Here is a 57,671-nt window from a genome sequence, read left to right as displayed (position 1 = left end):
ACTTTGAATTGATAAATGAATGTTTATCAGCGTCAAAGACCTCAGGCGAGAAATATTTTCGAATGTTTTTCTTAATCATCCAGTCTGAGTAGACGCGGTGGTGTGATTTGTTGCTCCTCCGCGTGTAAGTCTGAATAGGGCTTACGAATTGGGAGTGCACTCGTATGAGTGCATAAATCACCGTTAGGAGGTTTTACGATGGCTCTTCTTATCGAAGACAAAAAACAGATCGTTGCTGAAGTAAGTGAAATTGCTTCTACAGCGTTCGCTGCCGTTGTTGCTGACTACCAAGGTTTAACTGTTGAGCAATTAACTGCTCTTCGTGTTGAAGCTCGTAAACTAGGTGTTGCTACACGTGTTGTACGTAATACTTTAGCTAAACGTGCTCTTCAAGATACGCCATTCGCTATCTTGAATGACGACCTTGTTGGTCCAACAATCTTAGCATTCTCAACTTCTGAAGACGACATGGGTGCAGCTGCACGCTTGTTCGAAGAATTTGCTAAAACTAATAAAGCATTTGAATTAAAGGCTGCTGCATTTGAAGGCAAACTTTATCAAGGTGCTGACGTTAGCGTTATCGCGAATCTTCCGAACCAAGAAAAAGCGCTTACTATGCTTGCCTCTGTTCTTCAAGCTCCTATTTCGAAATTGGGTCGCTTACTTACAGCGCTTCAAGAGAAAAACGGGTCAGAAGCTGCTTAAGCTTAAATCTACTTTCACACCATTCAATATCCATTTGGAGTTACTCTCATGGCTTTAACAAACGAAGAAATCTTAAACGCAGTTGCTGAAAAAACTGTTCTTGAACTTGTTGAACTTATTTCTGCTTTCGAAGAAAAATTCAACGTATCTGCTGCTGCTGTAGCTGTTGCTGCTGGTCCAGCTGCTGCTGCTGTTGAAGAACAAACTGAATTCAACGTAGAGTTGACTTCTTTCGGTGCTAACAAAGTTGCTGTAATTAAAGCAGTTCGTGAAGCTACTGGCCTTGGTCTTAAAGAAGCTAAAGATCTTGTTGAAGGCGCTCCTGCAGTTCTTAAAGAAGGCGTTTCTAAAGAAGAAGGCGAAGAACTTAAGAAGAAGCTTGAAGAAGCTGGTGCTACAGTTACACTTAAGTAATGCTGTAGGGAGTCGATTTTTTGAAAATCGGCTCCAAAAAATGGCTGATGGCTCTTGGGTCATCAGCCTTTTTGCGTTACAATAATCGGCTCGTTTTTTGTTAGTTTTACGTTTGATGTGCGTATTATTTAGACAAAATACATAAAATCAAACGCTTACCAATATTTTTTTGCTTATAAAAATATTGTTAAGCGTTTTAATACCACTAAAAATTGCAGCATTTGTAAACAGTGGTGGCCATATCGGCCTGCGTAATTCCTTCTAGACCCGTTCTGCAGGCGGGTTTAGTTTACTTTCCGAGGACTCCAGATGGCATACTCATATACCGAAAAGAAACGGATCCGTAAGAATTTTGGTAAATTGCCCCACGTAATGGAAGCACCGTACTTACTTTCGATTCAGGTCGATTCGTACCGTACATTCTTACAAGGCGGTAAAACTCCAAAAAATCGCGAAGATATCGGTCTCCAAGCCGCATTTCGTTCAGTTTTTCCTATTGAAAGTTATTCTGGCAATGCTGCTTTAGAATTTGTTGAGTATAGTCTTGGTAAGCCTGAGTTTGACGTACGTGAATGTATTTTACGTGGTTCAACTTATGCAGCACCAATGCGCGTAAAAATTCGTTTGATCATTAAAGATCGTGAAACGAAATCAATTAAAGACGTTCGTGAACAAGAAGTTTACATGGGTGAAATGCCACTCATGACAGATAACGGTACTTTCGTTATCAACGGTACAGAGCGTGTAATCGTATCTCAATTACACCGTTCACCAGGCGTATTCTTTGACCATGACAAGGGTAAAACCCACTCAAGCGGTAAAGTGTTGTATTCAGCACGTATTATTCCTTACCGTGGCTCATGGTTAGACTTTGAATTTGATGCCAAAGATTTAGTCTTTGTACGTATTGACCGTCGTCGTAAATTATTGGCAACGGTGGTTTTACGTGCCTTAAATTACAGCAACGAACAGATCTTGAATTTGTTCTACGAAAAAGTACCTGTATATCTTGATATGGGTAGCTATCAGATTGACCTCGTTCCAGATCGCTTACGTGGTGAAATGGCGCAATTTGATATCTTAGACAATGATGGTAAAGCGATCGTTGAACAAGGTAAACGTATTAATGCACGTCATGTACGCCAAATGGAAGCTGCTAACTTAGCGAAGCTTTCTGTACCTGATGAATATTTATATGAGCGTATTACAGCTGAAGACATTCCATTGAAAAATGGTGATGTAATTGCTGCGAATACTGTGCTTAGCCATGAAATCTTAGTGAAGTTGGCTGAAGGTGGTGTTAAACAGTTTAACATCCTATTCACCAATGACATCGATCGTGGCTCTTTCGTTGCAGATACATTACGTGCAGATACTACAACAGGTCGTGAAGAAGCACTTGTTGAAATCTATAAAGTAATGCGTCCAGGCGAGCCACCAACAAAAGAAGCTGCTGAAAACTTATTCAACAACTTGTTCTTCTCTTCTGAGCGTTATGACCTTTCTCCAGTTGGTCGTATGAAGTTCAACCGTCGTTTGGGTCGTCCTTACGAAGTGGGTACGGATCAGAAGTCGCGTGAAGTTGAAGGTATTTTATCGCACGAAGATATCATTGATGTACTGCGTACATTGGTTGAAATCCGTAACGGTAAAGGTGAAGTCGATGATATCGATCACTTGGGTAACCGTCGTGTACGTTCTGTTGGTGAAATGACAGAAAACCAATTCCGTGTTGGTTTAGTCCGTGTTGAACGTGCTGTTAAAGAGCGTTTAAGCCAAGCAGAAACAGATAACTTGTCTCCGCAAGATTTGATCAACGCAAAACCAGTCGCTGCTGCAATCAAAGAATTCTTTGGTTCAAGCCAGTTGTCTCAGTTCATGGACCAAAACAACCCATTGTCTGAGATTACACACAAACGTCGTGTATCTGCGCTTGGTCCAGGTGGTTTGACACGTGAACGTGCGGGCTTTGAAGTACGTGACGTACATCAAACTCACTATGGTCGTGTTTGTCCAATTGAAACGCCTGAAGGTCCAAACATTGGTTTGATCAACTCGCTTTCTGTTTATGCAAAAGCAAACGATTTCGGTTTCTTGGAAACACCTTACCGTAAAGTTGTTGATGGCCGTGTAACTGATGATGTTGAATATTTATCTGCAATTGAAGAAGTAGGGACTGTCATTGCACAGGCCGATTCTGCAGTGGATAAAGATGGCAACCTGACTGAAGAAATGGTTTCTGTACGTCATCAAGGTGAATTCGTACGTATGTCGCCTGAGCGCGTAACACATATGGACGTTTCTGCACAGCAGGTTGTTTCTGTTGCAGCATCATTGATTCCATTCCTTGAACACGATGATGCGAACCGTGCATTGATGGGTTCGAACATGCAACGTCAGGCTGTTCCTACGTTACGTGCTGACAAGCCGCTTGTTGGTACAGGTATGGAAGCAAACGTAGCACGTGACTCTGGTGTGTGTGTGATTGCAGACCGTGGTGGTGCGATTGAATATGTAGATGCATCTCGTATCGTGATTCGTGTAAACGAAGATGAAATGATCGCGGGTGAAGCGGGTGTAGATATCTACAATCTGATCAAATACACACGTTCAAACCAAAATACATGTATCAACCAAAACGTTATCGTAAACTTGGGTGACAAAGTTGCTCGTGGCGATATCTTGGCTGATGGTCCATCGACTGATATGGGTGAACTTGCGCTTGGTCAAAACATGCGCGTCGCGTTCATGACATGGAACGGTTATAACTATGAAGACTCGATCTTACTTTCTGAGCGTGTACTTCAAGAAGACCGTTTAACTTCGATTCACATTCAAGAATTGTCATGTGTGGCACGTGATACCAAGTTAGGTGCAGAAGAAATTACTGCCGATATTCCTAACGTTGGTGAAGCTGCACTATCTAAGTTGGATGAGTCTGGTATCGTTTATATCGGTGCTGAAGTAACTGCAGGTGACATCCTTGTTGGTAAGGTAACGCCTAAAGGTGAAACTCAGTTAACACCAGAAGAAAAACTACTTCGCGCAATCTTTGGTGAAAAAGCAGCTGACGTTAAAGACTCTTCTTTACGCGTTCCATCTGGCACTAAAGGTACTGTGATTGACGTTCAAGTCTTCACACGTGATGGTTTGGAAAAAGATGAACGTGCTCAAGCAATTGAGAAAGCTCAGCTTGATGCATACCGTAAAGACTTGAAAGAAGAATACAAAATCTTCGAAGAAGCAGCACGTGAACGTATTGTTCGTTTGTTGAAAGGTCAAGAGTCTAACGGTGGCGGTTCAACTAAACGCGGTGATAAACTTGCTGAAGATGTATTGTCTGGTTTAGAGCTTGTTGATTTACTTGAAATCCAACCGACTGATGAAGCAATTGCAGAGCGTCTAACTCAAATTCAAGTGTTCTTGAAAGAGAAGAGCTATGAAATTGATGAGAAGTTTGCAGAGAAGAAGCGTAAACTTTCTACAGGTGATGAATTAACCACTGGCGTATTGAAAGTTGTTAAGGTTTACCTTGCGGTTAAACGTCGTATCCAGCCTGGTGATAAGATGGCGGGTCGTCACGGTAACAAAGGTGTTGTATCAAACATCTTGCCTGTTGAAGACATGCCGCACGATGCAAATGGTGTACCAGTCGATATCGTATTGAACCCATTGGGTGTACCGTCACGTATGAACGTGGGTCAGATTCTTGAGACTCACTTAGGTATGGCGGCCAAAGGTCTTGGCGATAAACTTGAAAAAATGTTGAAAGAACAACGTACAGTGTTAGAACTACGTGATTTCTTAGACAAGATTTATAACAAGGTCGGTGGTGAGCAAGAAGAGCTTGATAGCTTAACTGATGCCGAAATCTTGGCGCTTTCAGGTAACTTACGTGCCGGTGTTCCATTAGCAACACCTGTATTTGATGGTGCTGAAGAAAGCCAGATCAAAGACTTACTTGAATTAGCAGACATCTCACGTACAGGTCAAACGGTATTGTTTGACGGACGTACAGGTGAGCAGTTTGATCGTCCTGTAACTGTAGGTTACATGTACATGCTCAAATTGAACCACTTGGTTGATGACAAGATGCATGCGCGTTCAACAGGCTCTTACTCACTTGTGACTCAACAGCCGCTTGGTGGTAAAGCACAATTCGGTGGTCAGCGTTTCGGTGAGATGGAAGTATGGGCACTTGAAGCATACGGTGCAGCATATACACTCCAAGAAATGCTCACTGTGAAGTCGGATGACGTCGAAGGTCGTACACGCATCTATAAGAACATTGTAGATGGTAACCATTATATGGATCCGGGTATGCCTGAATCGTTCAACGTATTGACCAAAGAGATCCGTTCTTTAGGTATCAACATTGAACTGAAAAATGGTGACTAAAAAATCTCCCCCACCCCCTCTTTGAAAAAGGGGGGTGAAAGTCCCCCTTTATAAAGGGGGATTCGAGATTCCCAAATTTCAGTAAAAACAATATTTGTGACCCAGTCGGGCGAGCTTAGCTCCCTGACACACGGAGAAAAAAATTGAAAGACTTGCTCGATATCATGCGTAAGAAAACGGATTCAGAAGGTCATGCACCTATTGAATTTGACCGTATCCGTATTGGTCTTGCGTCACCAGAGATGATTAAGTCATGGTCTCACGGTGAAGTTAAAAAGCCTGAAACCATTAACTACCGTACTTTTAAACCTGAACGTGACGGTTTGTTCTGTGCCAAAATCTTTGGTCCAGTAAAAGATTACGAATGCTTGTGTGGTAAATACAAGCGTATGAAATATAAAGGCGTCATTTGTGAAAAATGTGGCGTTGAAGTAACAACTGCTAAAGTTCGTCGTGAACGTATGGGTCACATCGAGCTTGCTTCTCCAGTTGCACACATCTGGTTCTTGAAATCATTACCGAGCCGTATTGGTTTATTACTTGATATGACATTACGTGATATCGAGCGTGTATTGTATTTCGAATCTTATGTTGTCACAGATCCTGGTATGACTCCGTTTGAAAAGTACCAACTTTTAACAGACGAAGAATACTACAATGCACTTGAAGAACACGGTGATGAATTCGCTGCGAAAATGGGTGCAGAAGCAATTCAAGATCTATTGAAAGATATCGATCTTGAAGCAGAGATTACGCGTTTACGTGAAGAAATTCCTCAAACAACGTCTGAGACGAAACTTAAGAAATCGTCTAAGCGTTTAAAATTGATGGAAGCTTTTAACGATTCGAACAACAAGCCAGAATGGATGGTAATGAATGTACTTCCAGTACTTCCACCAGACTTACGTCCGCTTGTACCACTTGAAGGTGGTCGTTTTGCGACTTCTGACTTGAACGATTTATATCGTCGTGTGATTAACCGTAACAACCGTTTGAAGCGTCTTCTTGACCTTGCTGCACCAGACATTATCGTACGTAACGAAAAACGTATGTTACAAGAGTCTGTAGATGCATTGCTTGATAACGGTCGTCGTGGTCGTGCGATTACAGGTTCGAACAAACGTCCATTGAAATCTTTGGCAGATATGATCAAAGGTAAACAAGGTCGTTTCCGTCAAAACTTACTTGGTAAGCGTGTTGACTATTCTGGTCGTTCGGTAATTACCGTTGGTCCTACTTTACGTCTTCACCAATGTGGTCTTCCGAAGAAGATGGCACTTGAACTATTCAAGCCATTTATTTTCGCGAAACTACAAGCTTCAGGCCAAGCAACAACCATTAAAGCTGCGAAGAAAATGGTTGAGCGTGAGACACCAGAAGTTTGGGACGTTCTTGCCTCTGTAATTCGTCAACATCCAGTAATGTTGAACCGTGCGCCAACACTTCACCGTTTAGGTCTTCAAGCGTTTGAACCTATTCTGATCGAAGGTAAAGCGATCCGTCTTCACCCACTCGTCTGTGCTGCGTTTAACGCCGACTTCGATGGTGACCAAATGGCGGTACACGTTCCATTGACACTTGAAGCACAGTTAGAAGCACGTGCGTTGATGATGTCAACTAACAACATCTTGTCACCTGCAAACGGTGAGCCAATCATCGTTCCTTCTCAGGACGTTGTCTTGGGTCTTTACTACATCACACGTGATGCGGTAAATGCCAAAGGTGAAGGCATGGTGTTTGCGGATACACATGAAGTTAACCGTGCCTTAGCGACGGGTAAAGTTGCGATCCATGCACGCGTTAAAGTACGTGTACACCAAACTGTAATCGATGAAAATGGTCAGCGCGAAAAGCAAACCATTATTGTTGATACAACACCAGGTCGTTGCTTATTGTGGGAAGTAGTTCCACAAGGTTTAAGCTTTGAATCGATCAACCTTGAGATGACTAAGAAAAACATCTCTAAGTTAATCAACTCTTGCTACCGTAAGCTTGGTTTGAAAGATACGGTTATCTTTGCTGACCAATTGATGTATTTGGGCTTCCGTCAAGCGACGCGTTCAGGTGTATCTGTAGGTATGGAAGACATGCTTATTCCACCAAATAAGCATACCATTATCGACAAAGCTGAAACTGAAGTTCGTGAAATTGAACAACAGTTTGAACAAGGCTTCGTAACAGCGGGTGAACGCTATAACAAAGTGGTCGATATTTGGGCGCGTACCAATGACCAAGTTGCGAAAGCGATGATGGACAACTTGTCTTATACTCTTGTGAAAAACAAACAAGGTGAAGACGAGAAGCAGAAATCATTTAACTCAATCTATATGATGTCTGACTCAGGTGCCCGTGGTAGTGCGGCGCAGATCCGTCAGCTTGCTGGTATGCGTGGTTTGATGGCGAAGCCGGACGGCTCGATCATTGAGACTCCTATTAAAGCAAACTTCCGTGAAGGTTTGACCGTACTTCAGTACTTCATCTCAACACACGGTGCGCGTAAAGGTTTGGCCGATACCGCATTGAAAACTGCGAACTCTGGTTACTTGACTCGTCGTCTGGTAGATGTAGCACAAGATTTAGTTATTACTGAATCTGATTGTGGTACAGCTGGTGGCCTAGTCATGACACCATTCATTCAAGGTGGTGACGTGATCGAACCATTACGCGATCGCGTATTGGGTCGTGTAACTGCTGAAGATGTACGTCGTGCATCTGATGATGAAGTGGTACTTCCACGTGGTACGTTAATTGACGAGAAAATTGCTGCTCAGCTTGAAGAAGCGGGTGTCGATGAAGTTAAAGTACGTTCAGTGATTGCATGTGAATCTACATTCGGTGTATGTGCTCGTTGTTATGGTCGTGACCTTGCACGTGGTCACTTGGTAAACCCAGGTGAATCTGTTGGTGTAATGGCTGCACAGTCAATTGGTGAACCTGGTACACAGTTAACGATGCGTACCTTCCACGTTGGTGGTGCTGCAAGCCGAACTTCTGCTGCAAACAGTGTTCAAGTACGTAACAAAGGTACTGTACGTTTCCACAACGTGAAAACTGTACAACATGCTAAAGGTCACTTGGTGTCAGTTTCACGTTCAGGTGAAATTGGTATTGCGGATGACTTAGGTCGTGAGCGTGAGCGCTATAAACTTCCTTACGGTGCAAGCATCTTGTTGAAAGATGGTGAAGCTGTAGAAGCTGGTGGTATCGTGGCGACTTGGGATCCACATACACATCCACTTGTTACCGAAGTTGCGGGTAAAGCGCGTTTCAGCCAAATCGCTGATGGTGTAACTGCTACTTCTAAGACAGATGATGCAACAGGTATGACCACTGTTGAAATTTTACCTGTAACAGCTCGTCCTGCTTCTGGTAAAGATTTACGTCCTGCAATTGTGTTGGATACAACAGATGGCGGCGAACAGTTCTACTTCTTACCACAAAACACGATCGTAACCGTTCGCGATGGCGCAACGATTGGTGTAGGTGATGTACTTGGTCGTGTACCACAAGAATCTTCACGTACTCGTGATATTACCGGTGGTCTTCCACGCGTAGCTGACTTGTTCGAAGCGCGTAAGCCGAAAGAACATGCAATCTTGGCAGAAGTGTCTGGTATTGTGAGCTTCGGTAAAGAGACCAAAGGTAAGAACCGTTTAGTGATCAGTCCGGATGATGGCTCTGAGATTTATGAAGAGTTAATTCCAAAATGGCGTACGATCAACGTGTTCGAAGGTGAGCATGTGAACCGTGGTGAGACTATTTCTGATGGTCCACAAAACCCACATGACATCTTACGTTTGAAAGGCGAAGTTGCGTTAACGAACTACATCGTGAATGAAGTTCAAGACGTTTACCGTCTCCAAGGTGTAAAAATCAACGATAAGCATATTGAAGTTGTTGTACGTCAAATGTTGCGTAAAGTTGATATCACTGATGGCGGCGATACAAGCTTCATCAAGGGTGAGCAAGTGGATTACATCCGCGTTGTTCAAGAGAACCAAGCTGTCTTGGCTCAGAACAAGTTCCCTGCGAAGTTTGAACGTCTGCTTATGGGTATTACCAAAGCATCGCTTTCTACAGACTCGTTCATTTCTGCTGCATCGTTCCAGGAAACAACACGTGTGTTAACTGAAGCTGCTGTAACAGGTAAAGAAGATGATTTACGTGGCTTGAAAGAAAACGTTGTTGTGGGTCGTTTGATCCCGGCGGGTACAGGTCTTGCGTATCACTTAGAGCGTCGTCGTCAAGAATCAGAAGCTGCTGAATTTGAACTTCATAACGATTTTAGTGAAGTTGATCAAGCATTTAGTCAAGCGTTGAACTCAGACCAGTTCTAAGTCTTAACGCATTAAAAAGGCACCTTCGGGTGCCTTTTTTTGTGGAAAAATAAAGCAGTTGTTACAAAAACACATTACAGCATCAGTATTTGATTACTTAATCAAAGTAAACAGTTCATTAAACAATACTATCCTATGCACATCTGAGAGAGGAGTAGTACGAATGAAAAAAATGATGATGGTTGCGGGTGTCGCTTTAATGTCAAGCACGCTATTTGTGGGTTGCCAGAATGCAAGTCCAGAAAGCAAACGTATTGGTTCTGCTGCAATTGGTGGCGGTGCAGGCGGTGCGGTAGGTAAGCACGTTGGTGGTAATTTGGGTGCTGGTCTTGGTGCTGCGATTGGCGCAGGTGTTGCTACGAATGCAAAAGGCTCAAATAGTAAAAATACCAGAAACAGTGCGATCGGTGCTGGCTTAGGTGCGGTGATTGGTGGTGCAGTATTGGGTGGCGACTCTGGTGCTGCGGTAGGTGGCGCACTTGGTGGTAGTGCTGGATCTGCTTATGGTGAGAAAAAAGGTAAGTACTAAGCCTGAGCTTAAACTTGCTGATGACGGTGGTGCTGATTTAACGATTTAAATTAGGTTATTTCTATCCCTGTCATTTTAAAAGAGCCTCTCTCAGTGATGAAACTAAGATTGCTGAGAGAGCTTTAAGATGAAATACTGATTATTTATCTAGCCTGTTTGCTATTTGTTTTAAGCATTCTGAATACACCAAATTTTTAATTCAGCGTATCCAAATTATTTCTACTTTTGTGTATTTCCCCACTTATAAGCCGCTTTAGCTGGCTTGAGCCAACAATCTACCTTTACAAAATATCAATCGATTGGGACATAGCGATAACACAATGTGATCAAATTTCCCATAAAAGAAGATTATGCTTTTCAATAGAACGTATAGAAGTGAGTATAGTCATGAAAAAAACAATTGGTTTAGTTTCAACTTTAGTTTTATCGGCGGTAATGTTCACGGGCTGTCAAAATATGAGTGCCTCTGACCAGCGTATTGGTACAGCAGCCCTTGGCGGTGCTGTAGGTGGCGGTCTAGGTAACCATGTCGGTGGCGGATTAGGTGCGGGTGTTGGTGCAGCTGCGGGTGCAGGTGTAGGTGCCAATGCGAAAGGCGCGAATAGCAGCTCTACCACCAGTAGCGCGATTGGTGCTGGTATCGGTTCTGTCGTTGGTAAAGCAATCTTTGGTGGTGACTCAGGCGCTGCAATCGGTGGTGCAATCGGTGGTGGTGCTGGTGCCGCAATCCAAGAGAAAAAGAGATAATTTCTGCTCATCAGATTCAAAAATGCCTGCAAACGATTGCAGGCATTTTTATCTGAATGAAGCTAAGCACTGGCTTTGGGTTTTTTACGACGGATATAAAGAACTTTTTCGACTTCTGCGATGCGTGTTCCTGCATCATCTACAATATTTAGGGTGTAATGACGTAAAACGGGCTCATGATTCTCTGCCAGTTTTTTGATTTCAGTGATTTCATCGCGACTCAGTTGAATCTCAGCATAGACCGTATTTCGGCCTGGTGATAGAAAATTAATGGTGGCACTTTTATCCCAGACAATATATTTATGACCTAAATGATGAATCAAAATCAGCATATAAAAAGGGTCGACCATTGAATAAAGACTACCGCCAAAATGTGTCCCTACAATATTGCGATTACGTCGGGTCAGTGGCATTTTGACGCGAATGTAATAATCATCCAGATCAATGGTTTCAATCTCAATACCTGCACCGCGATAAGGTGAGTAATGATTGAGCATAAATTTGGATATCGCGGGAATGGTTCGAATTTTTTTGAAAAAGTCTTTCATGGTCAATTTTTTTTCTTGCAACTCTATTCATACTCCATAAGTATCATTTTTATTGCATCGCTGGCAATGGCTGTTTTATGAACAGCCGATAGAAAACAAAATGGGAAAAAATTATGCAAGCACAAGTCAAAACAATCACGACATCGGATCAGCAAACTCTATGTGTCAAAACATGGGGAGATGAGAAAAAAACGCCTTTGGTTTTAGTGCATGGTTATCCAGATAATCAGGAAGTTTGGGAGCCGATCATTGAAAAACTGGTCAATGATTATTACGTGGTGACTTATGATGTGCGTGGTGCAGGTCTATCTTCGATTCCTAAGCGTATTAAAGATTACCGTTTGCCGCGTTTATCATTAGACTTGCAAGAAGTGGTGGATCAAGTTCTACCTAACCGTAATTTCCACATGGCAGCACATGATTGGGGCTCATTACAGTCTTGGGAATCTGCGACTGAACCAAAATTAAAAGGTCGCTTATTGTCTTATACGACGATTTCAGGTCCTTGTTTAGATCATGCTTCTTTGTATTTGCGTGAAAAATTTAAATCTGCACCAAGCAATGTATTAAAAATGCTGACCAAATCTTGGTATATCGGTGCTTTCCATTTACCTTTAGTTGCACCAACGGTATGGACATTCTTTAGTCCTGAAAAATGGGGCAAGATCTTAAGTGGTTTGGAAAAGAAGAAAGATTTGCCATTGAATGCCAATATTGTGGCGGATGGTAAATATGGTATTAACCTATATCGTGCCAACTTTATTCCTTCATTGACTCAACCACGTCAACGCTATGCACAATGCCCTGTACAAGCGATCGTGTTACAGCGTGATGCTTTTGTGAGCCCAGAGTACATTACTGAATCAATGCCAAAATGGGTAGAAAAATTTGAGTATGTTGAACTCGATGCCAATCACTGGGCGGTATTGAGTCAGCCAGAAAAAATTGCTGAACTGATCCGTCAATTCGTGCAACGCCAAGCTGCTTAATGCTTTAGTGGATTTATTAAGCTAAAAATCACTTGAGATGCAGCACAATTCGGCGATATTTTCAGCTTCATGATAATGAATCTGCTAGAATGTCGCCTTTTCTTTGCTCCTGAATTTGTTCATGAATGCTGTCGTAATTGCGATTGCCGTGATGTTTATCTTGTCACTGGCACGAGTTTCTGTTGTTCTCACTTTGGTGATTTCAGCCATTATTGGAGGCTTGGTCGCTGGTCTAAGTCTTTCTCAAACTGTAGAAGCGTTTAATGCAGGCTTAGGCGATGGTGCTGAAGTTGCTTTGGCTTATGCGGTATTAGGTGCATTTGCATTGGCACTTTCAAAGTCTGGATTGCCAGATTTACTTGCGCATAAACTGATTGGTTTATTGGGGATGGAAGCAGGTAAAAATCAACAGAAAAAGGTGAAATATCTGTTATTAACCATTCTGCTGATTGCTGCAATCTTCTCTCAAAACCTCATTCCGGTGCATATTGCGTTTATTCCCGTTTTAGTTCCACCTTTATTAAAAGTGATGAATCATTTAAAGCTGGATCGACGTGCGGCAGCATGTGTCATGACGTTGGGTTTGGTGGGAACCTATATTTTCCTGCCAGTTGGCTTTGGCGCGATCTTCCTTGAACAGATTCTGATGGGCAATATCAACAAGATTGGCGCCGCTTACGGCTTACATGTGGAACGGGGCATGATGCCAATCGGTATGGCGATTCCAGTCTTAGGGATGGTGATTGGTACTTTAGTTGCGGTATTTATTAGCTATCGTAAGCCGCGTATTTATGTTGATCGTTCAATTACGCCAGTCAAAACGATTGACCTAGATAAGCCACTGAAAGTGACCACACAAGCAGAATATGATCTCAAAGCTGATGCTGAAGAACTCAAACAAGAAGCGGAGAATGTACCTTATATCTCCAAGAAAACCATGTTTATGGCTGTGCTGGCGATCGGTTTAACTCTGGTTGCACAATTGTATTCAGGTTCGATGATTCTCGGTGGTTTAGTCGGCTTTGCTGTGTTATCTGCTTCTGGGATTTTTAAATGGCAAGATGCCGATGATGTGTTTGTACAAGGGATGCGTATGATGGCTCTGGTGGGCTTTATCATGATCTCTGCGGCCGGTTTTGCCTCAGTGATGACCCATACAGGCGATATCACCCATCTGGTCAATGGCGTGGTGCATATCATTGGTGATAACCATGCATTAGCCGCGTTCCTGATGCTCTTTATCGGCTTATTCGTGACGATTGGTATTGGTTCATCGTTCTCAAGTGTGCCTGTGCTGGCAGTGATTTATGTGCCTTTGTGCGTACAGTTTGGCTTCTCACCATTGGCAACGATCGCTTTAATTGGTACCGCTGCGGCATTAGGTGATGCGGGTTCACCTGCATCTGATTCTACTTTAGGACCAACAGCGGGTTTAGGTGTAGATGGTCAACATGATCACATTTGGGATACAGTTGTGCCGACTTTTATACACTTTAATATCCCACTGCTTATTTTTGGCTGGATTGCCGCAATGATTTTATAATGCAAATGGCTCGTTAAGAGCCATTTTTTATGCTTGTGTATTTTCTAGAATTAAAATATAAAAATAATCAGTATTTGACATTTTTTGTCTCTTTTTTAATCTAATTTTATAATGTGATTTTAATATTAAGTTTTATATGATTATATTTTTTAATTCATCTAAATTAAATTTTTCTAAAAACTTTATCTAACATTTTAAATTAATACATTCTGATTAAAATACTAGGTTTTATAGTGGCTTAAGTGGACTAAAATGGTCTGGATTAATAAATATTACATATTTTAACAATTATATTTTATTAATATTCAATATATTACAAAATAGATTTAAATGGTCGGAATTAATAAGTATTGCATAATGTAAAAACCCGTGTTTATTATGTTGAACAAGAACATAAATTGTTAAAGAGGTTGTTTTAATGTTAAAGAAAGCATTGGTTGTAGCATTATTGGGGTTATCTTCAACTGCATTTGCAGGGGGCTTTCAAGTTAAAGTGGGTGCGAGTGTTATTAACCCGACTGCGGATACAACATTGGCCCCAGGTGCAACGGTTAAAGGTGATGATGAGTTTGCATTTACACCTTCAGTTGAGTATTTTTTTGGTGAAACACCATTCTCTGCTGAATTATTATTAGCAACACCAATTAATCATGACGTACTATTAAATGGTGAAAAAGTTGCTAGTGTTCGCCAATTACCACCTACGATTACAGCAAAATATAACTTTAAAAACTCAACACGCTTTACACCTTATATTGGTGTTGGTGGTACAGCCTTCATCCCTTGGAATGAAAAGGGTGTAGCGAAAGATGTGAAAGAAGCATTTGGTTTTGCCGGTCAGTTGGGCTTTAACTTCCAACCTGCAGATGCTAAAAATTGGGGTGTTTATGTTGATGTACGTTATGCGGACATTAGCCCAGAAGTCACCTTGGTGGATGGTACTAAATTTGATTTAGATCTCAATCCAGTGGTGTATACATTAGGTTATAGCTACAAGTTCTAAGTCAGTGAATGATTGAAGAACCTCACCTTGTGTGAGGTTTTTTATTTTTGCAATTTGAATATAAAACCGATACAGGCTTCAACACTTAAGTTTTGTATGCTGAGACATAAGCTTAAATAAAAGTGAATGATTCATGATGAAAAAACTGATAACGACAGCATTATTACTCACACCCTTATTATTTTTGTCCCAAGCCCAGGCAGCTAGTTTCTCTTGTAAGGCTGCGAAGCTAAAAGCTGAGCAGCAGATCTGCAATGACCGTAGTTTAAACGATGCCGATGTCAAACTGGCGACGACCTACCAAATTATGCTGCATGCTTTACCTATGGGAGGGCGTGATGCAGAGAAAGATCAACAATTTAAATGGCTAAAACAACGTAATTCCTGTGCTGCCAATAGCCCTTGTCTGAAGCGTGCTTATGCACAAAGACAGCAACAGTTAGATCAACTTCTACAAACACGAGTCTTAAGCCAAGGTCCATTCTAATTGTAACTTTTGTGCGATTTTTAGCTTAAAAATTAGCATCAAGGATTGAAAAATCCAAGATATGCACCATTCATAAATCATTCCAAAGATATAAGCACAGATAAGGAGTGATTTATGAGTGAACAAGTCGCACAGAATTATAGTTTCCAAGCTGAGGTTGCTCAGTTATTACATTTAGTGACCCATTCACTGTATTCCAACCCTGAAATTTTCTTACGTGAATTGATTTCAAATGCATCGGACGCTTGCGATAAGTTACGTTTTGAAGGAATTAATCACCCTGAATATTATGAAAATGATCCAGACTTACGTGTCCGCGTAACTTTAGATAAAGACCATAAAACCTTAACCATTTCAGATAACGGGATTGGTCTGAGCCAGCAAGAAGCCATTGATAACTTAGGTACCATTGCAAAGTCAGGAACGAAAGACTTTATGTCTAAACTGACAGGCGACCAAAAATCAGATGCCCAGTTGATTGGTCAGTTTGGTGTTGGTTTCTACTCAGGTTTTATTGTTGCCGATAAAATTACTGTTGAATCGCGTCGTGCAGGGCTGGATGCGGCTGAAGCTGTGCGTTGGATCAGTGGTGGTACAGGCGAGTTCGAAGTTCAAACGATTGAGAAAGCAACGCGTGGTACTGACATCATCTTGCATTTGCGTGATGATGCACTGGATTATTTAGAGTCGTGGAAAGTTAAACAAATCATCAATAAATATTCTGACCACATCAGCTTGCCAATCGAAATGCAAAAAGAAGTATGGCAAGAGGAAGAAGTCGCTGAAGGTGAAGAACCGAAAGGCGGTCAAATGGTCAAGACTGATGAATGGGAAGCGATTAACTCAGCCAGTGCGTTATGGACGCGTAACAAGAGTGAAATCACTGATGAGCAATACATCGAGTTTTATAAAAACCTGAGCCACGATTTTGCAGAACCTTTGGCGTGGGCGCATAACCGCGTAGAAGGTAGCACCGAATATACCCAGTTACTGTATATTCCAAGTCAGGCCAAACAAGATTTATTTACTCGCGAAGCAAAAGCAGGCATCAAGCTGTATGTAAAACGCGTATTTATCTTGGATGAAGCGGATAACCTGATTCCAAACTACTTACGTTTCGTACAAGGCGTTGTAGATAGTGCTGATTTACCGTTGAACGTCAGCCGTGAACTTTTACAAGAAAGCCGTGATGTGAAAACCATTCGTGAAGGTAATGCGCGTCGCGTATTAACCTTACTGGATGGTTTGGCAAAATCGGAAGATGAGAAAGACCAAGAGAAATTTAAAACCTTCTACACTGAATTTGGCTCAGTATTGAAAGAAGGTTTAGGTGAAGACACGGGCAATCGTGAACGTATCTTAAAATTATTGCGTTATGCAACTTCAAATCATGATGAGATCAGTACGTCTTTTGCTGACTACAAGTCACGCATGAAAGAAGGGCAGAAAGCGATTTATTACGTGACTGCAGATAATTTAACGGCTGCGAAAAATTCGCCACAACTTGAAGTCTTCAAGAAAAAAGGCATTGAAGTGTTACTCATGGCGGATCGTGTTGATGAGTGGGCCATGAACTTTGTATTTGAGTTTGATGGTACGTCATTGCAGAACGTGTCTAAAGGCGCAGTCGATCTCGGTGATCTACAAGATGCTGAAGAGAAAAAGGCCTTAGAGCAAGCGGCTGAACAGTTTAAGCCCGTGGTGGATCGTTTAAGTACATCGTTAAAAGATAAAACCAAGGAAGTCCGTGTGACCACGCGTTTGGTGGACTCTCCTGCATGTTTAGTCACTAGTGAAGGGGAGCTTTCACCACAGCTGATCCGTATGTTGAAACAAGCAGGGCAAGCTGTGCCTGAAATTAAGCCAACTTTGGAAATCAACCCTGAGCATCCGTTGGTGAAAAAATTAGAGAACTCAGCGCAGTTTGATGATTTGGCCAATGTAATCTTTGATCAGGCTGTGATTGCAGAAGGTGGCTTACCAGAAGATCCAGCAGCTTATGTTAAACGTATTAATAGCTTGTTATTGAAATAAGTGTTTTGATCACAAAAAACCTCTGCTTCGGCGGAGGTTTTTTTATGTGTATGGATAACTTTAAAGTTATCCACAGTAGTGTCGATATTTTCATCAGAAGTGAGCTTCAAAGCTCATTTGATAGCTGAAATGATTGTCCTGTTTATCGGCAGGAACATTTAAATAATTAAGATCATTTTGCATATACAGCCAGTTACGCCAAATCGGGCGTTTCCAAGAAAAATAAGGTCCCCATTGATTGACTCGAAGTTCTTTCTTTTCATAATCACCTTCACTGACAATCCCATAACTAAGGTTGTCTTTGGAGAGCAAGTGTAATTTCTGGAAAGTCCGATTACGCCAAGTGTAGTCTTCATCTTGGGTCTTAGACAGATTGAATTGAGTCGAAAATAGTGCTTGTTGCTGAAACATCTGGGTTAAATTCAGATTGGTTTCGGCATAGTTTTTACTGCTTGAGCCATAACGAAAGATTTGCGCCGTATCCAGATTCAGTCCTGAATGTAAGTTCCATTGCTTCTTGGCAAGAAATTGCACATAAATATCAGTATTTGAGTTCGAACCTAAGTCCAGATCATTGTTAAAGGGCAACCAGCTTGAAATCGTACTCCAACTCGCGCTGACAGGATTGGGCGTATTGATATTTTTATGCGATGGGTGCTTGCTGGTTTTACCAAGCTTTTTTAGGGGAGGAGGCTGTTGTGCACGTTGCCATAATGAGTCTTCACCAAAAACGGCCATCAATTCCTGGCTTAGTTGTGCATCACTGAGCTGATCTTCAGGTCTTTCTGTTGCAACATCGCAAGCCAACGTTTTTGTGGTTTGCTTTTGAGTGTGGGGATGCCCAGCCTTTTGATCTAAAAATACATGTGATGTACGCGAGAAATGTCTGCTGAGCGGTAAGAACATTGGAAAGATGGGTGTAAGTAGCTCACCGAGGCAAAGATTGCCTACAATCAATAAATACACAGCCAGAGCGTATCGTTGATCCATGTTAAAGTGAAGAAAAATAAAAGAAAACAAGCATAGCAGTTTAAGCTTAATCATTTATTTACTGGGCTTAATTTTTTTTAATAAAAATGCCCAATCGGAATTCCAACTGGGCATCATGACAGGTCATTTCAGTACTAGAATAAAGTCTCGAGTCGAACGAATGTGCTGACAAAATGATTGCGGTCTTCGCGATGATCATTAAAATAATTCAGATCGCCTTGTACATAGAACCATTCACGCCAGAGTGGTTGTCGCCAAGACACGAAAGGTCCCCAGCTGTTTAAACGGAGTTCATCTTTGTTGTAATAGCCACCCGTATAGATCCCATAGTTAAAGTTGTTATGGGCAAAGAACTGGTGTTGGCGGAAAAGACGGTTATCCCACCACAAATCATCATCCTGCTTGTCGGCATAAGTTAAGCTGAATTGGTTTGATAAAAAGGGCTGATTGGGACGCGCATGGATCAATTCTAAATTAGTTCTTAAATAATTCTCACTTTTGCTGCCATAGCGATAAATTTGTTCTGCATTAAAGCGGAAATCATTGCGTAGATCCCAATGTTTTTCCGCTCTTAAACGGGCATAAATATCGCTACCCGAACGGATACCGAGGTCAGCATCGGTTTCAAAAGGGAGTTTCTTGGAAAAATTTGACCAACGTAAGGCTAAGGAGCCGTTACTGTCTCGGGTTTGTTTGGAGTCAAATTTTTTATCCGGATCTGAATTAGGTTGGTTATTGGTATTGGCAACATTATTTTTAAATTCATCATCTAAAGAGTCATCACCAAATACCACGCTGACTTTTTTCTCTAAGGTTGGTAACTTAATTTTACCGCGAATACGTGGCTTGACCTCATAACCATCATGTTCATTCCAGTAGTTATCTAGCATCACCCGAATGGTGGCAGAGGCCGGATTTTCAGGATCGACATCGCCAAACCAATCATCAATTTTGACCGAAGTACGATCCGCCCATTCACGGATACTGCGTTGCTTTTTATCCGCCCAAGTTTTGTCTTCAGTTTCGGCAGTTGCAGGGACCGTGGATTGATTGGATTGTGCAGGAAAAATTGTTGGCGTAGCATCGACCCAGCGTGGAATATAGTCCAATGCATTCTCATCGCTATTTACTGTGGTCGCATTCGTAGCAGAATTCGGCTGCTGGTTTTGAGCGTTGGTTTCTGCGTTGGTAACACTCAGCGTACCCAGTGAAAGTGTTAGCAAAGCAAAAAAGATACGTGTTGGTACCATTTGCTGTAAATTATTCATAATGAAGGCTTATATATTGTTCTTATGTTAACTTTTGATGATTGAGGCAATAAAATCAAGTATTAGAAACAAAAAAAAGCAATTTAGCTGTATAAAAATGCTAGAAATCATAAGGGCTTAGTGAAATAAAAGTAGACTAGCTGATCCAAATCCTTTTGGAAAAAATAGCCAATAGTCGAGTCACAGCATAAGACTGCCTGAATTAAAAAGTATAGCTGTGCCTTGTTTAAGATGATTCAGGCAGAGCGCTATTTTCGAGTGCCTGATAAAGATCATGTACCGAAATGGGTTGTGGTAAACGGCTAATGACTTGACGAATCAATTGCCATGTATAGCCATCGGTACGATCGAGTAATAGATATGGATAGGCTTGATCTTCATTAGATAACTTCACACGCTCTAAGCCATGGATGACACGTATTTTTTGACGCTCTCGTAACAAAATCACGGGCGTAAAGAAGGTCGCAGCAGTCTCATCAAAGGGAATGAATTTCTGTATATTAATAAAGGATGCAGGAATATATGGATAGACACGCTGATCACGCTGCCAGACCAAAGTGCCATTCATAATGCACTCATTAAACAAGGTCTCATGTTGGTGATAATGCTGTTTAAAATTATTCCAGCTCGTTTGATGAATAGAACTGGTTCGCGTATGACGTTGATCGGTATAGGCCTGTAAAATCGTGGTTGCATATTCAACACTATGAGTTCCGACCAAGACCACGTAATGTGAAAATTGACCTTGTGCATAAAGTTGCTCAGCAATAAAAATTTGTGCTGATCCCCAAAGTGGTTGTGCTTCATTCTCTGCTTTGAGATAGAGCCAATCAATTTTTATATTCTGATCAATCTCGTTATGCAAATCGACCCGATACAGAGATGGAAAGGTGCGTGCATCAATACGCTCCAATCTACAGAGTAAGCCATCTAAACTAAAATCATTCAATGCCAATGGTTTGGCCTTGTTAAGATTTGCAGAAGCAACGGAACTTTGTCTAAAACTCGGTTTCACACGTGTTGTGGCTTGAGCAGAAGGTGTGATCTGAGCCGGTTGAATTTTTTCTTGAATAATGGCATCGAGTTGTGACTTAAACTGAGCTGTTTGTTGCTTAATAATGGATAGGCTATCTTTATTTGCAGCTTTTTCAGCATCATCAGCTTGAATAGGTTCTAATATTGGGATTAAATTCTGTAATTCGTGGTCTGTTTTAACATACACACTGGCATGGCTCTGTAACCATTGTAAGGCATCTTTAGATGAGTTGAGCCAAGGGCTTTTAAGGAATGAAAGTGCGGGACGAATCACCCAAACTTGCCAATGTTGTGCTTGACGTAATGCGGCCCAACCCATATCTGCCGAAGCAAACAAGGCATTTTCTACGCGTCCCATAAAGTTATAAGTACCGCGGTAAGTCAAGGTGTAGCCATAAAGCGCTAAGTCGTCGGCAGAGAATTCTTCATTTAGAATAAACTCTTTAAATGGGCTGAGCTGATCCTGAAAATTAGGATCGTCGCAAGATGCGCAAATGTCTTTGATGCGTTGTTTTGATTTAGCAATTTCAAAAAGTGATGTTTTATCATCATTCAGCCCGTCGACGAGGGTTTTGAGCTCATCAACCAAGAGTGCTTTCTCTAATACGTCCATCGATTGTTTCCTTAGAGATAGGCTTGAGCCTGTTTTTAAATCATGAATTAGGACAAAGTGACAGCAATTTCAAACAGGTTGTAATCAGTTATAGTCGATAAAGTATGCTGTCTTATACGTGTGACAAGTGCTTTGATCTTCGGATCTATTTGTAATTTGACCTGTGTTAAAAGAGATCGCTACGCAACATTTTCATCACAAAAGATTGTCACTTTATGACGATTATAGAAGAAAAGGAGGTAAAATCCATAGCGGTCAAGTTAGTATAAAATCTCATTTACGTATTCTAAATCGAGATATAGATCATGGTTTCTCTTTGAAAATAAAAACATTTTAAAATAATGAATCGAATAAATAGATCATAAGATAAAAAATTATCTATAAATTTATGGATGAGTTGTGATCACTTTCACATATCTATTGGTGAAAAGCTCAGCAAATGAAAATATGTCATTATTGAAATAATCATGACTGTCGATAAGCGGTATTTATTCAAAGATAAAAGACTGAAACAAAAGGGGAATGTGAAAATTTAAAGATTAAAAAACCGTTTTCATACAGAGGTGAAAACGGTTTTAGGGTTAATCAAGCCTAAGACTTAATTTCGCATTGATCATCATTACATTGAGCTGCATCGGTTTGCTCAATTTCTTCAGTTGATTCTGACTGTGCTTGTTGCATCGCCTGTAAGAAAATCTCACGCGGTTGAGCACCTGAAAGTGCCAGTTTTTGATCAAAGACAAAGAATGGTACGCCAGTCACTTTGAGTTGTTCATGGGCAATTTGCTCATCATGACGCACAAAATCTGCAAGTTCATCTGAGTCCAGTACATATTCCACTTCGGCATTGTCTAGACCGATACGTGAGGCAATTTCTTCAACCACTTCACGCTCACCAATCGTAAGACCTTCAGTCATGTATGCATGGAAGAAGGCTTCTTTTGCTTCATTTCCCAAACCCTTACTTTGCGCAAGGTGAATAATACGGTGTGCATTGAAGCTATTGCCTGAATTGGCTTTCTGCCATTGAAAGTCGATACCTTCTACTGCGGCCATGGCTGCAACATTACGTTCCATTTCTTCCATTTCAGCATAACTACGACCATACTTTTTGGCTAACCGTTCAGTATTTGAGGTGTCGTGTTTAGCAGGTGCATTTGGATCCAGTTCAAAGCTATGCCAATGAATGTCTAATTCAATACCCGCTTCTTGGGCAACATGTTCAAGACGTTTTTTACCGATATAACAAAACGGACAGACCACATCTGACCAAATATCTACACGCATGGTGGATCTCTTCAATTCTCGTTAAACAGATAATAGGGGCGAACGTATAGAATTTAAAGCGATGAAAATGTAATGCTCCGTTACGAGAAATAAAAAGGACTATAACTGCATGTGTTTTATCAATTAAACTAAATCCAGAACATAAAAAATATAATTATACTTGGAGGCAATATGCGCCGTTTTTTAATCTTTGTGACTGTTGTAGTCCTTTGTATTGGTTCATTTTTCTTTTATCAGCATACCCTGAAGCAGCGTGCGATCAATAATCAGCAAATGTTTGAGGTGGTCATGTCTGAGAAAATGCGCGAACTATATGATCAAGCACAGGATTGGTCGACCCCTGTGCAGTTGGATATTCATGATGATCGTTTGGCGGGCGATTATAAATTGATGTCTGAGTTTCTACTGAACTACTGGATGCAAAATGTAGAAGCCCGTAATCGTTATTTACGTGAACTCAAAGCCGCCAATTGGGATACCTTTTTAGATGTTGAGCGTCTGGATCAGGACCGTAAGCAGAACTACAAGGACACGGAGCAGATGTTTGTGAATGTCCGTAAAGCATCTGCTGAATATGAGCAGGCACGGCAACAAATCCAGGCCAGTGCTATGCAGCAGGCAAAAAGTCTGGCGATCCAGAATGAGATGAGAAGTTCACTCCAAGCCAAATTGGAGAATAATCTGAAAGCGGATAAAGCCCATGATATTTTCCCAATCGAGCAGCAAATCATTGAAAAGGCACAGGCCATGTTTGATATGCTGAAGAAATATCAGTGGCAAAGGAAGGATAAAATGATCTTGTTCCGCGAGACGGCTCAAGTGAAAAAATTCAACACACTTTACCAAGATGTATTAAAACTGAATGCCAAGATGGAGAAGATTAAACAGAATAATGCTGAGGTTTTAGAAGAAGAACTGTAAACAAGATCGATCACATAGCTTTCAGTGTAGGCATCGAAGAGGTAGACCTCAACAATATGAATTTATGGCAGCTGTTTCATAAAGTAAAACCATTTGTGCTCCCCTATAAATGGCTGGTTGCAGTGACACTGGTGTTGACCTTGATTGGTGCCTTGACGGCACAGGTGAATGCGCTGACTTTGCAATATGCAGTTGATCAGATCAATGCGGTGGTTGAGTCTGGTCAGGGCTTAAATGCAGGCTGGCATATCCTGATTACCATCAGTGTGATTTTATTGAGCAAGGAAGTGTTGAATATTTTTCTTCAGTTTGGACAAAAGTTCTTTGGCGAGAAATTACGGATTTTGATTTCACAGGATGTGGCGCAGTCGATCATTGTGAAGTTTCTACAATACCGTCTGGCCTTCTTTACCCAAGATGATAACCAAGCAGGAAAATTACAGACCCGAATTGATCGGGGAATTGGGTCGATTACCCGACTGGTGCAAATCTTCTTTATTGATATTTTTCCATTGTTTAGTAGTGCCATTATCGCCCTGTGTCTGATGTTTTATGCCAATTTCTGGATTGGTTTGGTGGCGTTGAGCATTGTGCCGATTTATTTCTGGATTACCTTTAAGCAGGCACAGAAACTCAGTGGTACACGACGTAATTTACGTGATGGTCGGGAGCGTAAAAGTCAGGGGACTTTAAGTATCATTCAGTCGATCACGGTGATTAAGTCATTTAACCGTGAGCAAATTGAGGCGGAAAAACAGCTGACCTTGCAAAAACAACTGACCGATGATCAGATGCGAACCCGTCAACTCAGTTTTCTATTTGATGGCTTAAAAACCTTTATTGAACAGATCGGTGTCGTCTTCATTATCATTTTAACGGCTTATTTTGTTCTGGTCGGTGATATGAGCATTGGCATGATCATGTTTCATATTCTGTTATTCAATAATGTCTCTGCCCCGATTCGCTCCCTACATCGCATCTATGATGAAGTGAATGATGCGATGATTTATGCAGAAAGCTTTTTTAAGATTTTAGAGGCTGATGATGAAATAGAAACTTCTGGGCAACTGAAACCACAGCCATTAACTGGCAAGTTTGAACTCAAGCAGGTGAATTTTTTCTATCCCAATGGTTTTCATGCGCTGAAAGACATCAACCTCACCATTCAGCCGAATAAGATTACCGCGTTGGTGGGTTTGTCGGGTGCAGGTAAATCAACCTTAATTAGTCTACTAGATAAATTTTATTTACCTCAGTCTGGAGAAATTCTACTGAATGGAAGTTCATTGACCGAGATAGATACCCAATATCTACGTGATCATATTGGCTTAGTCCTGCAAAAGAATCATATTTTTCAGGGCACGATTGAGGAGAATATCCGCTACGGTAAGATGGATGCGACGCAGGATGAAATCATCCTAGCTGCGAAGAAAGCCTCGATTCATGAGCAGATTCTCAAATTGCCGTTGGCCTATCAATCCGATGCACTATTATTGTCGGGTGGACAACAACAGCGTATTGCGATTGCCCGCATGTTCCTGAAAAATCCACCGATTATTTTTCTGGATGAACCGACTGCGAGTCTGGATGCGATTGCAACTGAACAGATCAAACATAGTCTGGATGAGATCAAGCAAGGTCGTACTGTAATTATCATTTCACATAGTCTGTCACAAATTATTGATGCGGATTATACCTATGTGATGCAGGACGGCAGGATTGTGGAACATGGTGAGCATCATCAGCTTTATCAGCAACAAGGGGTGTATAAAAATATTTTTGATGCGATGGCCAAGAGTCTCAATATCGAAAAAATTTCCAAGACTTTTGAAGGTGATGATGAAGAGGAAACCCATAGTTAGTGGAGTCTCATTTAGTTTAAAGCACCCTTAGATTTTGCATTAATTCAACATCTTTCCGGTAGGTAGATATCTCATAATTTAAAGGAGATTTACCGTTTATCCGACCTATACTGAATCAAACATCACTTTGCTGTAGCCTATTTCTTAGATGCTTTTATTTAACTCATTATCTTCTTATGGATGAGGGATGTTTGGAGCAAGAGATGAATTTTCTTAAACGATCCGCCCTGATCACTGTATTGGCTTTTATGGGCATACCTGTCGTACAGGCAAATGATGAAGTGACCTCATTGCCGACCATTCGGGTCATGGCTGAATCTGAATTACGTGAAGAAGTGGGTTTTGTTCCCTTTCAAGAAGACAAGCCAGTCCGTCAGGCGCTGCAACATTATGTCTATAAAATGCATAATGACATGCAGAATTCAGGCGTGAGTGAAAATCCAGTGGTCATCAATTATCAACCGATGGCAGCGCAACCAGACTTGTCTCAGTATTCTCCTATTTTACAGCAATATATCTTAGCAGTTGCTTCAGGTTTTCAGTCTTCTGACCCAAGTAATGGTATTTTTAAAATGCTGGAACCTTTGAATATTAATCGAAATAATATTGATGGGATTCGTAATGGTACGGTCAAGATTAATGCTGATGATATTTTGAGATTACAACAACAAATCCAAGATGGGCTAAGAGGTTTTAAACAGCCTTATTAAGTTGTCTGATTGAATAAATAAAAATCCCCGCTTAGTGCGGGGATTTTTCTATCTTAGTGTCGATTAAACACGTTCGATAATAGTCGCGATACCTTGACCAAGACCGATACACATCGTCGCAAGACCGATTTGTGTATCTTGTTGTTCCATCACGTTCAACAAGGTTGTTGTGATACGCGCACCTGAACAGCCCAATGGGTGACCCAATGCAATCGCACCACCATTCAAGTTGATGATGTCTTGTTTGTCATAAACGCCTAGGCCTTTCATCACTGATAAGCCTTGAGCAGCAAATGCTTCGTTTAACTCGATGGTTTGGATATCCGCCATGGTTAAACCAGCACGCTTAAGCGCTTTTTGAGTTGCTGGTACTGGACCATAACCCATGATCGCAGCATCACAACCTGCAATTGCCATTGAACGAATCACGGCACGTGGTTTTAAACCCAATGCTTGAGCACGTTCAGCAGACATAAGCAACATTGCTGATGCGCCGTCAGAAAGAGCAGAAGAAGTTGCTGCTGTGACTGAACCACCTTTAGGATCAAACACTGGTTTCAATGCCTTGAATGCTTCAAGGTTGGCATCAGCACGAATCACTTCATCGACGTCGCAAAGGATTTTGAAGCCATTGGCATCATGACCTTCAACACCCACGATTTCGTTTTTGAAACGACCTTCTTGTGTTGCAGCCCAAGCACGACGGTGAGATTCAACACCGAAAGCATCTTGTTCTTCACGAGAGATACCGTTCATACGACCTAACATTTCAGCTGTTAAGCCCATCATGTTCGATGCTTTCGCATAGTGTTTAGATGCTTCTGGGTTAAGGTCGATGCCGTGCATCATACCGACGTGGCCCATGTGCTCAACACCACCAATGATGAATACATCACCTTGGTTAGTTGCAATCTGTGCAGCAGCCGTGTGGATTGCTTGCATTGAAGAACCACAAAGACGGTTTACTGTTTGACCGCCAGCAGTTTTTGGAATATCAGCCAATAAACCAATGTTGCGAGCAATGTTCATACCTTGCTCTAAAGTTTGGTTGACACAGCCCCAGATTACATCTTCAACTTCGTTGGTATCAAACTGGTTACGAGCAACAAGTGCACGTACTAATTCAGCAGATAAACTGTCGGCACGTACATTGCGGAACATACCGTTACGTGATTTGCCCATGGCAGAACGAACGCCATCAACAATCACAACGTCACGTGGATTTAAAGTAGCCATTCACGTCGCTCCTTAACCGTAGAATTTTGTGTTGTTAGCAGCCATGTCACGCAACATTTGTGGCGCTTCATAAGCCTTACCTAAGTGTGCATATTTGTCGCAAAGCGCAACGTATTCAGCAACACCTGTTTGGTCGATATAACGGCATGGACCACCACGGAATGGAGGGAAACCTACACCCATGATCATCGCCATATCTGCTTCAGAAGCAGTTGCAACGATGTTGTCTTCTAAGCAACGAACTGTTTCGTTACAGAAAGCAAGCATCATACGGTCAATGATTTCTTGGTTGTCAAACTCGCGTTTTTCGCCAGTCACGAAAGGTGCAATGATTTCATATGCTGTTGGATCAACAGTTTTCGCTTTCTTACCTTTCTTGTCTAACACGTATTTGTAGAAACCAACGTCATTCTTTTGACCAAGACGTTTTGCTTCGTACATCGCTTCGATAGAACCTTTGTAGTCTGGCTTCATACGGTCAGGGAAACCTTCAGCCATCACTTCTGCGCCATGAACACCTGTATCGATACCAACAACGTCGATCAAGTATGCAGGACCCATAGGCCAGCCGAATTTCGCCATCACATTGTCAACTTGTTGGAAATCTGCACCATCTTTGACAAGAAGGTCAAATGCACCAAAGTAAGGGAACAACACACGGTTTACGAGGAAACCTGGGCAGTCGTTGACAACGATTGGTGTTTTACCCATTTTTTGAGCAAGAACAACAGTTGTTGCAATCGCTTCTTCAGAAGTCTTTTCCCCACGAATCACTTCTACAAGTGGCATCATGTGTACTGGGTTGAAGAAGTGCATACCAACAAAGTTTTCAGGACGTTGTAATGCTTTCGCTAAACGTGTAATTGAAATTGTTGATGTGTTAGATGCAATGATCGTGTTTTCACGAACATGCTTTTCAGTATCAGCAAGTACGATTTCTTTGACTTTTGGATTTTCAGTCACGGCTTCGATCACGATATCCACTTCTTTAAACTCGTCATAGCTTAAAGTTGGACGGATGCGAGCTAGTGTTTCACCCATTTGCGCAGGTTTCATTTTTTTGCGTTCAACTTGCTTGGTCAGCAAGCCATTCGCTTCTTTCATACCGAGTGCAAGTTGTGGGTTACCAATGTCTTTCATAATGATTGGTGTGCCTTTGCTTGCCGCTTGGTAAGCAATACCACCACCCATGATACCCGCACCTAATACAGCAGCTTGGTTAACAGGGTGAGCACCTTTCTCATATTTCTTCGCAGTTTTCTTCACCACTTGGTCATTGATGAATAAACCAATCAATGCACCTGCTTGTGGCGTAATCGCTGCTTTTGCAAAACCTTGTGCTTCTGCTTTTAACGCGTCATCACGTGTTGAGCTTGCACCAGCTTGTAAAGAATCAAGTAATAATTTTGGAGCAGGGTATTGAGCAGGGTTTGCTTTCGCAAGGACCGCACCTTTCGCCGTATTGAATGCCATCATTTGTTCAAGTGGATTCAATTTGATTGCATCTAATTTTTCTTGACGCTTTGCTTTCCAGTTCAAACGACCAGCAATGGCTTGTTTAACGAGGTCAACAGCAGCTTCTTGTAATTTGTCAGCAGCAACAACTGCATCTACAGCACCATCTTTCAGTGCAGCAGCAGGTTTTTTCGGGTTCGCCATTGCCATCCATTCAACGGCATTGTCGATACCGATTAAACGGCTTAAACGTACGCTACCACCAAAACCAGGGTAGATACCCAATTTGATTTCTGGTAAGCCCACTTGCGCTTGTTCTGACATCACACGATAGTCACACACCAAGCACATTTCAAAACCACCACCAAGCGCTGTACCATTGATCGCAGCAACTTTAGGTAGGTCTAAATCTTCAAAGCTGTTGAAGATTTCGTGTACAGGCATAAGCCAATCAACAATCGCTTGTTCACCCGCAGCGAAGTTTTGGCCGAATTCAGTGATATCAGCACCAACGATGAATGTTGATTTGCCAGAGGTAACAACTAAGCCTTTAATATCGTTATTGGCTTTCACTGCAGCAATCGCTGCTTGGAAGTCTTCGATGGTTGCACGGTTAAATTTATTAACCGACTCACCTTGTAAGTCAAAGCGGAATTCTGCAATTCCGTCCGCAAGCATTTGGACGGTAATGGCATTGCCAGCGTGGATCATGCCTGATCTCCCTTGTTGTGGAGGATTCTGAGTGGATGTCATAAAGCGTGTGTGCAGTTCAGCACACAAAAAAGCTTCGCTAATCTTACGATAACTATATCCAAAAAGGACATAACAAGTTGTATCAAGCCGTGACGCTAGGGTCATCAATTTATTGTAAGCTTAGACTTGAATTGCTAAATCATGAATAAAAATAAATTTTTCGAGCGAAATAGAGTGTTTACTCTTTGATTGTGATGGGGAATTTGAAAAGGGCTTTGTCCGATTTAGGTAAGCTAATTGGTATTTAAGTGGACAAATTTGCTAGAATAGCAAGCTTATTTTGAGTGCGATTTTGAGATTTGATTCATCAAACTGAGCATTTGGTTTTCAGCTAAGAAGATAGAGTAATCTATGATTAAGTGGATCATATTAGCGATTTTTATCATTTCGGCTTTGTATATTCAGCGCCGTGGTAAAGTAAAGCATTCGTTTTATCGTCAGTTTTTTGACCATTCTACGATTCTCGCACCCATTAACTTTTTAATGTACATGTTTTCCAAAGTACCGAATCAACCGTATATCGACACTCAACATTTTCAGGACTTAAAAGTGCTGGATGAAAATTGGGAAATGATTCGTGATGAAGCTAAAGCTTTGTACGACAAAGGTGGTATTAAAGCTTCAAGTAGCTATGATGACTTAGGCTTTAACTCATTCTTTAAAACAGGCTGGAAACGGTTCTATCTGAAATGGTACGACTCGGCACATCCATCAGCGGCCGAACTATGTCCAAAAACAACCGCTTTGTTAAAGACATTACCAACGATTAAAGCAGCGATGTTTACTGAGCTGGCACCAGATAGCCGTTTGGTTCGTCACCGTGACCCGTATGCAGGTTCATTGCGTTATCACTTAGGTTTAATCACACCGAATGATGATCGCTGCTTTATCGATGTCGATGGTGAGCGCTATTCTTGGCGTGATGGTGAGAGTGTGGTTTTTGATGAAACCTATATCCACTATGCTGAAAATACTACAGACCAAAACCGCATTATTTTCTTCGCAGATGTAGAGCGTCCATTAAAGACTCGCTTTATGGAGAAGTTTAATCACTGGTTTGGTAAAAGTGTGATGACAGCTGCGAGTTCGCCTAATGAAGCAGGTGACCAAACAGGTGGTTTAAACAAAGCATTTGGTTATATTTACCAGATTCGTATTAAAGCCAAAGCTTTGAAGAAATCGAACCGTTCCCTGTATTACTTTTTGAAGTGGTTCATCATGCTCGGTCTATTCTTCCTCATTTTTATTCGTCCTTATGTTTTTTAAGTTTGAATAACATCAACGCCCGAAAGGGCGTTTTTTTATGGGATTTGGCTTAGAATATTTTTAATTCATAACAATTCACTTTGAAAATCTATGCAAACGTTTCGTTCTAAAATTGATTGGTGGTTCTGGGGTGTAGTAATTGCAACGACAGGCTTGTTACTGCAATTCTTATGGACGATGTATGTGAAAGGCACCATGCAGCAATATCCTGAACATGCCGCCCTATATTTTCTGACGATTGCTATATTATGGTGGCCGATTTTCAATACGCGTTATATTGTGACCGAACAGCACTTAACGATTCGTTCGATGTTATTCAAGTGGCAGATCAATCATTCAGATATTACTAAAATCTCGACAAGTCATAATTTAATTTCATCTCCTGCTTTATCTTTGGATCGTTTGCGAGTTGATTATCAGAAAGATGGGGTTGCAAGTCATATTTTGATTTCGCCTAAAGATCAGCAGGCATTTTGCAAGGCCTTAAATCAAACGCTTTCCGAGCATTAAATCACTTATAAACTTGGCTCTTACACGATATTCACATTTAAAGCTTGAAAAAAATTAAGCAAACATCACATCATGTGATGTAAATAGAGAGAATAGGCATGTCGTGAACCCAAACGCTCGAGAACACATTGAAAAAATACTGGCGCATATGACTCAGTTACCTGGCGTTTATAAAATGCTAGGTAAAGATGGGGAGTTATTGTATGTGGGCAAAGCCAAAAATCTAAAAAATCGTGTCTCAAGCTATTTTGTTAAAACCATTGAGCATCCGAAAACGCAGGCCTTGGTTGCCCGTATTTATGATATTGAAAGCTTGGTGGTGCGTTCCGAAACAGAAGCGCTATTGCTTGAACAAAACCTGATTAAGCTGCATCGTCCGCCTTATAACATTATGTTGCGGGATGACAAATCCTACGTCTATATCTTTGTTTCTTCAGACAAGCCTTATCCTCGGATTGCCAGTGGACGAGGCAAAGGCAAGCATCAAATTGGTAAGTTTTTTGGGCCGTACCCAAGTGCTTATAGCGCGCGCGATACCTTGTTGGTGTTACAGAAGCTGTTTAATGTACGCCAATGTGAGAACAGCTATTTTTCACAGCGCAAACGTCCGTGTCTGCAATACCAAATTAAACGCTGTACAGCGCCTTGTGTCGGCCTGATTAGCCCAGCAGACTATAAAGAAGATGTCGATAACTCCATCCGTTTTCTACAAGGTGATACCAAAGAGCTGAATCAAGAACTGATTGGGAAAATGGAACAGGCGGCTGAAGCACTGGAATTTGAAAAGGCGGTGTTCTATCGAGATCGTTTGGCTTTGCTTCGTGAAGTACAGGCACAGCAAGCCGTGTTTAAAATTAAAGGTGAAGCCGATATTCTGGCAATTGCTTATCAAGCAGGGGTGACCTGTGTCCAGATTATGTATGTGCGCAATGGACGGATGCTGGGAGGGAAAAGTTATTTCCCTGATATGTTGGGTGATGATTTAGGACAAATGCTCAGTGATTTTATGGCGAACTTTTATTTCCAAGTCGCTGATGAAGTACCGACAGAGCTGATCGTGAATGTCAATGTGCCCGACCAGCAGCAATTGGAAGAAGGCTTACAGCAGACCTTTAATAAAAAGGTACAGATCAAGCAGAAAGTGCGTGAAACCCGTGCCGAGTGGTTGGAACTGGCACAAATGAATGTGCAGCATGCAATTAAAGGCAAACTCAGTAATCATCTAGAACTGAACGAACGCTTTCACCAGCTTGAACAGGTGGTGGGACGTCCGATTGATCGGATTGAATGCTTTGATATTAGTCATACCATGGGTGAAGCACCAATTGCTTCCTGTGTGGTGTTCGATCAGGGCGGGTCACGAAAGCGCGATTATCGTCAATTTGCCATTCAGGATATTACGGGGGGCGATGATTATGCTGCAATGCGGCAAGCCCTGATCCGTCGCTATAAAAAGAATATGTTGCCTGATCTTCTATTAATTGATGGAGGTAAAGGGCAATTGCATATGGCGATGGAGGTTATGCAAGAGCTAGAGCTGGATGCCTTTATGATCGGGGTATCTAAAGGTGAAGGTCGTAAGCCAGGATTGGAAACACTACATTTTACCGATGGTACTAAGATTCAATTGCCTGAAGACCATAAAGCCTTGCATTTGATTCAACAGGTGCGTGATGAAGCGCATCGTTTTGCGATTACCAAACACCGCGCTAAACGGGATAAACGTCGCAGTAGCTCTGTGTTAGAAGCCATTCCCGGACTTGGGCCAAAGCGCCGTCGTGATTTATTGACGCATTTTGGTGGGATACAAGGGGTACTCAGAGCATCGGAAAAAGAGTTGATGTTAGTACCAGGGCTAGGAGAGGTTCTGGCGCGGACGATTTATAAAATCTTACATGAGTAATTTGACCGATTGACTAAATCTTCTCAAGATTGCGGTGTAAACGATCATTCACAAATGGCGAAAAACATTCAAAGATAGCGTATTTCGATGATGAAGGAAAAATGATGTCCTTGCTTCCGCTCTATCAACAGGTTGAACAACAAGAATGGATCGATATTCCATCAGGTTGGCTACAAGGCCGTACGGTGTTTGGCGGGTTGATTGCCGGACTGATGATTCAAAAGGCGCTGAGTACGGTACAAGATGCAGCAAAACAACTATTAAGTTGTAACATCACTTTTGTCGGCCCTGTGCAACAAGGGCGGGCCAGACTCAGTGCTGAAATATTACGTGAAGGAAAATCAGTCACGACTTTAGAAATCCGACTCTGGCAGGATGATGCGGTACAAAGTATTTTGGTGGCCAGTTTTGGCCTACAACGTGAATCGCGGATTCATGTGCAGAACTTACCTACAGTTCCTGACTATCCAACAGCTGAACAACTGGATAAAACCTTCTATATTGAGGGGTTAATGCCCGAATGTTTACAGCAATTTGAATTGTGTTGGGCAGAAGGGAGTTATCCAATGGCAGGCAGTAAGGTTCCTGATTTTGGTGGCTGGGGGCGGTTTGCACCTAGTTTGCACTCAAACCGTAAAATGCAATTGGCAGATCTGTTTGCACTCATGGATGTCTGGCCACCTGGGGTTTTGCCAATGTTTAAAACGCCTGCACCAGCGAGCTCATTGAGCTGGCAGATTACCTATTTGCAGCCGATTGTGGATCAAATTCAAGATTGGTTTAAATACAAAGTCGTGACTGAATATGCAGAACATGGTTATTCAACGGAATATGCGTATATCTGGGATCGTGAAAACCGCTTAATTGCGGTACTTAGACAGACAGTTGCTGTTTTTGCCTAGTCGACACTGCGGTGCATTTCGTATAAAGTTGCTTACACATGGATAATCTCGGCACATCCTTTGTGCGACATGCATATTTGATGCGAACAACATGGCGGTGTTTATGAGTACAGGGCAAATCCTGAACATTCCTAATATTTTAACTTTGGCACGTATTGCCCTAATTCCTGTTTTCTTGGTGATTGCTTATTGGCCACCGGCAATTGGAATTGCTGAGCATCATGGGGGAATGATGCGTCATCTGATACTGACAGCGGTATTTGTACTGGCTGCGGTGACAGATTGGTTGGATGGCTATTTGGCACGAACTTTAAATCAAAGCTCTGCTTTTGGGCGGTTCCTTGATCCAGTAGCAGATAAGTTGATGGTTGCAGCAGCACTGATTGTATTGGTGCAATGGCAGCCGAATATTTCAATGGCTTTTGCTGCGATTGTAATTATTTCGCGAGAGATTACCGTTTCTGCGCTACGTGAGTGGATGGCAGAGTTAGGTGCTCGTACCAGTGTTGCGGTTTCAACTGTTGGAAAATACAAAACAGCTTTCCAAATGATTGCGATTAGTGTGTTCTTATTGAACTGGAAGCCATTGGAAATATGGGCCTATGCTTTACTGTATGCCGCAGTTATTCTCACCCTATGGTCGATGTTTATTTATTTGAAAGCAGCATGGCCGTACTTAAAACAGCCTTAATCGTATTACAAAGCTAATATTTAAAAAGCCTTCTATAAAGAGGGCTTTTTTATTGTCTGATGAATGGCTAGACAAGAAAAAAGCCCATACAACGATGAGCTTAGTTCTCTGAGGAAAGCCATGCTCTTTTGGGAGAGTATGCTGAAGAACATAATCATCATATGAGAATTTGCTGGAATTTACAACCATGTAAAATGTAAATGTTTTTTAATATTCTCAAATAGGGGTGCCTTGGTTCTCAGACAGTGTTGCAAATTTATGTTCAATTTGAGTCGCATTATTTTGCAAGATTTCAATTAACTTTTGAATGTTGATGAAGTCAAAACGATTCTTTGAAGCCACTAATGTGAGCGCAATCGGCGCTTCTTTGTTGGAGAAACGAATCGGCACGGACAAACTGCACAGTTGAGGATCGATTTCACCTTGGGATAAGTAGAATCCCTGTTTTTTGATTTTCCGCATGTGTTGGATGAACTCATCCGGAGTTTGTGCAAATCCGACTTGCGCCAATTCTTTTGAAAACTGCTGATAATAGGCTTGAATACGTTGCTTGCTTAAATGTGCAATCACGATCTTGGGCGAAGCACCGATATAGACGGGTCGTGGACAACCTCGGCCAAAAGAAAGTAATTCGGCATCTTTAAAGGTCTCATGATGTAGGTCGATACAATAATCATGATTTAAATAGGTTAATAAGCAGCACAGTTCGGTACGTTCCACGATATCGCGCATAAAGGGAATACTGATTTGAATCAGTGGATCAGTGCTGTGAGAAATATAATCTAAAACCGCAATTTTAGAGCCGAGCGTGTAGTCACCCGATGTGCCACTAATCCGTTTTAAGATGTCCGTCGAAACCAGTTCTTTGAGATAACGATAGGCGGTAGGTTTGGATAGCGCAAGCTCATCACAAATGATATCGACATTGATAATCGGACGTGAAACTGAAAATAAATCCAGCACAGTAAGAATTTTACCAAAACTCGAAATTGCCATGATGGGACGCCTACTCCTTACAAAATAACGTGAAAACCGAACTTTTATTGCTTTATAACAGAAAAGCGAAAGGTCGTGTATGTACTTTTAAATCTGATCAGCCGAGATCAATCGTTTAGGGTGAATACTGAGAAAAATGATAAATTTTATTGTGATTATTTTAAATTAAAATGAAAAATTATCAAATGGTGATAATTTATGTTGACTAATTTACTCGATTTTGAAAAAATAAGCTATGCAATGTCTTATGTGGATAATTATTTTTAGGTGAAAACACCTAAAAATGCTAAGTATTGCAGATCACTCCTTATATCCAGTTTCACTCATCGCACTTGCCCTGATCTGAATGTTTTCAAGTCAGTCTGGACAGTTTGTCACTTTTTTAGTGATGGCATGCGTGATTAAACTGACGCTTAACTGAGACATATTCATGCTATTTAAACAGCTGTTGGCTTTTAGACCGAGTCGACTTGACCTCATCTTTGCCTGCAAAACATTTGTAGCAGGTATGCTGGCACTGTTTATTTCGTTTGAATTGGATTTGATTAATCCGATGTGGTCGATTGGTACAGTGTTGATTATTGCCAGTCCCTATTCGGGTATGGTGTCTTCAAAATGTGTGTATCGCTTGGTAGGAACAGTAGCAGGGGCCATGATTGCCTTGTTTCTCACCCCCCATTTTATTAATACCCCTTGGCTGTTTACCATTATTTTGTCCTTGTGGGTGGGCTTTGCACTCTATGTCTCTTTGCTCGACCGTACACCACGTAGTTATGTATTCATGCTAGCGGGTTATTCAACCGCCATGATTGTCTATAACGCGATTACCTATATTGATACCTATAATATTTTTGATATTGCCTTGGCGCGTGTGCTTGAAATTTCCGTGGGGGTGATTTCAACTGCTGTGGTGTCAGCAACCTTTTTCCCTGTGCATGTCGGTGCAATGATTAAACAGCGGGTCAATAAAACCCTGAATGATCTGGAAAGTACTTTTGAAAAGCTGATTACTGTTCAAGAAACACCAGAAAACGATACGCAAATTTTGTCGGTAATTACCCGTGATACCGCAGATATTCATGCCTTGGCGGTACATTTGGCTTATGAAAAAGGTGAGTTAAAGGGCATGACCAAAACCTTGCAGGAAATGCTGCATCAGGTTTCATTGGTGGTGGCCAATCTGGTGGCTTTATCGCAACGGGTGAAACAACTTGAACAAATGCAAATGAGCAATCTTAGGCCGCATTTAAATCGTATCCGTCAAGATACATTGGCTTTTTTAAAGCAAGAGCGCATTGTTCAACCCAGTGATTTGCAGGGTTTACCCATAAAGTTCGAAGAAAATTTTGCCGAGCTGATTGCTCAAGCCACAGCTGAACAACAAATTGTATTGGGTGCATTGAAGATGGATGTTCGCCATTTTATTGCCAATATGCTGGCAGTGAAATTGATTTGGCAGCAGATTCAGCAAGGGAATAAAGAGATTCCAACTGAAATTACTGCCATTACCACCAAGTATCCGAGTTTGCATCGGGATCATGGCATTGCCGTTCGTGGCGGCATCAGTGCGGTGTTGATTACCTTTATTGTGACCGCAGCATGGATTCTTTCGGGTTGGAAAGCGGGCTTTATGATGGCTCAAATGGGGGCGATTACTGCCTGTATCTTAACGGCCTTGGATAATCCTGTACCTGTATTACGTATTTTTATTTGGGGCAGTATTGTCTCGGCGGGTTTAGTTTTTATCTATGCTTTCGGAATCTTCCCGCATATTACTCATTTCTGGCAATTGGCACTGGTGCTATTTCCGGTATTCCTTGTTGCTGTGACCATGATGGCCAATCAAATGCTGATGCCTGTAGGAATGGTACTTGGGATTAATACCATGATGGGGCTGAACCTACACAACAAATATACGATGGATGCAGTTTCTTATCTGGATAGTTCCTTTGCCATGGTGTTAGGCGTTTTAGTGTCCCTGATTGTGATTGATTTGGTCCGTGCTGTTTCACCAGATACCAGCGCCACGCGAATTTTAGCTTTGCATTACCAAGCGATGCGCCAAGCTTTGCATCTGTCTTATGGCACTGATTTTAAAATTCATTTACGTAGTATGTTGGACCGTGTCGGGGTATTAAATACCAAGATGGTACAGAACCCAGACGTGAAAACGGCGATTCAAAATGCATTGGTTGAAAGTAGTTCGATTGTTGATTTAGTCCGTTTGCAAGAAATTAGCCAAAAATTGCCACAATTGTTGGAACTACAAAATGGCTTGAACCAGTTACAACAGCAGTTGGCAGATTATTTTCAAACCCAAGAAAAGCAACTGTCCATTCATCATTTTCCTACGCAAATTGTGCAACAAATTGAAGCTTTGCAAGACATCTCTCAACAGATTGAAGATGTGCAATTACGGCAGCGATTGTTAATTTCACTGAATAATATTTGTGAAAGTATTGGTCATGTCTCAATAGAACAGATGTATTTGGAAAGATCTGGTTTAGGGGTATCTCATGGGTGAAATGAATCTTTATGGGGTTTATATCCCAATCCTTTTGGTACAAGCCATTGTTGCTTATCTGCTGTTTAAGCTACTCAGTCCCTTAGTTGATCGTTTGGTCATCAAGGGCTGGATTGCATTGCCCAGTATTTTCAATTTGTGCTTTTACTTGGGTTTGATGCTACTGGTGCATTGCCTGTTTGTTTGGCTGTGGGCCTGAGGTCTTGGACGAAATGCTGATGCTAAAATTTAATGATTTAAAGAAAGGTGGTAGAGGTCATAAACATGAATGCATTTGATGTAAGAAAAGTTATACGTCCAATTGTATTGCTGGTTGCAGTTGTGATTGCCGTTTACACCATCGTGCATTTATGGAATTACTACAATGCAGCACCGTGGACACGTGATGGGCGTATCCGTGGTGATGTGATTCAGGTTGCTTCTGATGTGAATGGTTTGGTGACTGAAGTCTTGGTACAAGATAACCAGACGGTAAAAAAAGGGCAGGTTCTGTTCAAGATTGATGTGGCACGTCAGGCTTTGGATGTTGAGCAAGCCAAGTCAGATATTGCCAAAGCCAAAGCAGGTTTAGCGCAAGCACATGCAAATTTAGCAGGTTCGAAAGCGAGCTTAGTGAAAACTGAAGCCAATATGAAACTGGCTGAGAAAAATGCAGCACGTTATGCCAGCTTGATGGATGGTGCGATTTCTAAGCAAGAACAAGATCAGGTTTTTGCGACTCGCGATCAAGCTGTGGCTGAGCGTGAGCAGCTCACCGCTAATATTGAGCAGGCCAATGCCGCCATCCAACAGCAACAAGCGTTGATTGAAGTGGCAAATAGCAATTTACATTTGGCTCAACTGAACTTGAATCGTTCAGAAGTGGTTGCACCCGCGGATGGCACCTTATCGAATTTTGATTTGCGGGTTGGTAATTATGTGAAGGTCGGACAGGCAGTTGCCGCTTTATTAGACCGTCATCAGCTCTATGTCGTGGGTTATTTTGAAGAGACCAAACTGAACCGTATTCATGTGGGTGATGCTGCAACGGTACAGTTGATGGGGGATAAGCAACGTATTCGTGGGCATGTACAAGGCATCGCAAGCGGGATTGAAGATCGTGAACGTTCTGGTAGCTCGAATTTATTGGCCAATGTGAATCCAACTTTTAGTTGGGTGCGTTTGGCGCAACGTGTGCCTGTGAAAATTGTATTGGATGAGCAACCGCAAAATCCGTTGGCCTTTGTTTCTGGACGTACAGCCACCGTCAGAATTATCGAAAAGTAATTCAATTAAGGTTAAAAATATTATTTTATTCGTGAAGATTACTTTGAGTTTTACATAATCGCCTAATGATATGCATAGCACTAGGCGATTGAAGGTTATGAGGGGATTTGCCTTAAGGTGTAATTCCAGCTGGGTCGCGATACCAGCTCTGAATCAATAGCGCCGCTGCAAAGCTATCAGCCGATAAACGTTTTGCCTGACCTTTACTTTGATAAAATTCGAGTTCTTCCCTTGCTTCGCGCGTAGTCAGACGTTCATCCACCATCCAGGTTTCAATATTGGTTTGGTGGCGTAAACGACGGGCGAATTTTCGTGCTCGAGCGGAGAGCTCAGATTCACTATCATCCATATTCAGTGGTAAACCCACGATAAATAAATTGGGTTGCCATTCTTTGACAATCTTTAATAATTTATCCCAGTCTGGAATACCATCTTTCATCGGGAATAATGGCAGAGGATTGCTACTTTCAATCGTGGATTGGCCCATCGCCATCCCCATTTTTTGGGTACCAAAGTCAAAAGCCATGATGGATTGGGGTGTTTGCATATCAGGCATGACCAATCTCAGAAGCAAACCAAGTACGGTCTACCCCAATTTTCTTGTAAGCGGCATCCCAACGATCGTGATAAGGCAAATTAAAAATTAAATCCATATCCGACTCACAGATCAGCCAATCGCCCCGTATCATTTCTTCTTCGAGCTGATTCTTACTCCAGCTGGCGTAACCCAAGGCAATTTGATAACGTCCAACACCTTCGTTATGTGCAATCGCATCCAGAATATCTTTACTGGTGGTGATACAGACATTTTCACCAATCGCAATGGATGAATGCCATGTCGGCTGACCTGTATGCAGGACAAATCCAGCTTCAGGACGCAATGGACCACCTTGCAACACAGCATGAGGATGTACGTTATCTGCATCAATCTCTAAATCATTGAGTAATTCTTTGATCTGTAAGTCTGAAGGTCGGTTGATAATGATGCCTTGAGCGCCGTCTTCGTCATGGCGAGCAATATAGATGACTGTATTGGCAAAAAAGTCATCTGCCATGTCTGGTGGAGCGATGAGACAACGGTGAGTTAAATATTGTTTCGTCACCTAGGCGATTCTCCATCAATGTATTGTGCTGATTTATCTATATAGGTTCTTTTTATCAACATACAAGAGTTAATCGGATTTCGCCAATCTTTTTCTGAAATTTTATCGCTTTAATTAGGCCGTTTGGAACTTAAGCTGACGCAGTTGGCGTGCATGCTGTAATGTGGTTTCGCTAATTTCGACCCCACCAGACATGCGGGCTAATTCGAGGATACGCTGTTCTTCCCCCAACTCGATGATGGTGCTGCTGGCTGGATCAGTCTGTTGTTTTTTAACCAATAAATGTTGATCAGACTGTGCCGCAACTTGCGCCTGATGGGTGATACACAATAATTGGACGTGTTGTGCAAGGTCAGCCAGTAAGCGACCAACCACTTCTGCTGTGCCGCCACTGATCCCCACATCAATTTCATCAAAGACCAGCACTTCTGCATCTGTTTTCTCTGCATTCATCACTTGCATTACCAGTGCAATACGAGATAACTCACCACCTGAGGCAACGCGTGCCAATGGTTGCGGAGGAATCCCTTTATTTGCAGTAAAGAGAAGCTGAATAAAGCTGAGACCTTCTGCATTGGGCTCCTGTGGTTCAAATTTAAATTCAAAATGTGCTTCAGGTAGTGCCAATGGTTTAACTTGCCCAGTCAGTTGTTTCGCCAATGGAATTGCAGCCGCACGTCGAATTTGATCTAGATGTTGCGCGGCTTGTATAAATGCCTGATAGGAAACTTCAACTTGTTCGGCGAGCGTTTCTGGATCTTCAAGTTGATGGAGTTGCTCTAAATCTTGCTGCCAAGCTTCATATTCTTGTTTCAGTAATTCCGGTTGAGTACGATGTTTACGTGCTAGACGATGAAAGACTTCGAGGGTTGCATTCAACTGTTCCATGCGTTCAGGGTCAAAGCTTTGACGATCAATAAACTGACGCAAACTTGCGGTTGCATCGTCTATTTCGCTTTGTGCATTTAACAAAGAGTTATAAATATTGGCTAACTGTTCGCTACGACCTGCATGAGATTCTAATCGGCGAATGATTGAGGCAACTTCTTGGGTGATATTTTGTTCCGCTTCATCCAAGACATTGAGGCTATAACTACAGTCCTGCATGATATGTTCATGATGGCTGAGACGATCAAATTCTTGTTCTGTTTCGCGATAATCGGTTTGAATAACCTCTTCAAGCTCTTCTATTTGAGACTCTAGGCTTTGGATTTTTTGAATGCGTGTTGCTTGCGCATCTAAAGCAGCTTGGTGTTGCCGAATATTTCGTTGCCATGTGCTATACGCTTCACGCACCGCATGAGACGGTTCTGCGAAATTATGATAACGATCCAGCCAATGTTTTGGATAGGGTGGTTCGAGTAATTGTTGCTGACTATGCTGACTATAGAGTTGTACCAGTAAACGACCGATTTCTTTCAGCTCAGCCAAACTACTCGGACGCCCATTAATCCATGCCTTGCTGCGGCCTGTGGCGAAAATCACACGTCTTAAATGGATTTCACCTGAATCATCATCCAATTCGTGTTCGGTGAGCCAATGTGCTTCCGCACTTTTGGGCTGATAACTAAACACGGCGGTAACATCGGCTTTGTCTGCACCATAACGCACATAATTGGTATCAGTACGTTCACCTAAGCATGCTGAAAGTGCATCTAACAGTAATGATTTGCCCGCACCAGTTTCACCAGTCAGCACATTGAAACCTTGTTCAATGTCTAAAGCCAGATGGTCGGCGAGTGCAAAATTAATTAAAGTTAAATGGGTGAGCATAAACGCATCCAATGCACGGAATCTTTTGCTTAAAGATAGAGAAGTTTTAAAGTGACGACAAGAGCGGAATACAGGATTTTCCTGATTTACTGAGGAATTGCTGGTTGTTTGTAAGTTTAAGGGAAAGTTTCACTTTGTATTTCTGAGTCATGGGTAGAAAAGCGGTAAGTCTGATGCTTAGCTCCTGCGATCAGTAAAAAGTTGCTTGTCGTGCGCATGGGCAAAGTTTCGCTTTGTTTTTTCTCTTCACTCGCAGCATATGAGCCATGTATGGGGCAAGGTCTTGCGTTCAGGTAAACATTAGTGATGTTTGCTGATCTTCGCACTCGCAGCATAGCTGTTCGACTTGCGCCCGAGCCTTGCGAAGCGTTTTCCTCGCCACTCGCAGCCAAGCTGCTCGTCTTGCGCTCGGACAAAGCTTCGCTTTGTTTTTCCTCTTTACTCACAGCATAGCTGTTCGACTTGCGCCCAGACAAAGCTTTACTTTGTTAATCTGGGCTCAGGTATGAAAATTGCTATGTTTAGCCTAGAAAATGGATTGATTAGTTGTCACGGCACAATTAAACTACGTCCAGCATAATCTAATATAAATGCGGCATTATTTGGAGAGTACGCATGAGTTCAGTGCAATTTGATCATGTAACGGTCATTAAGAAATCGAATGTGTATTTTGGTGGGGCATGTATTAGCCATACTGTACAATTTGAAGATGGTACAAAAAAGACTTTAGGGGTTATTTTACCTACTGAACAAGCTTTAACGTTCGAAACACATGTTCCAGAGCGTATGGAAATTATTTCTGGTGAATGCCGTGTCAAAATCGCAGATAGCACTGAAAGTGAATTATTCCGCGCAGGTCAGTCTTTTTATGTACCTGGAAATAGCATGTTTCACATTGAAGCAGATGAAGTACTCGATTATGTTTGCCATTTAGAAGGTTAACCTATTCCTTCTTAAATCGAGTACACTACGCTCAAAGAAAATCCTGTAAAGTTCCTTTGCAGGATTTTTATTTTTTTAAAATTCCCTAATATCCTCTTGATAAAGGAGGAGCTTCTAAACGAGGTCGTTCATGGCAAAACCCGAATATTATTATGGCGTTCATTCAGTGGAGTCATTGTTGGAGTTGGAGCCTGAACGCGTTTTGACTTTATTTACATTGAAAGGTCGTGATGATCAACGTTTGCAAAAAATTTTGCAGTTGGCAGAGCCGTTTGGTATCAGTGTACAAAAAGCCAGTCGTGATAGTTTAGAAAAGCTTGCAGGGTTACCATTTCATCAAGGTGTAGTGGCCGCTGTGCGTCCACATCCAACCCTAAATGAAAAAGATTTGGATGAGATCATGCAACAGTCGCCAGATGCATTGTTGTTAGCACTTGACCAAGTGACTGATCCGCATAATCTGGGCGCGTGTATTCGTACAGCGGCTGCGATGGGCGTTCAGGCGGTGATTGTTCCCCGTGATCGTTCAGCCAGTTTAACCCCGACAGCACGTAAAGTTGCAGCAGGCGGCGCTGAAAAAGTGAAATTTATTCAAGTCACTAACCTCGCTCGAACCCTAGCGCATTTAAAAGACAGCACTCATACCCGTGTAATTGGGACGATGCTGGATGAGAAAGCATTGCCGATACAACAATGTGATTTCAAAGGTCCTGTAGTGATTGTTATGGGGGCGGAAGATACAGGGCTTCGTCCAATTACTCAGTCACAATGTGATCATACCGTTTATATTCCAATGTCTGGTGATCTACAAAGTCTGAATGTCAGTGTGGCAACAGGTATGGCACTTTATGAGGCGTGTCGTCAGCGTAGTGCTGTATAATTTAGCCAAATGTTGGCAATGTAAACTCAGATGACCATCCGTAAGCAAGGCTATTTCTTTGTCTTTATTACCATGTGTATTTGGGGTGGATTTACCATTTTTTCCCGCCTCAATGCACATTGGCATGTCAGTGTCTGGGATCTGGTGGCAATGCGCTTTGCGATTGCCTCTTTGATTCTGCTCCCAGTCTTAATCTATAAAAAAGATTTCGCATTTTTGTGGGATTTACGTCCAATCATTTTGGCACTGATCGGTGGCTTGGTTTATTGTCTCACAGTCTATAACGCTTTTTTACATGCACCTGCAGCGCATGCAGCTATTTTTCTCAATGGTTGTATTCCCTTGTGTACCGCTGTGGCTGCTTATGTATTATTTAGGCAGCCTTTTGATAAACACACTTGGTTCAGTTTGATGATTATGATGGCAGCTTTGATGCTGATGAGTTATCTCATGCTGAATGATCAAGCTTCGGCATTGGGAATAGGAGATTTACTACTTTTTATCAGTGCAGTGTGGTGGGGGATTTTTACGGTATTGCTGAAACAATGGAAATTATCTGCTTGGCATGCAACAGCTGGCGTGGTGATTTGGTCGGCGATTATTTATTTACCGATTTATCTTTTGTTTATTCCCAAGCATTTTCAAGATGCAGCACCTGTACATTTATTGATTCAAGGGCTATTTCATGGTGTTTTGGTGGTGATCGTGGCAACGTTGACGTATGTGGCTGCAATTGAGCGCTTAGGTGCATTTAAGACAGGCAGTATTGTGACCTTGGCACCATTTATTGCAGCTATTGTTGCAGTCCCTTTGTTAAATGAGTCACTCAATGCCGCGATTGTGTGTGGCTTGATCGGGATGGGTATTGGTGCCTTACAGCCATGGCGATGGCTGCGTAAAGATACTTTAGCGGCAAAACTGGCACAACAGAAACAAAATTAACAAGCGTGTTCTGCTCGTTGTAAATAACTGAAGTGCAAGGGTTTGAGCTGTTGATGGAGATGTTCTAATAGTCCATCATTGATCACGATATCATCTGCCAATTGCTGTTTTTGGGCACGTGGCATTTGTGCGGCAATAATTTTTCGGATTTGCTCTTCGCTTTGCCCATCTCTCTGCCCAGCACGTTGTAGTTGAGTTTGTTCGTCAGCATCGATCAGTAAGGTATGCTGAACCAATTGATGTTGATTGGTTTCAAACAAAAGCGGTGAGACTAAAATTACATAAGGACTTTCAGCATGTTGTAATTGCTGAATAATCGACTGACGAATTGCCGGATGGGTAATGTTTTCTAGGTTTTGACGTGCTTCTGGAAATTGAAAGATATGTTCACGCAGGGCACGACGGTCTAGGTTACCATCGGCTAATAAGACCCAATCCCCAAAAGCGTCTTGAATCGACTTCAAAGCAGGTTGGCCAGGTTCAACCACTTCTCGTGCCACGATATCAGCATCGACCACGGTAATACCTTGGGATTCAAACCATTGGGTTGCAGCAGATTTACCACTTCCAATACCACCTGTGATTCCCAAGATAAAACGCATATTAACCACCAAGATAAACTTTCATAATCTGATCACCCCATAAAAAGGCAATCCAACCTGCAATCGCAATATATGGGCCAAAAGCAAAGGGTTGATTTTCACCGCGCACTTTTATCAAGATAATACCAATAATTGCGCCAAGCATTGAAGAGAGTAGCACAATTAAAGGCAGTAGCATTGGACCCATCCAAGCGCCTAAAGCTGCGAGGAGTTTGAAGTCACCGTAGCCCATACCTTCCTTGCCTGTAATCAGTTTAAAAATATAATAAACAATCCAAAGGCACAGGAAACCAATTAAATAACCCCAAATTGCGGCACTGGCTGTCGTATAAATCGCATAGCTATTTATTCCCAAACCTAAAGCGGCTAAGGGTAGGGTAAAACGATCAGGCAGCAGTTGAGTGTCAAAATCAATAAAAGTTAAGGCAATTAGTACCCAAGTTAAAATTAAGCCAAACAGCATTTGGATGGTGGCACCGAATACGGCAACAACAACCAAAGAGCAGAGCATGGTCAACAGTTCAATGAATGGATAGCGAATACTAATTGGATTCTGACAAGTGCCACATTTCCCACGTAGTGCTAACCAACTCATCACGGGGATATTTTGATACCAACGAATAGGCGAGTCACATTTCGGACAGGTGGAGGCTGGTTGGCTTAAAGTCAGTTTACTCTGATCAATAATCGGTTGTTCTGGGTGTAACAGCATTTGACATTCTTGCTGCCATTCCTGTTCCATCATACGAGGGGTACGAAAAATGACAACATTTAAAAAACTGCCAATACATAAACTAAAAAGCCCAACCGCAAGATAAAGAGCGGCTGGGTTGTCAATAAAATAAGAAAGGAATTGTTGCATAAATATTAGACCACAGAACCCATTTGGAAGATTGGTAGATACATCGCAATCACTAGGCCACCCACTAAAACACCAAGGATTGCCATAATGAGGGGTTCCATCATGGATGTTAAACCATCGACAGCATTGTCCACTTCATTTTCATAATGCGTTGCAACTTTGTCGAGCATACTATCTAGGGCACCAGACTCTTCGCCAATTGCGACCATTTGAATCGCCATAGACGGAAAACGGTTAGAAACACGCATGGCGAATTGTAATTGTTGGCCTGTTGCGACATCTTCGCGAATTTTCATCACCGCTTCTTCGTAAACGACGTTATTGGTTGCACCAGCAGTAGATTCAAGTGCATCAATCAGCGGAACCCCTGCGGCAAAGGTAGTTGCTAGGGTACGACTATAACGTGCAATAATGGCTTTGTAGACCAAATCCCCGAAAATAGGTGCTTTGAGTGCCATTTTGTCCAATAAGTCACGAAATTTCTTACTCCGCTTTTTCGCCTCCATAAATGCGGCAATGATCGCACCAATCACGATAATCAGAATAAACCAGTATTCTTGCATCCATTTCGACATTTCTACCACCATTTTGGTAAAGGCGGGGAGATCAGCACCAAAAGAGCTAAATAGATCTTGGAAGACTGGAACCACTTTGACCATCAAAATAATCGTCACAATCACAGCAACCACAACGACTGTGATTGGGTATTTCATGGCTTTTTTAATTTTTTGCTTGAGTAGCTCACTCTTTTCTTTATAGATTGCGACGCGATCAAGCATGGTTTCAAGCGCACCGGACTGTTCACCCGACTCAACCAAAGAGCAAAATAGATTATCAAAATACTGTGGATATTTTTTTAGTGCACCAGCAAAGGTATTACCCCCTTCGACTTCGCCTTTGATACCGAGCACCACCTCACGCATAGACGGATTCTCAAGCCCCTCAGCCACGATTTCAAAGCCCTGAACCAAAGGAACACCAGCTTTCATCATGGTCGCCAATTGGCGGGTAAAGATGGTGATATCTAAAGTCGTAACTTTTTTCTTCATCAAGCCTTCGAGAATATTTTTACGTTTTTCTCGAATATTTTTGATGGTTACCCCTTGTTTACGTAAAGTGACTTTTGCCAAAGCCATATTGCGTGCTGGTAATTCCCCTTTAATTTTTGCCCCTTTCCGGTCAACCCCTTCATAAGCAAAAGTTGGCATCATTTGCGCTTTTTTAGCTGCCATGATTATTAATCCTTTTTATTAATTTTATTCACTTGTTACTCGATTCACTTCTTGCAGAGAGGTAATACCCTGCATGACTTTTTTCAAACCGGAACGACGTAGATTATTAAACCCTGCTTGTTCTGATGCAGCTGCAATTTGTAAGGCATTACCATCTTCCATAATCAGTCTAGAAATTTCTGGTGTGACTTTCATGACCTCATAAATCCCCACACGACCTTTGTAGCCTTCACGACATTCAGCACAACCGACGGGTTGAAAAATTTGGAATTCTGGGTGATTTAAGTCCTGTTCGGTAAAGCCGAGTTCTAATAGGCTTTGTTTGGGAACCTCGATCGCTTCTTTACATTGTCCACATAAACGACGTGCTAAGCGTTGCGCAATCACCAGATTGACAGACGTTGCAATGTTGAAAGATGGAACTCCCATGTTGCGTAAACGGGTTAGGGTTTCTGGTGCGCTGTTGGTATGCAGGGTTGACATCACCATATGACCTGTTTGCGCTGCTTTAATCGCAATTTCAGCCGTTTCCAGATCACGAATCTCCCCGACCATGATCACGTCAGGATCTTGACGTAAGAACGCTTTTAGCGCTGCAGAGAAGGTAAGTCCTGTTTTCGGATTGACGTTGACCTGATTGATGCCTTCCAAGTTAATTTCAACTGGATCTTCAGCGGTCGAAATATTGGTATCTTCGGTATTTAGAATATTTAATCCCGTATACAGTGAGACCGTTTTACCAGAACCCGTTGGACCTGTAATCAGGAGCATGCCTTGTGGCTTATCTAGGGCATCCATAAATAAGGCTTTTTGCTCATCCTCATAACCGAGTGCTTCAATACCAAGCATAGCGCTAGATGGATCTAAAATACGGAGTACCAACTTTTCTCCAAACAAGGTTGGTAGTGAGTTGACACGGAAATCGATGGCTTTGGTTTTGGAAAGTTTAAGTTTAATACGTCCATCTTGTGGCATTCGTTTTTCAGAAATGTCCATTTGCGACATGACTTTTAAACGTGAGGCGAGACGAGTTGCCATTTGTAAGGGTGGATTGGCAATCTGACGCAATACACCATCGACACGGTAACGTACTCGATACATTTTTTCATAGGGTTCAAAATGTAAATCAGAGGCGCCCATACGAATCGCATCAATCAACAGTTTATTAATATATTTGACAATCGGAGACTCATCACCTTGTGGCGCGTCATCCTCTTCTTTGGTTGGATCTTGACTCACATCAATGTCGAGATCAAAGTCTTCATTGTCACCAAAATCGAAACTGCCCGAATCGCCAAACTGCTGTTCAATCAGTTTTTCGAGTTTTGTGTGCTCAACAATGATGGGCTCAATATTGAGTTTGGTATTAAAGCGAATGGCATCTAATGCTTCAATATTGGTTGGATTGCTGGTCGCGACATATAAAATTTGCCCACGTTGTAGTAATGGGGCAACTTTATGCTTCTGAATGAGTTTATTGTCTGCCAGATCTCGCGGCAGCAAAGCGGTATCGTATACAGCCAGATCGAAAAGTGGTTCACCAAACTCGGCTGCAATCGTTTCAGCAATGGTTAGTGGTGATAAACGATGCTGTTCAATCAGATGTGCAACGATGTCTTGTTGTGCTTTTTTAGCCGCGTCAATTGCGGTTTGCATGGTTGTCGTGGACATGTGTCCATCTTCAACCAACCGTCGAATAAACCCCGAAAACTTTGGAGACGTATGTAATCCTGACATCTGTCCGCCTTATGACAATAAATGTTTATAATATGTATTCTAAAAATTATACTTTTGTTATGCAAAAATACTACTACAGAAAGTGTTGTTTTTGCCTTGATTCATAGCGAAAACTTTGAACTGATCGAGTTTTTTGCAAATTAATTTTCTTTAATTGAATCAAATCTTGTCAATAATCAAATCAATTCAATTGTGGCAAGCTTTAAATTTTACACTGAACCACCATAATATTATGACGGTAGAATAGCAATTTTTACTGATCTTCATGATTTTTAGTCATTTGTATACCAGTAAAAGAAAAAACTGAATTTTATAAAAATCCGTGTAAAATATGCAGCATTTTTGAGAAATTAACAGTGGGTGGGCGAAGTATGTCGAACTCGAGCATTACTCCTTGGGTTGTTGGCAATTGGAAAATGAATCCAATGCATGCGAATGCTTTCCAATTAGTAGAAGAATTTAAACAGTTATTACAACAGGAAGATATTGCAGCTGAGCAATGTCATATTGGTGTTGCGCCAACTGCAATCGCGTTAAGCGGCATTCAGACACAATTTAAAGATGCAACGAGAACGATTTATACTGTTGCGCAAGATGTTTCTCGTGTAGCAGGTACAGGTGCTTTTACGGGTGAAGTCAGTGCTGAACTGTTAAAAGACAGTGGCATTGAATTTGTTTTAATTGGGCATTCTGAACGTCGTGAATTGTTTGGCGATGATGTCGAAATTTTAAAAGCCAAATTACAAAATGCATTAAGTGCTGGTTTGACTGTCATTTATTGCGTGGGCGAAAGCTTGGAGCAGCGTGAACAGGGTGCAGCAGAACAAGTGGTATTACAACAAATTTGTGATATGGCAGCTGTAGTAAAAACTGAACAATGGCAAAATATTGTGATAGCGTATGAGCCGATTTGGGCAATCGGAACAGGGAAGACAGCTTCTCCAGCTGATGCTCAAGCGATGCATGCAAAAATTCGTGAAGGTTTGAAGCAAATCACAACATTCGGTGCAGAGATGGCAATCCTCTATGGTGGCAGTGTCAAAGCCGAGAATGCAGTTGAATTAGCGGCATGTCCAGATATTAATGGTGCTTTGGTCGGTGGTGCATCTTTAAATGCACAATCGTTTTACCAAATTGCTAAAGCATTTGCACAAAGCAAATAACGAGGAATTGAAATGTATAGTTTTATACTCGTTGTACATATCATTTTAGCAATTTTAATTATTGCTTTGGTTCTGGTACAACAAGGTAAAGGTGCGGAAGCAGGAGCATCATTTGGTGGTGGCGGTGCTGCTACCGTTTTTGGTGCCTCAGGTGCAGGTAACTTTTTAACTCGTTTAACTGCGATTTTTACCGCATTGTTCTTTGTCACTAGTTTAACGCTCGCTGTATTTGCTAAAAAACAGACGACAGATGCGTATAGTTTAAAAACTGTTCAGACATCGACATCTGCACCAGCAACATCGCCTGAAACTTCACCAACTGCACCAAAAACAACTGAATAAGTTGAATTAGCACTTTCCTTTTTGCGTTTAAGGGAATAGAATGCGTCCCACAATACTGCGGTGGTGGTGGAATTGGTAGACACGCTACCTTGAGGTGGTAGTGCTTTCGGGCGTGGGGGTTCAAGTCCCCCCTTCCGCACCAAGCTTAATAACCAGTAAGTTTGGTGTGTGCAGTGTTTGTATTGTTGCGGGATGGAGCAGTCTGGTAGCTCGTCGGGCTCATAACCCGAAGGTCGTTGGTTCAAATCCAGCTCCCGCTACCATTTGATTAAGGTGCAACTTAATCAAGCAAATGTGAAAAAACTTAAATTGACTTTTTTTCATATTTGTATATAATTTTTGCACGTTGATGCGGGATGGAGCAGTCTGGTAGCTCGTCGGGCTCATAACCCGAAGGTCGTTGGTTCAAATCCAGCTCCCGCTACCAAGTTTCTAAAAGAGGCTCACAATAAGGTGGGCCTTTTTGCACAGTGGGCTTTGCTTTTCTGTGTAACATAGGGGCGATTTACGCCCTTTTTTATTGGTTGTTTAGCTATATCGTGTAGTTGTTCGACATCAATTGGTCAAATAGTCGTGCTTCACTATACGGTTAAGATTGATTGGCTCGTATGAGAGCGACGAGAGTAAATGAAATTATCAAATAAATCTCAAGCATTGCATGATCTAATTGCGCCAGCTGTAGCTGCGTGCGGTGTAGATTTGTGGGGAATTGAATTCCTGCCACAAGGGAAACGTTCTTTATTACGCATTTATATTGATAAAGCGGTCGATGAGAATGTTGAACCTGTCTTAACAGAAGATGGTGAAGTTGAACTCGGGCGTGGTATTGGTGTTCAAGATTGTGTCTTAGTGACGCAACAAGTGGGTGCAATGCTTGATGTTCATGATCCAATTTCGGGTGAATATGCTTTAGAAGTTTCTTCACCAGGTTGGGATCGTCCATTTTTCCAATTGAACCAACTGCCTGCATATATCGGGCAACAAGTGGCTTTACGATTAATTGCTGCTGTCGAGAACCGTCGTAAATTCCAAGCCAAATTGCTTTCTGTAGACTTAGAAAATGAAATGATTCAAGTCGAAGTTGAAGGTAATCATGTGCTTGAAATTGATAGTAATAATATTGATAAAGCAAATTTAATCTATCAAGACTAATATTAACTTAATTTTATAAGAAATCGGTAGGTGACTTATGGGCCGCGAAATTCTTACCGTTGCAGAAACGGTTAGTAATGAAAAAGGTGTTAGTCGTGAAGCGATCTTCCAAGCGTTAGAGCAAGCACTTGTTGCGGCAACGAAGAAAAAGTTTTACGAAGGCACACGTTCAGAAGAAGCTCAACTTCGTGTTGAGATTGATCGTAAAACGGGTGATTACCGTACTTTCCGTCAATGGACTGTGGTTGCGGATGAAGATCATGAAATGCCAGCATGCCAAGACGCGATTTCTGATTTAGACCCTGCTCAGTGGTCAATCGGTGACGTGCGTGAGTTGGAAGTTGAATCAATTGAATTCGGTCGTATTGCCGCACAAATTGCAAAACAGGTAATCGTACAAAAGATTCGTGAAGCAGAACGCGCACTAGTTGCGGATGCTTATGAGTCTAAAGTCGGTGAGTTGATCTACGGTGAAGTGAAAAAGCAAACGAAAGATGGCTTTATCATTGATCTGGGCGACAACGCCGAAGCTTATTTAGCGCGTGAAGAAACCATTCACAAAGAAATTTTACGTCCTAAACAACGTATCAATGCGATTTTGTATAATGTGAATCGTGAGGGTCGTGGCGCGCAATTATTATTGTCTCGTGCACGCCCTGAAATGCTGATTGCATTGATGAAAAAAGAAATTCCAGAAATTTCTGAAGAAATTATCGAAATTAAAGCGGCTGCTCGTCAACCAGGTGTTCGTGCTAAAATTGCAGTGAAAACCAATGATCATCGTATTGACCCAGTGGGTGCATGTATTGGTATGCGTGGTACACGTATCCAAGCGGTGCAACAAGAGTTGAACGGTGAGCGTATTGATGTGGTGGTGTGGTCTGATGACCCGGCGCAATATATTGCAAGTGCATTAGAGCCAGCTGATGTATCAGGTATTGTTTTGGATGAAGATGCACGTAGTGCTGATATTATCTTTGCAACCAATGATCAGTTAGCGCGTGCAATTGGTTCGCAAGGACAAAATGTTCGTTTAGCATCGGAATTGACGGGTTATAAACTCGACATGATGTTAGAAGAAGAGTATCGTGCTCGTCAGCAAAATGAAGCACAACAATATTTAGATATGTTTGTTACACGTCTGGATATTGAGGAAGACTTGGCAATGGCATTGGTAGAAATGGGCTTTACTTCACTCGAAGAGATTGCTTATGTACCAGCTGAAACATTCGACGAAATTGAGCTTGAAGCGGATTTAGTTGAACTGTTACAAAGTCGTGCGAAAGAAGCTGCTTTGACGGATGCATTGAAACAGCAAGAAAATATTCAAGAGCCAAGTGCAGAACTTCTCGGTATGGAAGGTATGACGACTGAGATTGCGTATGCATTGGCGGCGCGTGGTGTGGTTACTGTTGATGATTTGGCAGACCAAGCAACTGATGATATCTCTGATATCGAAGGTTTAGGTCATGACAAAGCGGGTCAGTTAATCATGAAAGCACGTGAATCATGGTTTAACTAGGAGATAATAGATGACGGACAAGTCGATTCAAGAGTTAGCGCTCAGCGTAGAACGTCCTGTAGAGAAACTCCTAGAGCAGGTTCGCGAAGCAGGTCTACCACAGCGTAAAGCAGATGACATTATTACCACTGAACAGCAAGATACTTTGGTCAATCACTTGAAAAAAGTACATGGTCAGGAAAGTGGTAACACAGGAAAAATTGCGTTGAAACGTAAAACAACGAGTACTGCTAAAGTTACAAGTACTTCAGGTAAAGCAAAAAGCATTAATGTTGAAGTTCGTAAGAAACAAGTTTTTGCTAAACCAAATCCAGAATTACTTGCAGCTGAAGCAAAAGCACGTGTAGAAGCAGATGCAAAAGTACGTGCCGAGCAAAAAGTACGTAATGATGCTGAGCAAACTGCACGTCATACGGCTGAACAAAAAGCCAATGCAACTTTAGAAGCCATGCGTGCAGCGCATACTTCTGATAATGCGGCTCAAGCACCAGCAAAAACAGCTGTTGTGGTGAAAAAGCGTAATAGCGACAAGGTGATTAAAGCCCCAGTTATTCGCCCAACAGAAACACCAGAGCAAAAAAGAGCACGTGAAGAGCAAACTGCTCAGTTGAAAGCGACTGAAGAAGCAGTACGTCGTAAAGCAGCTGAAGAAGCTCAGCAACGTACACTTGAGCAAATGCGTCAGATGGCATCAAAATATTCAAATGATGATGCGACTGCTACGATTCGTGTGATTGATGATTCGCCTTTAGCTGCTGGTCTTGTTGGCCAAGCGTATGAAGATTCCTTTAATAAGGAAGATCGTGAAATCAAACGTGGTGGTGCAACTGCAAATCCACGTGCTGGTAAGAAAGGCGGTCGTGGTGGCGATGCTCAATCTGAACAAAGTTTTAGCAAGAGTCATCATAAGCGTGGCTTGAAAACCAGCCAAGCAAATAAGCATGGTTTTGAAAAACCTGTGAAAAAACAGGTTTATGATGTAGAGATCGGTGAGAAAATCATTGTTGCTGATCTTGCACAGAAAATGGCAGTTAAAGTTCGTGAAGTGATCAAGACCCTCATGAAAATGGGTGAGCTTGTGACTCAGAACCAAGCCATTGATCAAGATACTGCTGTACTTGTGGTTGAAGAATTGGGTCACAATCCAGTTTTAGTATCTGATACGCAAGCCGAAGATAACTTATTGGTTGCTGCTGAAGAAGCACGTGGTGAGCAAACAACTCGTCCTCCAGTTGTAACGATCATGGGTCACGTTGACCATGGTAAAACATCGTTACTGGATCGTATCCGTCGCTCTAAAGTGGCTGCGGGTGAAGCGGGTGGTATTACTCAGCATATTGGTGCTTATCACGTTGAAACTGAGAAAGGTATTATTACCTTCCTAGATACACCAGGACATGCTGCGTTTACATCAATGCGTGCACGTGGTGCAAAAGCGACTGATATCGTGGTTCTTGTTGTTGCTGCTGATGATGGTGTTATGCCGCAAACAGCTGAAGCAATTGACCATGCGCGTGCTGCAGGTACGCCGATTATTGTTGCCATCAACAAGATGGATAAAGAATCAGCTGATGTAGACCGCGTATTAAACGAATTGACCACCAAAGGTATCGTACCGGAAGAGTGGGGCGGTGATGTGCCAATTGCCAAAGTATCAGCACACTCTGGTGCAGGTATCGATGGCTTACTTGATCTCATCTTGATCCAAGCTGAATTGATGGAGCTTAAAGCTTCAGCTGAAGGTGCGGCACAAGGTGTTGTAATCGAAGCACGTGTAGACAAAGGTCGCGGTGCAGTAACGTCAATTCTGGTACAAAACGGTACATTGAACATTGGTGACTTGGTTCTTGCAGGTTCATCTTATGGCCGTGTTCGTGCGATGGTTGATGAAAATGGTCAACGTATTACTTCTGCAGGTCCTTCGATTCCAGTTGAAATCTTAGGTTTACCTGATGCGCCAATGGCGGGTGATGAAGTTCTTGTCGTCAATGATGAGAAGAAAGCACGTGAAGTTGCTGATGCTCGTTCTGACCGTGAACGTCATAAACGTCTAGAGCGTGCGAGTGCAATGCGTCTTGAGAACATCATGGCATCTATGGGTAAAAAAGATATTCCTTATGTGAATGTTGTACTCAAAACTGATGTACGTGGTACTTTGGAAGCGTTACATGTTGCGCTTGATGAGCTTTCTACTGATGAAGTTAAGGTCCGTGTAATCGGTTCTGGTGTTGGTGCGATCACCGAGTCAGATGTCACTTTAGCTGAGTCTTCAGAAGCAGTATTATTAGGTTTCAACGTACGTGCGGATAACACTGCTCGTCAAAAATCTGATCAAGATGGTATCGACATTCGTTACTACAGCGTTATTTATCACTTGATTGATGATGTTAAAGCTGCAATGAGCGGTAAGCTTGCACCTGAACATCGTGAAACCATCTTGGGTGTTGCTGAAGTACGTGAAGTATTCCATTCAAGTAAATTTGGTGCAGCAGCGGGCTGTATGGTACTTGAAGGTGTATTGCATCGTAACAAGCCAATTCGCGTATTACGTGATGATGTGGTTGTGTTCCAAGGCGAGCTTGAATCTCTTCGTCGTTATAAAGAAGTGGTTGAAGAAGTTCGTGCTGGTATGGAATGTGGCCTTGCAGTTAAGGGTTATAAAGACATCAAAGCACAAGATAAGATCGAAGTGTATGATGTTCAATTGATTAAACGGAGTCTTTAATGGCGGGTAGCCAACGCTTAAAGCGCATGGCGGACTCAGTACAACGTGAATTGTCTGAGCTTATCCGTCAGGAGCTTAAAGATCCACGTCTGGGTGGTCTTGTGACCATCTCAGCCGTGAAAGTCAGTGCAGATATGGGATATGCTGAAGTATATGTCACTGTAATGGGCCGTGAACTGGGCGATGACCAAAGTGAAGCAGCAAATAAAGAAACTTTAGATGTATTGAATAAAGCATCTGGTTTCTTGCGTCATGAATTGAGTCGTCGTATCAAGACACGTATTACGCCAAGATTGCGTTTCCATTACGATAAGACCAATGCTTATGGTAACTATATGTTTGGTCTGATTGCTGAAGCTGTGAAGGATTTACCTGAACAAGAGCAAGACGAACAAAAGTAAATACACATAAAAAAGCCACCTTCGGGTGGCTTTTTTATTGCTAGCTTTAAATTAATCTTTTTTCAACGGATTGCGACGGTAACGTTGCCAAGGCAGTGGGCGATTTAAAGCTTCTGGTACATCACCACTGGTTGAGCGTAAGCGTAAATGAATTGCTGCTTGCGCCATCAAATTTGCTGATACCGGTGCCGTGATAAAGGCAAATAAGGTTATCAGTAACTCAGCAAAACCAAAACGACCATGCATCGCTGCAAAAATCATGGCTGCGATCAGAAAGCTACCAAGGCCTAAAGTACTGGATTTGGTCGGCGCATGCAGGCGCATAAATAAGTCGGGTAGGCGGATCATGCCAATCGAACCGATCAGCATAA

General features: G+C 42.0%; 47 protein-coding genes and 3 tRNA genes (1 of these 50 running past the window's edge). 34 read left to right on the top strand and 16 right to left on the bottom strand.

The features are described 5' to 3' along the window. Positions 1-198 precede the first annotated feature (198 nt). The 6 genes from rplJ to F896_RS01200 all read left to right on the top strand — a co-directional run bounded on the left by rplJ (position 199) and on the right by F896_RS01200 (position 11,130). Positions 199-705: a 50S ribosomal protein L10 gene (gene rplJ, locus F896_RS01175; RefSeq protein WP_004802230.1), complete on the top strand. Its 507-nt coding sequence runs from the start codon at positions 199-201 to the stop codon at positions 703-705. 48 nt (positions 706-753) lie between these two features. After that, a complete protein-coding gene (gene rplL, locus F896_RS01180) occupies positions 754-1,119 on the top strand; it encodes a 50S ribosomal protein L7/L12 (RefSeq protein WP_004802232.1) in 366 nt (121 codons plus the stop codon). A 309-nt stretch (positions 1,120-1,428) separates the two neighbouring features. Continuing rightward, positions 1,429-5,517 carry a DNA-directed RNA polymerase subunit beta gene (rpoB, locus tag F896_RS01185; RefSeq protein WP_016165110.1) on the top strand — a complete coding sequence of 1,363 codons (4,089 nt, stop codon included), beginning with the start codon at positions 1,429-1,431 and terminating at the stop codon, positions 5,515-5,517. A gap of 143 nt (positions 5,518-5,660) precedes the next feature. Further along, a complete protein-coding gene (rpoC, locus tag F896_RS01190; RefSeq protein ID WP_016165109.1) occupies positions 5,661-9,854 on the top strand; it encodes a DNA-directed RNA polymerase subunit beta' in 4,194 nt (1,397 codons plus the stop codon). Between the two features lie 163 nt (positions 9,855-10,017). Beyond that, positions 10,018-10,383: a hypothetical protein gene (locus F896_RS01195; RefSeq protein ID WP_016165108.1), complete on the top strand. Its 366-nt coding sequence runs from the start codon at positions 10,018-10,020 to the stop codon at positions 10,381-10,383. Between the two features lie 387 nt (positions 10,384-10,770). Continuing rightward, positions 10,771-11,130, top strand: coding sequence for a YMGG-like glycine zipper-containing protein (locus F896_RS01200; protein WP_004774022.1), 360 nt, complete (start codon positions 10,771-10,773; stop codon positions 11,128-11,130). A 62-nt stretch (positions 11,131-11,192) separates the two neighbouring features. Here the strand turns inward: F896_RS01200 and F896_RS01205 are convergent, their stop codons facing one another. Further along, positions 11,193-11,678: a DUF4442 domain-containing protein gene (locus tag F896_RS01205; RefSeq protein ID WP_016165107.1), complete on the bottom strand. Its 486-nt coding sequence runs from the start codon at positions 11,676-11,678 to the stop codon at positions 11,193-11,195. A 113-nt stretch (positions 11,679-11,791) separates the two neighbouring features. Between F896_RS01205 and F896_RS01210 the strand changes: the two genes are divergently transcribed. The 5 genes from F896_RS01210 to htpG all read left to right on the top strand — a co-directional run bounded on the left by F896_RS01210 (position 11,792) and on the right by htpG (position 17,734). Then, positions 11,792-12,667, top strand: coding sequence for an alpha/beta fold hydrolase (locus F896_RS01210; RefSeq protein WP_016165106.1), 876 nt, complete (start codon positions 11,792-11,794; stop codon positions 12,665-12,667). A gap of 121 nt (positions 12,668-12,788) precedes the next feature. Next, the gene (locus tag F896_RS01215) at positions 12,789-14,210 is read left to right on the top strand and encodes a Na+/H+ antiporter family protein (RefSeq protein ID WP_004802246.1); all 1,422 of its coding nucleotides are present in this window, start codon (positions 12,789-12,791) and stop codon (positions 14,208-14,210) included. 418 nt (positions 14,211-14,628) lie between these two features. Then, positions 14,629-15,213: an OmpW/AlkL family protein gene (locus tag F896_RS01220; protein WP_004802248.1), complete on the top strand. Its 585-nt coding sequence runs from the start codon at positions 14,629-14,631 to the stop codon at positions 15,211-15,213. A 136-nt stretch (positions 15,214-15,349) separates the two neighbouring features. Beyond that, entirely contained in the window at positions 15,350-15,700 is a 351-nt protein-coding gene (locus F896_RS01225; RefSeq protein ID WP_032882570.1) for a lysozyme inhibitor LprI family protein, read from the top strand. A gap of 114 nt (positions 15,701-15,814) precedes the next feature. Further along, the gene (gene htpG / locus F896_RS01230; protein WP_016165104.1) at positions 15,815-17,734 is read left to right on the top strand and encodes a molecular chaperone HtpG; all 1,920 of its coding nucleotides are present in this window, start codon (positions 15,815-15,817) and stop codon (positions 17,732-17,734) included. A gap of 93 nt (positions 17,735-17,827) precedes the next feature. Here the strand turns inward: htpG and F896_RS01235 are convergent, their stop codons facing one another. The 4 genes from F896_RS01235 to F896_RS01250 form a co-directional block, all read right to left on the bottom strand. Then, positions 17,828-18,724, bottom strand: coding sequence for a hypothetical protein (locus F896_RS01235; RefSeq protein ID WP_016165103.1), 897 nt, complete (start codon positions 18,722-18,724; stop codon positions 17,828-17,830). Between the two features lie 134 nt (positions 18,725-18,858). Further along, positions 18,859-19,992 carry a hypothetical protein gene (locus F896_RS01240; protein WP_016165102.1) on the bottom strand — a complete coding sequence of 378 codons (1,134 nt, stop codon included), beginning with the start codon at positions 19,990-19,992 and terminating at the stop codon, positions 18,859-18,861. Between the two features lie 226 nt (positions 19,993-20,218). Next, positions 20,219-21,640 (bottom strand): hypothetical protein, encoded by a 1,422-nt coding sequence (locus F896_RS01245; protein ID WP_016165101.1) that lies wholly within the window; start codon positions 21,638-21,640, stop codon positions 20,219-20,221. A 591-nt stretch (positions 21,641-22,231) separates the two neighbouring features. Beyond that, positions 22,232-22,927 carry a DsbA family oxidoreductase gene (locus tag F896_RS01250; RefSeq protein ID WP_016165100.1) on the bottom strand — a complete coding sequence of 232 codons (696 nt, stop codon included), beginning with the start codon at positions 22,925-22,927 and terminating at the stop codon, positions 22,232-22,234. A gap of 171 nt (positions 22,928-23,098) precedes the next feature. Here F896_RS01250 and F896_RS01255 point away from each other — a divergent pair, with 171 nt between their 5' ends. The 3 genes from F896_RS01255 to F896_RS01265 all read left to right on the top strand — a co-directional run bounded on the left by F896_RS01255 (position 23,099) and on the right by F896_RS01265 (position 26,420). After that, the gene (locus tag F896_RS01255; protein WP_016165099.1) at positions 23,099-23,848 is read left to right on the top strand and encodes a hypothetical protein; all 750 of its coding nucleotides are present in this window, start codon (positions 23,099-23,101) and stop codon (positions 23,846-23,848) included. Between the two features lie 56 nt (positions 23,849-23,904). Beyond that, positions 23,905-25,710, top strand: a complete 1,806-nt coding sequence (locus tag F896_RS01260; RefSeq protein WP_016165098.1) for an ABC transporter ATP-binding protein — start codon at positions 23,905-23,907, stop codon at positions 25,708-25,710. A gap of 203 nt (positions 25,711-25,913) precedes the next feature. Next, positions 25,914-26,420 (top strand): hypothetical protein, encoded by a 507-nt coding sequence (locus tag F896_RS01265; protein WP_016165097.1) that lies wholly within the window; start codon positions 25,914-25,916, stop codon positions 26,418-26,420. A gap of 63 nt (positions 26,421-26,483) precedes the next feature. Here F896_RS01265 and fadA read toward each other — a convergent pair whose 3' ends face one another. Further along, the gene (fadA, locus tag F896_RS01270; RefSeq protein ID WP_016165096.1) at positions 26,484-27,656 is read right to left on the bottom strand and encodes an acetyl-CoA C-acyltransferase FadA; all 1,173 of its coding nucleotides are present in this window, start codon (positions 27,654-27,656) and stop codon (positions 26,484-26,486) included. Positions 27,657-27,668: 12 nt separating this feature from the next. Continuing rightward, positions 27,669-29,822, bottom strand: a complete 2,154-nt coding sequence (gene fadB / locus F896_RS01275) for a fatty acid oxidation complex subunit alpha FadB (RefSeq protein WP_004802278.1) — start codon at positions 29,820-29,822, stop codon at positions 27,669-27,671. A gap of 393 nt (positions 29,823-30,215) precedes the next feature. On the opposite strand from fadB, the gene lpxO reads away from it, so the two are divergent. From lpxO to pgsA, 5 genes are all read left to right on the top strand, one after another. Then, positions 30,216-31,130, top strand: a complete 915-nt coding sequence (gene lpxO / locus F896_RS01280) for a lipid A hydroxylase LpxO (protein WP_004802281.1) — start codon at positions 30,216-30,218, stop codon at positions 31,128-31,130. A 90-nt stretch (positions 31,131-31,220) separates the two neighbouring features. Further along, positions 31,221-31,640, top strand: coding sequence for a PH domain-containing protein (locus tag F896_RS01285; protein WP_016165095.1), 420 nt, complete (start codon positions 31,221-31,223; stop codon positions 31,638-31,640). A gap of 103 nt (positions 31,641-31,743) precedes the next feature. Beyond that, positions 31,744-33,543, top strand: a complete 1,800-nt coding sequence (gene uvrC / locus F896_RS01290) for an excinuclease ABC subunit UvrC (protein WP_016165094.1) — start codon at positions 31,744-31,746, stop codon at positions 33,541-33,543. Positions 33,544-33,647: 104 nt separating this feature from the next. After that, complete coding sequence (locus F896_RS01295) at positions 33,648-34,445, top strand: thioesterase family protein (RefSeq protein WP_016165093.1); 798 nt, start codon at positions 33,648-33,650, stop codon at positions 34,443-34,445. Positions 34,446-34,548: 103 nt separating this feature from the next. Continuing rightward, positions 34,549-35,136, top strand: coding sequence for a CDP-diacylglycerol--glycerol-3-phosphate 3-phosphatidyltransferase (gene pgsA / locus F896_RS01300; RefSeq protein ID WP_004802289.1), 588 nt, complete (start codon positions 34,549-34,551; stop codon positions 35,134-35,136). 216 nt (positions 35,137-35,352) lie between these two features. On the opposite strand, the gene F896_RS01305 is transcribed toward pgsA, so the two are convergent. Then, positions 35,353-36,132, bottom strand: a complete 780-nt coding sequence (locus tag F896_RS01305; RefSeq protein WP_016165091.1) for an IclR family transcriptional regulator — start codon at positions 36,130-36,132, stop codon at positions 35,353-35,355. 430 nt (positions 36,133-36,562) lie between these two features. Here F896_RS01305 and F896_RS01310 point away from each other — a divergent pair, with 430 nt between their 5' ends. The 3 genes from F896_RS01310 (at position 36,563) to F896_RS01320 (ending at position 39,922) form a co-directional block, all read left to right on the top strand. After that, positions 36,563-38,656, top strand: coding sequence for an FUSC family protein (locus F896_RS01310; RefSeq protein WP_016165090.1), 2,094 nt, complete (start codon positions 36,563-36,565; stop codon positions 38,654-38,656). After that, positions 38,649-38,855 carry a DUF1656 domain-containing protein gene (locus tag F896_RS01315; protein ID WP_016165089.1) on the top strand — a complete coding sequence of 69 codons (207 nt, stop codon included), beginning with the start codon at positions 38,649-38,651 and terminating at the stop codon, positions 38,853-38,855. Before F896_RS01310 ends, F896_RS01315 begins: the two co-directional genes overlap by 8 nt. A 65-nt stretch (positions 38,856-38,920) precedes the next feature. Then, on the top strand, positions 38,921-39,922 hold the full coding sequence (locus F896_RS01320; RefSeq protein ID WP_016165088.1) for an HlyD family secretion protein: 1,002 nt from the start codon (positions 38,921-38,923) through the stop codon (positions 39,920-39,922). A 112-nt stretch (positions 39,923-40,034) separates the two neighbouring features. Here F896_RS01320 and ruvX read toward each other — a convergent pair whose 3' ends face one another. The 3 genes from ruvX to recN form a co-directional block, all read right to left on the bottom strand. Beyond that, positions 40,035-40,478, bottom strand: a complete 444-nt coding sequence (ruvX, locus tag F896_RS01325; protein WP_016165087.1) for a Holliday junction resolvase RuvX — start codon at positions 40,476-40,478, stop codon at positions 40,035-40,037. Next, positions 40,471-41,025 carry a YqgE/AlgH family protein gene (locus F896_RS01330; protein WP_004802298.1) on the bottom strand — a complete coding sequence of 185 codons (555 nt, stop codon included), beginning with the start codon at positions 41,023-41,025 and terminating at the stop codon, positions 40,471-40,473. Before F896_RS01330 ends, ruvX begins: the two co-directional genes overlap by 8 nt. Positions 41,026-41,139: 114 nt before the next feature. Further along, a complete protein-coding gene (gene recN, locus F896_RS01335) occupies positions 41,140-42,798 on the bottom strand; it encodes a DNA repair protein RecN (RefSeq protein WP_016165086.1) in 1,659 nt (552 codons plus the stop codon). 615 nt (positions 42,799-43,413) lie between these two features. On the opposite strand from recN, the gene F896_RS01340 reads away from it, so the two are divergent. The 3 genes from F896_RS01340 to F896_RS01350 all read left to right on the top strand — a co-directional run bounded on the left by F896_RS01340 (position 43,414) and on the right by F896_RS01350 (position 45,562). Further along, the gene (locus tag F896_RS01340; RefSeq protein WP_004802302.1) at positions 43,414-43,740 is read left to right on the top strand and encodes a pyrimidine/purine nucleoside phosphorylase; all 327 of its coding nucleotides are present in this window, start codon (positions 43,414-43,416) and stop codon (positions 43,738-43,740) included. Between the two features lie 130 nt (positions 43,741-43,870). Then, positions 43,871-44,620 carry a 23S rRNA (guanosine(2251)-2'-O)-methyltransferase RlmB gene (rlmB, locus tag F896_RS01345; protein ID WP_016165085.1) on the top strand — a complete coding sequence of 250 codons (750 nt, stop codon included), beginning with the start codon at positions 43,871-43,873 and terminating at the stop codon, positions 44,618-44,620. Positions 44,621-44,650: 30 nt separating this feature from the next. Beyond that, complete coding sequence (locus F896_RS01350; RefSeq protein ID WP_016165084.1) at positions 44,651-45,562, top strand: DMT family transporter; 912 nt, start codon at positions 44,651-44,653, stop codon at positions 45,560-45,562. Here F896_RS01350 and coaE read toward each other — a convergent pair. Genes coaE through pilB form a run of 4 tightly spaced genes read right to left on the bottom strand, consistent with a single transcriptional unit; the run spans position 45,559 to position 49,995 of the window. After that, positions 45,559-46,164 carry a dephospho-CoA kinase gene (gene coaE, locus F896_RS01355; RefSeq protein ID WP_016165083.1) on the bottom strand — a complete coding sequence of 202 codons (606 nt, stop codon included), beginning with the start codon at positions 46,162-46,164 and terminating at the stop codon, positions 45,559-45,561. The two genes, F896_RS01350 and coaE, sit on opposite strands and share 4 nt — an antisense overlap. A gap of 1 nt (position 46,165) precedes the next feature. Continuing rightward, the gene (locus F896_RS01360; RefSeq protein ID WP_016165082.1) at positions 46,166-47,026 is read right to left on the bottom strand and encodes a prepilin peptidase; all 861 of its coding nucleotides are present in this window, start codon (positions 47,024-47,026) and stop codon (positions 46,166-46,168) included. 5 nt (positions 47,027-47,031) lie between these two features. Continuing rightward, positions 47,032-48,258, bottom strand: a complete 1,227-nt coding sequence (locus F896_RS01365) for a type II secretion system F family protein (protein ID WP_016165081.1) — start codon at positions 48,256-48,258, stop codon at positions 47,032-47,034. Positions 48,259-48,282: 24 nt separating this feature from the next. Further along, positions 48,283-49,995, bottom strand: a complete 1,713-nt coding sequence (gene pilB, locus F896_RS01370) for a type IV-A pilus assembly ATPase PilB (RefSeq protein WP_016165080.1) — start codon at positions 49,993-49,995, stop codon at positions 48,283-48,285. Between the two features lie 371 nt (positions 49,996-50,366). Between pilB and tpiA the strand changes: the two genes are divergently transcribed. The 9 genes from tpiA (at position 50,367) to F896_RS01415 (ending at position 57,300) form a co-directional block, all read left to right on the top strand. Then, entirely contained in the window at positions 50,367-51,158 is a 792-nt protein-coding gene (tpiA, locus tag F896_RS01375; protein ID WP_016165079.1) for a triose-phosphate isomerase, read from the top strand. A 12-nt stretch (positions 51,159-51,170) separates the two neighbouring features. Continuing rightward, on the top strand, positions 51,171-51,500 hold the full coding sequence (gene secG, locus F896_RS01380; protein ID WP_004802318.1) for a preprotein translocase subunit SecG: 330 nt from the start codon (positions 51,171-51,173) through the stop codon (positions 51,498-51,500). A gap of 57 nt (positions 51,501-51,557) precedes the next feature. Then, positions 51,558-51,642, top strand: a tRNA-Leu gene (locus F896_RS01385). Between the two features lie 44 nt (positions 51,643-51,686). Beyond that, a tRNA-Met gene (locus F896_RS01390) sits at positions 51,687-51,763 on the top strand. Positions 51,764-51,850: 87 nt separating this feature from the next. Beyond that, positions 51,851-51,927, top strand: a tRNA-Met gene (locus tag F896_RS01395). A 200-nt stretch (positions 51,928-52,127) separates the two neighbouring features. Then, on the top strand, positions 52,128-52,652 hold the full coding sequence (rimP, locus tag F896_RS01400; RefSeq protein WP_004802320.1) for a ribosome maturation factor RimP: 525 nt from the start codon (positions 52,128-52,130) through the stop codon (positions 52,650-52,652). Positions 52,653-52,689: 37 nt separating this feature from the next. Further along, positions 52,690-54,174, top strand: a complete 1,485-nt coding sequence (gene nusA, locus F896_RS01405) for a transcription termination factor NusA (protein ID WP_004802322.1) — start codon at positions 52,690-52,692, stop codon at positions 54,172-54,174. A gap of 10 nt (positions 54,175-54,184) precedes the next feature. Further along, positions 54,185-56,899, top strand: coding sequence for a translation initiation factor IF-2 (gene infB / locus F896_RS01410; protein WP_016165078.1), 2,715 nt, complete (start codon positions 54,185-54,187; stop codon positions 56,897-56,899). Further along, positions 56,899-57,300 (top strand): ribosome-binding factor A, encoded by a 402-nt coding sequence (locus F896_RS01415; protein ID WP_004774100.1) that lies wholly within the window; start codon positions 56,899-56,901, stop codon positions 57,298-57,300. The genes infB and F896_RS01415 overlap by 1 nt, the downstream gene beginning before the upstream one ends. Before the next feature lie 51 nt (positions 57,301-57,351). On the opposite strand, the gene F896_RS01420 is transcribed toward F896_RS01415, so the two are convergent. Beyond that, a protein-coding gene (locus F896_RS01420; RefSeq protein ID WP_004656204.1) for a Na+/H+ antiporter subunit G crosses the window boundary here: on the bottom strand, positions 57,352-57,671 show its 3' portion. Its footprint extends 55 nt past the window's final position; 320 of the gene's 375 nt are visible here — the last part of the coding sequence; its start codon lies beyond the right edge, outside the window — the gene reads right to left on this strand; its stop codon occupies positions 57,352-57,354.

Source organism: Acinetobacter genomosp. 15BJ, from assembly GCF_000400715.1.
Lineage (GTDB): Bacteria > Pseudomonadota > Gammaproteobacteria > Pseudomonadales > Moraxellaceae > Acinetobacter.
The sequence above is the reverse complement of the archived record's forward strand: the minus strand, read 5'-3'. Positions and strand labels throughout refer to the sequence as shown.

Coding starts and splice junctions, on each gene's coding strand:
- F896_RS01260 (WP_016165098.1), top strand. CDS start 23,905: ATGAATTTATGGCAGCTGTTTCATAAAGTAAAACCATTTGTGCTCCCC.
- F896_RS01205 (WP_016165107.1), bottom strand. CDS start 11,678: ATGAAAGACTTTTTCAAAAAAATTCGAACCATTCCCGCGATATCCAAA.
- F896_RS01310 (WP_016165090.1), top strand. CDS start 36,563: ATGCTATTTAAACAGCTGTTGGCTTTTAGACCGAGTCGACTTGACCTC.
- ruvX (WP_016165087.1), bottom strand. CDS start 40,478: ATGCCTGATATGCAAACACCCCAATCCATCATGGCTTTTGACTTTGGT.
- F896_RS01220 (WP_004802248.1), top strand. CDS start 14,629: ATGTTAAAGAAAGCATTGGTTGTAGCATTATTGGGGTTATCTTCAACT.
- F896_RS01285 (WP_016165095.1), top strand. CDS start 31,221: ATGCAAACGTTTCGTTCTAAAATTGATTGGTGGTTCTGGGGTGTAGTA.
- F896_RS01305 (WP_016165091.1), bottom strand. CDS start 36,132: ATGGCAATTTCGAGTTTTGGTAAAATTCTTACTGTGCTGGATTTATTT.
- F896_RS01265 (WP_016165097.1), top strand. CDS start 25,914: ATGAATTTTCTTAAACGATCCGCCCTGATCACTGTATTGGCTTTTATG.
- pgsA (WP_004802289.1), top strand. CDS start 34,549: ATGAGTACAGGGCAAATCCTGAACATTCCTAATATTTTAACTTTGGCA.
- rplJ (WP_004802230.1), top strand. CDS start 199: ATGGCTCTTCTTATCGAAGACAAAAAACAGATCGTTGCTGAAGTAAGT.
- F896_RS01415 (WP_004774100.1), top strand. CDS start 56,899: ATGGCGGGTAGCCAACGCTTAAAGCGCATGGCGGACTCAGTACAACGT.
- secG (WP_004802318.1), top strand. CDS start 51,171: ATGTATAGTTTTATACTCGTTGTACATATCATTTTAGCAATTTTAATT.
- rplL (WP_004802232.1), top strand. CDS start 754: ATGGCTTTAACAAACGAAGAAATCTTAAACGCAGTTGCTGAAAAAACT.
- F896_RS01195 (WP_016165108.1), top strand. CDS start 10,018: ATGAAAAAAATGATGATGGTTGCGGGTGTCGCTTTAATGTCAAGCACG.
- F896_RS01250 (WP_016165100.1), bottom strand. CDS start 22,927: ATGCGTGTAGATATTTGGTCAGATGTGGTCTGTCCGTTTTGTTATATC.
- nusA (WP_004802322.1), top strand. CDS start 52,690: ATGGGCCGCGAAATTCTTACCGTTGCAGAAACGGTTAGTAATGAAAAA.
- pilB (WP_016165080.1), bottom strand. CDS start 49,995: ATGTCAGGATTACATACGTCTCCAAAGTTTTCGGGGTTTATTCGACGG.
- F896_RS01320 (WP_016165088.1), top strand. CDS start 38,921: ATGAATGCATTTGATGTAAGAAAAGTTATACGTCCAATTGTATTGCTG.
- F896_RS01340 (WP_004802302.1), top strand. CDS start 43,414: ATGAGTTCAGTGCAATTTGATCATGTAACGGTCATTAAGAAATCGAAT.
- infB (WP_016165078.1), top strand. CDS start 54,185: ATGACGGACAAGTCGATTCAAGAGTTAGCGCTCAGCGTAGAACGTCCT.
- F896_RS01210 (WP_016165106.1), top strand. CDS start 11,792: ATGCAAGCACAAGTCAAAACAATCACGACATCGGATCAGCAAACTCTA.
- htpG (WP_016165104.1), top strand. CDS start 15,815: ATGAGTGAACAAGTCGCACAGAATTATAGTTTCCAAGCTGAGGTTGCT.
- F896_RS01365 (WP_016165081.1), bottom strand. CDS start 48,258: ATGGCAGCTAAAAAAGCGCAAATGATGCCAACTTTTGCTTATGAAGGG.
- rimP (WP_004802320.1), top strand. CDS start 52,128: ATGAAATTATCAAATAAATCTCAAGCATTGCATGATCTAATTGCGCCA.
- coaE (WP_016165083.1), bottom strand. CDS start 46,164: ATGCGTTTTATCTTGGGAATCACAGGTGGTATTGGAAGTGGTAAATCT.
- F896_RS01215 (WP_004802246.1), top strand. CDS start 12,789: ATGAATGCTGTCGTAATTGCGATTGCCGTGATGTTTATCTTGTCACTG.
- F896_RS01245 (WP_016165101.1), bottom strand. CDS start 21,640: ATGGACGTATTAGAGAAAGCACTCTTGGTTGATGAGCTCAAAACCCTC.
- F896_RS01225 (WP_032882570.1), top strand. CDS start 15,350: ATGAAAAAACTGATAACGACAGCATTATTACTCACACCCTTATTATTT.
- rpoB (WP_016165110.1), top strand. CDS start 1,429: ATGGCATACTCATATACCGAAAAGAAACGGATCCGTAAGAATTTTGGT.
- F896_RS01315 (WP_016165089.1), top strand. CDS start 38,649: ATGGGTGAAATGAATCTTTATGGGGTTTATATCCCAATCCTTTTGGTA.
- fadA (WP_016165096.1), bottom strand. CDS start 27,656: ATGGCTACTTTAAATCCACGTGACGTTGTGATTGTTGATGGCGTTCGT.
- F896_RS01255 (WP_016165099.1), top strand. CDS start 23,099: ATGCGCCGTTTTTTAATCTTTGTGACTGTTGTAGTCCTTTGTATTGGT.
- F896_RS01240 (WP_016165102.1), bottom strand. CDS start 19,992: ATGAATAATTTACAGCAAATGGTACCAACACGTATCTTTTTTGCTTTG.
- tpiA (WP_016165079.1), top strand. CDS start 50,367: ATGTCGAACTCGAGCATTACTCCTTGGGTTGTTGGCAATTGGAAAATG.
- F896_RS01200 (WP_004774022.1), top strand. CDS start 10,771: ATGAAAAAAACAATTGGTTTAGTTTCAACTTTAGTTTTATCGGCGGTA.
- F896_RS01350 (WP_016165084.1), top strand. CDS start 44,651: ATGACCATCCGTAAGCAAGGCTATTTCTTTGTCTTTATTACCATGTGT.
- lpxO (WP_004802281.1), top strand. CDS start 30,216: ATGATTAAGTGGATCATATTAGCGATTTTTATCATTTCGGCTTTGTAT.
- F896_RS01235 (WP_016165103.1), bottom strand. CDS start 18,724: ATGGATCAACGATACGCTCTGGCTGTGTATTTATTGATTGTAGGCAAT.
- fadB (WP_004802278.1), bottom strand. CDS start 29,822: ATGATCCACGCTGGCAATGCCATTACCGTCCAAATGCTTGCGGACGGA.
- F896_RS01295 (WP_016165093.1), top strand. CDS start 33,648: ATGTCCTTGCTTCCGCTCTATCAACAGGTTGAACAACAAGAATGGATC.
- rlmB (WP_016165085.1), top strand. CDS start 43,871: ATGGCAAAACCCGAATATTATTATGGCGTTCATTCAGTGGAGTCATTG.
- F896_RS01360 (WP_016165082.1), bottom strand. CDS start 47,026: ATGCAACAATTCCTTTCTTATTTTATTGACAACCCAGCCGCTCTTTAT.
- recN (WP_016165086.1), bottom strand. CDS start 42,798: ATGCTCACCCATTTAACTTTAATTAATTTTGCACTCGCCGACCATCTG.